This window comes from Acinetobacter sp. ANC 4805 (assembly GCF_022549495.1).
Taxonomy (GTDB): Bacteria; Pseudomonadota; Gammaproteobacteria; order Pseudomonadales; family Moraxellaceae; genus Acinetobacter.
The window spans coordinates 173,015-230,685 of record NZ_JAKZGD010000007.1; the positions used below are offsets into that span (position 1 = coordinate 173,015).

Below are 57,671 nucleotides of genomic sequence, written 5' to 3' on the forward strand. Positions count from 1 at the left end.
TTGGATGGTAATTACAATGGTAAGTGTAAACCAGGCGGTGAAATTACTTATAACAGCGCTTTTGAAGGTGAGTTCCTAACATATACATTGAATTTAGGCTGGTCATATAACACATTGAATAGACCAGTTTTCCCAACTTCTGGTATGTCACACCGTGTTGGTCTAGAAGTCGGTCTACCTGGTAGTGACGTTGACTACCAAAAAATGACTTATGATGCTCAGGCATTTAAATCATTACCTATGGGATTTGTACTTAGAGGTTATGGCAAGTTAGGTTATGGTAATGATCTGCCATTCTATAAAAACTTCTATGCAGGTGGTTATGGTTCGGTACGTGGTTATGACAATAGCTCATTGGGTCCAAAGTACCCAAGTGTAATTTTCCAAGCAACGGGTAAAAATGATCCAGATCCTGAAGAAGTTGGTGGTAATGCTTTGATTCAATTCGGAACAGAGTTAGCGCTACCTTTACCATTCAAAGGAGATTGGACACGTCAAATCCGTCCAGTATTGTTTGCCGAAGGTGCTCAAGTATTCGATACGCAATGTAATGTACCAACGGGCAACATTCTAGTAGGTGGTAATACAGTTGATATCAAACAATATTGTAATGACAACTATAAATTTGACTTTAGTAATATGCGTTATAGTGTTGGTGCTGGTTTCACATGGATTACAATGATCGGTCCGTTATCATTAAGTTATGCCTATCCGCTTAATGAAAAGAGTGGTGATAATACCAAGTCTATTCAATTTGAAATTGGTCGTACTTTCTAAGTACGACCCTCTATTATTTTCTAAAATATAAAGGATGAAATAATGAAAACATTAACAATGCTAATGCTAGGCTTAGGTTTAACGGTTTCTGCAGTCACAAATGCTGGTGGTATTGGAGTTGTGGATTTGACTCGTGTTGTTGAAAGTAGTACTTATTTGAAACAGCAGAACGCAACTCTAAGCCAATCAGTTAAGCCGACTTCTACTAAGTTGGAGCAACTTGGTAAAGAGCTTGAAAGTATGCAACAAAAGGCTCAAGTTGATGGTCCAAAGATGAATCAAGCAGATATTCAAAAAATGACTGGATTGTATCAAGCAAAATTGAATGAGTTTAATACGACGCAACAAGGTTTACAGACCAAAGTCCAATCTACACTACAGTCAATGAATACTGCTTTTGAAGCTAAAGTGAAGCAAGCTGCTGAACAATTAAGAAAAGAAAATAATTTAGATCTTATTTTGAATAAAAATTCAACGATTGCCTCTGACGCTCAGTATGATTTAACTGATAAAATGATCCAAAAGGTCAATGCAATGAAATAATCAATGAATAGACGTCATTATCGTTTAGAAGAAATAGCTCATCTTGTAAAAGGTGAGCTTTTTGGTGATAAAGATTTTAAAATTTCTCATTTAGCAAGTTTAGAGCAGGCACAAAATCAGCATATTTGTTTTGTAAATGGTGATAAATATTTAGCACAGGCAGAAAAAAGTCATGCTGGTGTTTATATTGTTACTGAAAAATCTATGCAACAACTTAAAAATAAGAAGAACTTTATTGTTGTAGAGAATCCCTATTTAGCTTTTGCTATTTTAACGCATGTATTTGAAAAGAAAATAACGCAAAGAGGTATTGAAAGTACCGCACAGATTCATTCTTCTGCCATTATAGCGGATGATGCTTATATTGGGCACTCTGTGGTCATTGGCGAGAATTGTGTTATTGGTCATAATACGATTGTTCAAGCACATACTTTTATTGATGATGATGTTGAAGTGGGCAATGACTGTTTTATTGATGCACACGTGACAATTACTGGTGCAACGAAGTTAAAGGATCGTGTCCGTATACATGCAAATACAGTAATTGGTTCAGAAGGTTTTGGTTTTGCACCTTATCAAGGTAAGTGGCATCGAATTGCTCAGCTCGGTTCGGTTCGAATTGGTAATGATGTACGTATTGGTTCAAATTGTAGTATTGATCGTGGTGCATTAGATGACACAATTATAGAAGATGGGGTCATTATTGATAATCTTGTGCAAATTGCCCATAACGTTTATATCGGTTCGAATACTGCGATTGCAGCAAAAACAGGTATTGCTGGAAGTACTCGGATTGGCAAAAATTGTATTATAGGTGGTGCGTGTGGCATAGTCGGGCATCTAGAAATTACCGATAATGTCACACTTACAGCAATGTCAATGGTCACAAAAAATATTTATGAAGCTGGAACGTATTCTTCAGGTATGGGGCTTTTTGAAAATAATCACTGGAAAAAGACAATTGTACGCTTACGACAATTAGCAGATGTGCCATTGACCCAAATCAGCAAAAGGCTTGATCATATGCAAGCTCAATTAGAGTCCCTTGAATCAACCCTTAAGTTACGTAAATAATTCATTATGATCGAGTCAATTTCTCCCGCATTTACGATGCCTGAATTACCTATGGATATTCTTACCATTCGTGAATATTTACCTCATCGCTATCCTTTTTTGCTTGTAGATCGAGTTACAGACATAACTGAAAATAGTATTGTCGGTTATAAAAATGTATCGATCAATGAAGAGTTTTTACAGGGGCATTTCCCAACATACCCAATTATGCCAGGTGTACTCATTATTGAGGCTTTAGCACAAGTCTCTGGTATATTAGGTTTTGTATTAACGAATCAAAAGCCAAAAGAAGGTTCATTGTTTTTATTTGCTGGTGCAGAGAAAGTACGATTTAAGAAGCAGGTTGTTGCTGGTGACCAGCTTATCTTAAAGTCTGAACTTGTGATGCAAAAACGTGGCATTTACAAGTACAATTGCAAAGCTAGTGTCGACGGTATTGTCGCTGCAACAGCAGAGATCATTATTTCCCACCAAAAAATTGAGCAGACATGAGTAGTCAAAACCTAATTCACCCTACCGCAATTATTGACCCATCTGCAGAAATTGCATCGGATGTGCAGATTGGACCTTATTGTATTATTGGTCCTAATGTAACGATTGATGCTGGGACTAAATTACGTTCACATGTCGTAATTGGTGGTTTTACGAAAATTGGGAAAAACAATGATATTTTCCAGTTTTCAAGCGTTGGGGAAATTTGCCAAGATTTAAAATATCAAGGTGAAGAGACGTGGTTAGAAATTGGGGACAATAACTCTATTCGTGAGCATTGTACATTACATAGAGGGACTATTCAGGATCAAGCAATTACAAAAATTGGTAGCCATAATTTATTTATGGTGAATACGCATATTGCGCATGATTGTGTTATTGGCGATCATAATATTTTTGCTAATAATGTTGGCGTGGCTGGACATGTCCATATAGGTAATCATGTAATTGTTGGTGGTAATGCTGGAATTCATCAATTCTGCCGAATTGATTCCTATAGTATGATTGGTGGTGCGGCATTAATCCTTAAAGATGTTCCTGCATACGTGATGGCATCTGGTAATCCAGCCAGTGCATATGGTATGAATATCGAAGGAATGCGTCGTAAAGGTTGGTCAAGAGATACGATTCAAGGCTTAAGAGAAGCCTATAAGCTTATTTATAAATCTGGTTTGACCACTGAACAAGCGATTGAGCAAATTCGTAATGAAATTTTAGCTAAAACGCCTGAAGCGCAACTTTTTATTGATTCATTAGAAAAATCTACACGTGGTATTGTGCGTTAAGCATATATAAAAACAAAAAAAGACACCTAGGTGTCTTTTTTTATGCGCTTAGCTTTCTGCTTCAATAAACTGTTGTCGGTATTGTTTGGGTGATAACTCAAAAGTCCGTTTAAATGCTTGACTAAAAGCTGTTTCGGAAGAGTAGCCAACTTTATTGGCAATCTGTTGAATGGAGTAATTACTTTTACGTAAATATTGACTGGCTAAACGCATACGATGTTGTTGTAAATAGGCGAGAGGAGATTCACCAATCACCTCATGAAATAAGCTCGCAAACTTTGAACGTGACATACAACATTGTTCGGCAAGTGATTCAACTGTCCATGCATCTTCAGGATGATTATGAATTGCAGCAAGACTATTACTCAGCTCTGGATGATTTAAGGCACTGAGCCAGCCGTGTTGACTAGAAATTTGCTGTATATGATCTCGAATACATTTGATCAATAAAATATTTACGAGGTGATCAATAATAATATCACGACCTGCTTGAATGTTTTGGGTTTCTAAGGCAAGAAAGTGTAAGCCGATTTGTAACCATTCAGGTGCAGTATTATTTCCATGTTGGATATGAATGAGTGATGGTAAAGCTTGAATAAAAGGACGTGCCATGATGGTATCAATCTGACAGCGAACGCTCAGAATCAGATTTTTTTCAGAAGAATTTGTGCCAAATTCAATCGCATCTTCTTTATGCCCATCAAATAATTTTGAGATATCAACTGCGTCAACTAATTTTGTGATGGCATTATCTGCACCTGTATGCGCTTTTCCTGAGGGAATGACGACGATTTCACCTGCATGTGCAGTTAAACTATGTTGTGCATCGACTTGAATAAAAACTGAACCAACTAAAACAATGTATACGATGAGAGCTGTCTGATCTTGACAAACAAAGCTCCATTCTCCTTGAGTTTTCAAGTAGATATATTCAGTGTGATTTAAATGAATATCAGCAAATATTTTACTTAAAGCATCCATATGATTTTTAAATGATGTATTCATTTTAAATTATAGAGAGCTATTGTAATAACTCAATATGTGTTTTTAGGACAAAAACAGGGAGGATTATGCCAAAGACTTTGACATAGGTTTTTTGGACGCTTGCAACTGTCATGAAATTGATAATTCCTCAGAATATATATATATACAAAGACATGGATAAGATGATGAATGCGCCAGTAAATGTTGAGCAAGAACTTACGCCAGTAAGCATTCCAAAGTCAAAATTTGAGTTGGATCGTAAACGTTATTTGTGGGCAATTAGCCCAGCTTTACCAGCAATTGGGATTGGAATTCTAGCAGGCTATCAATTTGCGCCCCGTCCATTGAAAAAAATCTTCGCCTTGGGCGGACCAATTGTTTTACATATCGTCATTCCAACGATTGATACGATCATTGGTAAAGATGCGAATAACCCAACAGATGACGATATTAAGCTGCTTGAAAAAGATCCATATTATTCTCGTTTGGTGAAAAGTTTTATTCCTTTACAATATGCAGCTAATGTTTATGCATGTTATTTGTCAAGTCGCAAAGAAACTTCCCTGTTAGATAAGATTTTGCTTGGTATTTCAATGGGCGCAGTGAATGGTATTGCGATTAATACAGCACATGAATTGAGTCATAAGCATGATCGTATTGATCACATTCTTTCACATTTAGCCCTTGTTCCAACGGGTTATAATCATTTCCGAGTAGAGCATCCTTATGGTCACCATAAGCGTGCTGCGACTCCAGAAGATCCAGCATCTTCACAGATGGGTGAAACATTTTATGAGTTTTGGCTACGTACAGTGATCGGTTCTTTCAAGTCTGCAATTGAAATCGAAACCAATCGTTTAAAACGTAAAGGTAAAGATTTTTGGTCAACTGAGAATGAATTGTTACAAGGTTGGGGCATGAGTGCGGCATTTCATGGTTCAATGATTGGTCTGTTTGGTAAGGGGGTGATTCCTTATTTAGCGACTCAAGCATTCTATGGAATTAGCTTGTTTGAGATTATTAACTATATCGAACACTATGGTTTAAAACGCCAAAAAGATAAGAATGGTAAATATGAACGGACTATGCCAGAACATAGCTGGAACAATAATAATATTGTGACCAATTTATTCTTGTATCAATTGCAACGTCACTCGGATCATCATGCTTATCCGACACGTCCGTTCCAAGCTTTACGTCATTTTGATGAGGCACCAGAATTGCCAAGTGGTTATGCAAGTATGTTATTGCCAGCACTTATTCCACCACTATGGTCTAAAATGATGGATAAGCGTGTATTTGATCACTACAAAGGTGATTTGAATAAAGCCAATATTTATCCAAAACGTCGCGCTAAATTATTCAAGAAATTTGGTGTAGTTGACCAGTCTTTGGCACAAGCTCAGGTTGAAACTGTAACTGCTGAGTGATGTTAAAGCGGGTCTAAGATAAAGCACTAATGAGTTATCATTAGTGCTTTTTATTTTCTTGTATTAAAAGCTTAACCGACAACAGTTTTTGCATCATGTTGCTGTATATCTATTACTTAGAACGAAAATAACGTGTAATCGACTTTATGAGGCAAAAATGACTAAGCATTATGATTATATTGCAATAGGCGGTGGCAGTGGTGGGATTGCATCAGTCAATCGCGCTGCAATGTATGGTAAGAAATGTGCCTTAATTGAAAAAGGTGAGATAGGTGGAACTTGTGTGAATGTTGGGTGTGTCCCGAAAAAAGTAATGTGGTATGCCGCACATATCGCTGAATCGATCCAAAAATATGCTCCTGATTATGGCTTCAATAGCAAAGTTGAATCGTTCGATTGGCAGACACTCGTCAATAACCGCCAAGCCTATATTGAGCGTATTCATCAATCCTACCAAAATAGCCTAAGTAAAAATCAAGTTGACCTCATTCAAGGTGAAGCACGTTTTATTAATGCCCATACTATTGAGGTGAATGGTAAACGATTCACCGCAGACCATATTCTGATTGCTACAGGTACACAGCCATCATTGCCCGATATAGAAGGGGTTGAATATGGTATAGATTCAAATGGTTTCTTTGAACTCACAGCTTTGCCAAAAACAACCGCAGTGATTGGTTCTGGTTATATTGCGGTTGAATTAGCTGGAGTGTTGAATGCTTTAGGTTCTCAGGTTGGATTGTTCATTCGTAAGGATTTACCTGTAAGACGCTTTGATTCTTTTTTAAGTGAAACCTTAGTCGAAGTGATGCAGACAGATGGTATTGCTGTACATACCCAAGCTGTCCCTGAAAAAGTTACCAAAAATGCCGATGGCACAGTCGTGCTGCATTTGGAAAATGGTGAAACCCATAAAGTGGATTGTCTGATTTGGGCAACGGGTCGAGAACCGAATACTACAAGCTTGAATTTAGAAAAAGCCAATGTCCATCTGGATGAACGGGGCTATATTCAAGTCGATAAATTCCAGAACACCTCACAGCAAGGAGTGTATGCGGTGGGCGATATTACGGGGAAAATGGAGCTGACACCTGTGGCTGTTGCAGCAGGGCGAAGATTGTCCGAACGACTCTTTAATCATAAGTCAGATGAACATTTAGATTATGACAATATTCCAACAGTTGTTTTTAGCCACCCTCCAATCGGAACAGTGGGGATTACTGAGCAGGAAGCGATCGAGCAATATGGTCAGGAGGCGGTAAAGGTCTATAATTCATCCTTTACTGCGATGTATAGTGCGATTACTCAACATCGTCAACCAACCAAAATGAAACTGGTCTGTGTGGGCGATAATGAAAAAATTGTCGGTATTCACGGTATTGGTTTTGGCATGGATGAAATTCTTCAAGGCTTTGCTGTTGCCTTAAAAATGGGAGCCACTAAAAAGGACTTTGATAATACTGTTGCGATTCACCCAACCTCAGCAGAAGAGTTTGTGACGATGCGGTAATGATTAAAAAATACCCATTCAATCTAAAGTTTTGAGTATCCAAATCTTACAGAATGCACTGTGTTCAGTGATAAATGAATTAGTTAGCAACGGAGATAAAAAGTAGATGATCTTTTGGATTGTATCTCATATAAATTCGATCAAAATAGATTCTATCTGAAATATTATTTTGTCCTCGAAGTGCTAGAAACTTGCTTTGAATTTCTGGGTCAGTTTTGTATATTTTAGATGTTTGGCAACTTTCTGCAATTTCTTCCACATATTTATTCGAACCATGTACGATAAATGAATCGTGAACTTCGTAATCTTCATGATCTTTTGCATATTCAGGTGGTTGTACATAATGAAAAGTGAGATGGGGTGTCATCCATTTAGTCTTAATTGTTGGTTTAATACAATCAACAAACTGATATTTTAATACAAATTCTGTATTGATTTGTGGAGTTGTAATTCGATATATAGCTATATAATTGGATTCATCTACCCCTTTATGACTGTATTTTAAGATTGGTTGTTCTAAGGTAAATGATGGGTATATTGCTTGAGTAATCTGTGTTATTTGATTGAAATAGATATTTGAGTTTTTTGTTGTGTGATAGTAGTAAAATAGAAAAAGGCACAAATAACATGAAAGAAGAAAAATAAAAATTCCGATACAAACAGTGAGTAGTATCTTGAGAAATTGTTTAATTTTTTCTAGCTTTAACATAACAATTTTAAATATTAAAATGATCAGAAAAGACAATATCGTCTTTTCTGATCGAAAACCATTTATTTCAATTCACTCGAAGATTTACCCAATTCGCGACGAGCAATGATGAGCTGTTGAATTTGTTGTGTACCTTCAAAGATATCCAGAATTTTTGAGTCACGTGCCCATTTTTCTAATAACTCATCTTCGCCATAGCCCACACTTGCAGCTAATTCGACGCATTTGAGTGTAATTTCATTACCGACACGTCCAGCTTTAGCTTTGGCAATCGAAGCTTCTTTAGAGTTTGGCTTTTTATTGTCCGCCATCCATGTGGATTTAATCATCAGCAAACGAGCAGCTTCCCACTCAGCTTCCATACGATAGATCTGTGCAGCTAAGTTTGAAGTTTGCAAATAAGGGGTTTTATAGTCGGGGTCAAGTTGGTCTTTAAAGATTTCCTTGATACGTTCTAATGATGCTTTGGCACAACCAATTGCCATTGCAGCAACCAATGGACGTGTATTGTCAAAGGTTTCCATAACCCCCGCAAAACCTTTCGCCACATCAATTTCAGGATTACCTAATAAGTTAGCAGCAGGCACACGACAGTCAATAAAGCTAATGACCGCCGTATCAGATGCTTTAATCCCAAGTTTATGTTCCAAGCGCTCGACTTTCATACCTGCTGTGCCTTTCGGTACAACGAAGGATTTGATGGCAGCACGACCAAGCTTTTTATCTAATGTTGCCCAAACTACAACAGAGTCTGCACGATCACCAGAAGTAACAAAGATTTTTTCACCATTCAAGATATATTCGTCACCATCTTGGGTGGCAGTCGTACGAATTGCAGCAGAGTCTGAACCGCAACCTGGTTCTGTAATCGCCATTGCTGCCCACGTGCCTTTAAAGCGTTCAAGCTGTTCATCATTTGCAACGGCAGCAATCGCAGAGTTTCCTAAGCCTTGACGTGGCATACTGAGCAATAAACCTGTATCGCCATAACACATTTCAATAATACCCAACGCAGTGGACATATTATTGCCATTTTTATTACCAGTTTCTGTTTCACCACGTTTGCCAACCGCAGCACCTGCATTAATGCCTTCGCCACCCTCATTCATACCATCAATTAATGACGCTAACATATCCAATTCTTTCGGATAAGCATGTTCAGCTTTATCATATTTGCGTGAGATCGGGCGTAGCACATTCAACGCAACTTCATGTGCTTGATCGACCATCATTTTGAATTTTTTAGGACTTTGTAAGTTCATTGTATTCTCCTTAGGTGGTCAATTAAGCATGTAAGCCAGAATGTAAGATTGCTGTTGCACGTAGATCGCGATACCAACGTTCAACAGGGTGTTCTTTGGTAAAGCCATGTCCACCTAAGATTTGTACCCCATCCGTACCAATTTTCATTGATTTTTCAGCACAGAGTAAGCGAGCGAGATAGGCTTCACGATGAAAAGGTTTACCTGTTTCTGCCAAGCTTGCCGCATTTAAAACCAACATACGCATCGCATCAATTTCAATTGCCATATCCGCAATCATAAAGGCGACACTTTGACGGTGGGAGATCGGTTCACCAAAGGCAGTACGCTCATTGGCATATTTGATACAGTAAGCTTTGATGGCTTCACAGGTACCGATTGCCATGGCACACCACATCAAGTTACCGAGGTCGACAAATGCAGTGTAATCGAAGTCAGCATCACCTAAGCGCAAGGCAGGGGTTTGATTGAATTGAAGAGTCGCCGTTTCAGTGGCTTTTAAGCCCATCGCAGGATTAGCTTTGATTGCAATACTTTCATTGCTTTGTACCACGAAAATATCAGGCTGACCGTTAAATTCCGCACTAACAAGGAATACATCAGCAGTATCGCCTAAAACGACTAAGGTTTTTTCACCAGTAATAACGAATTGGCCATTGGTTTCAGTGGCGATTGTTTTTAACTGGTATGGGTTAAAGGCTGGTGTTGCTTCTTGAAAGGCAAAGGTTGCCGTTACATCGGTATCTTCTGCAAACACAGGTAAATACATAGATTGAACTTGGGTTGAACCCCAACGTGTAATCGCATTAATCACACTAAACGTACTGAGTAAGCCTGCGGTTAAACTAAAATCACCTTTTGCAAGGCTTTCAGCAATCAGGATATTACTGACAATATTTTGTTCTGCTGCAACGCCGCCTAAAGCTTCAGGCAGTGCATAATAATTTAGACCGAGATCAACCAAATGCTGCCATAATTCTTCTGGGAATTGTGCATTGTGATCTGCATCATGTGCTAAAGCATATAAAACTTCTTGAGCAAATTGTGACATGGCATCAGCAGTCATTTGCTGTTCTTCAGTTAAACCAAGATCAAACAAATTCTTATTGATTTGATTTGGCAGACGCTGTTTATCGATTGCTTGCGGCTTGAAAGCTTTTTGTGTTTTTGTAAGTACTTTAAAACCTGTTTTTGAGCCTTGATACAATGATTTTTCTACAAATTTTCTTAATTTGAGTTGATCAAGTACATCGCTTCCTGCAATTTTAGTGATCAAAGATAGCCCAAAACCTTGAGCCTTATTCATCATATTCGACATGATTTTATCCTAGAGGATGGTTGTAAAATTATGCTGACATGCTCTAGTTAAAAAAACTATGTCTTGTTTGACATGCTGATTTAAGAAAGATAAAGGGTAATGTAAAGGATTTATGTTTCTTATCTTATTGTTTTTTAATTATTAAAAAAAATTATAAAAAAATAAATTTGAAAAAAATTGACCAAACTGACAAATCAGATTGGTCGAAATGACTTTTATAAATACAAGTTACGCAAACTGACGAATCATTTTACGAACATTGGTCTTTGCTTCAATCACCGTCATGAAAGTATAAGCACCAATAAATTTACGGCTGATAAACATAAATTCTTTAGGTGGAATAGAGAAATAACGAGATGCCATAGATTGAGCTGCTTGTTGCATCACTCGACTATGAAGTTGGCTTTTTTTCCAATCATAGCGTTCCTGATCATCCATCACACCTGTTGGCATGTCAGGATTATTGCTTGGACAACTAAATGCTTCCGTTGCAATCAGAAAAACATCCGCCATTCCAGGTTTAATACTTTCAGGCATTGCATCAAAAAAATCATAGCCTGTCATGGCTTTAACCATTGCATTCTTATCATGGCTATAACCCGCATGAATCAAATTACGAGCAACGGCAAGTAAATTGTCATCAAAATGGCGAATCGCACCAAAGTCGAGTAAAACAATTTTATCTTTTACATCATCACCATTACCTAAACGAACAAGGTAATTACCAAAGTTCGGATCTGTCTGCATTTCACCCCAATCAAATAGTTCTCGTACAGCGATCTCTAACGATGCTTCACCGAGTTGGTTTCTACGTTCTTGAGGGAGAGAGAGCATTACAGGGCTGTTAATGGGCACACCACGCTCGAAGGTCATACACAAAACTTTGTCAGAGCAGAATGCATCAACAATTTGTGGGACAATATATCGTGGGTCATCTTTCAGACGTTCAGCAAAACGCCGTGTTGTCGCTGCTTCAATATCGTAATTGACTTCACGATGCATCATCTCACGAACCTCATCAAACCACTGATCAAATTCACGGGTTTGTGGCACCATACGTGTGAGCTTGAGCATGTTTCTAAAAAGATTCATGTCAGAATCAATTGCTTCAGCGACACCAGGATACTGAATTTTAAGAACCAGTTCTAAACCATCTGATTTACGTGTTGCACGATGAACTTGAGCAAGTGATGCTGTACCGATTGGTTCATGATCAATTGTGAGTTCATCTAATTTTGCACCTAACTGTTCTTGCAAATGTGCCTTGATTGCAGGCCAAGCAAGTGCAACGGTTTGATTATTTAGCGTATTTAAAGCTTGTGTAATTTCTTCAGGTAAGAAATGTTCGCCGTATAAAGCCATCATTTGCCCAATCTTCACGATTGAACCCTTTAGTTTTCCGATCTCAGAAACTAAGTAGTGGGCTTGTTCGGCCATGGCTTTTTTACGCTTTTTCTCTTTTTCTTCTTCACTAGAAAAAATTGAAGTAGCACTAGCAGTCGCCCAACGTGTTCCAGCGAGTAGAGAGGCTTTTGCAATAGATAAGCGACGATCCACAGAGGAGGTTTTTAGATTCTTAAGCTTATCGTTCTGATCTGACATGAAAGAAAAATCCTATGCTGAAATCGGAGGGTTGAAAGCCGAGACTTAAATTCTAGCGGATATTACAGCTTTTGAACGTATTAAAATAGTTCAATCGCTTGAATTATCAGTCTAAATTTGTGAAGTGGGTCAATAAATTAAAATAGCCTAAGTAGGACTTCTATTTTTAATTTAGATTTACTATACAACTGTTCTAAATTCTGAACTGAATTTTTAATGCTGCTTTCCTCATTAAAGCAACGCGATGTGTATCAATATGCGTAATCAACATATGCTTTACATGGCTATGATCAAAGCCCAATGCATGTGCTTTAACGATAATAATACTTGGTAATGTAAAGAAAAAATACTTGGTGTCGTCTAAAGTCGCATCTTTAAAAATACCTTCTTCAATCAGTGTATTTCGAAGAAATTGTTTTTCTGCTTGTACCGTAGAAGATGATTCATCATCCCAATAATTTTGACGCATTGCCATTAAATTATTATGTGTATAACTCATGAGTAGATTGAGCCTATTTATTTCATCGTTAGCAAATATATGAGGTTGTACGAGGATTTATCAAGAATAGATTTATAAAATAGCCTAAGCAAATTTAATTTTTAATTTTGGAATGCTAAACTTATACAACACTTAATTTGAAACAGAAACTCTGAATCACTATGACACCTGCTTGTAAATTATTAGAAAAGAATAAAATAGCATTCTCTATTCATGAGTATGAACACGATGTAAATGCAAAAAGTTTTGGGCTAGAAGCAGCAGAGAAGTTGAATTTAAAAGTGGAAGAGGTGTTTAAAACCTTGATGGTGACAGATGAAAAAAACTATTTCATTGCGATTTTACCTGTCAATTATCAACTTAATCTTAAAAAAGTTGCTGCGGCAATTGGCTGTAAAAAATTGCAAATGGCAAATCCAAAAGATGCCGAACGTTTAACTGGTTATTTGGTTGGTGGAATTAGTCCATTGGGACAGAAAAAGCGCTTGAAAACCGTGATAGATGAAACCGCGAAATCATTTTCAAAGATCTATGTCAGTGGTGGTAAGAGGGGACTAGATATTGGACTTGACCCTCAAGATTTGGCTCAATTATTAAATGCTGTATTTATGGATATCCTTGATATTTAGTTGGAATCCTATAAAAATCCATCATTTATCCATTGTTTTCTGATAAGTAAAGCCTATCATAAATGAGAATATTATCATTTAAACTCATAGTAAAATTGAGGTCTTTTGCCACATTTTTTAATCTATCTAAAATAAAAATCAATTAATTCAATATTTTGACCAAAGAGTTCTTTTTTTGAATTCCTATTGAAATATTAAATGATAATAATTATCATTATTTCTATTCTTAGAGTTTACATCTAAGTTCAGAAACATAAATGAAATTAAAGTAACTGTTCAAAGACTTAAATCTTATAAATTTACAGCTCCTTCTAGGACAGGCTTATTTTGCTCTTTTGTGAAGAGGATTCGTCAGATGCAACAACTTGCCAATCGATTGGCGATGCAACATTTCGTCAATGCATACACGCAAGAAATTGGCAAAGGTCATTTGCTTAATAATGATCAACAAAATTCACAACAACAAGCGTTTAGCCAAGGTTTGACGCTGTTATTCATCCCCATTCACTCCATTCAGGCATATTGTTATTTCCCTTTATCCTATGTCAGTCGGGTAGGACGGCACCGTTTAGCAAATCTTCCGCAAATTATTATTCATGGACAAATCAAAACTTTAAGCCCTATTACAATTGTAGGTCTCCTGCTTGAAGAACTTGTTCTTGAATCTTCGATTCCATTAGATGCTGCTTCATTGGTTGAAAAATGGATTCAAAGTCGAGATGCGTTACAACAGTTTTTAGTACAACGTGAAGAGGACTTTAATGACCTTGTTAAAGCAGGTCAGAGTTTTATTGAAACAGAGCAGGCGCTCATTCTGGGGCATAGTATGCACCCAGCACCAAAAAGTAGAACAGGGTTTGTGCATGAAGATTGGTTAAAGTTCTCTCCTGAACATAAAGGCAAGACACAACTGTATTATTGGTTGGTTCATCAAGACTATATTTCTGAGGGTAGTGCCACTGATGAAAGTATTTCAGCTCAATTAAAAACTGCTTTACAGTGGTATTTATCTGAACAAGATATCAATCTATTAAAAACCCATACTGAGTATAAATTACTACCTTTACATCCTTGGCAAGCGCGTTACTTACAAAGCAAGCCGTGGTTTGAACGTCTTAAACAAACAGGACAACTGATTGATTTAGGGTTGCGTGGCTGGCAATTTTCTCCAACAACATCGATTCGTACACTTGCGAGTTTTAATGCACCTTGGATGGTGAAACCCTCACTTTCAGTGATGATCACCAATTCTATTCGCGTCAACTTAGCCAAGGAATGCCATCGTGGTGAGCTGACGCACCGTTTATGGCATAGTGAATTGGGTCAAAACATCTTAAAACAGTGCCCAAGCTTAAAAGCGGTGAATGATCCAGCGTGGATTGCTTTAAAAATTGATGATGAAGTGGTCAATGAAAGTATTTGTATTTTCCGCGATCAGCCATTCCATCCTCAACAGCAAGTGACTTGTATTGCATCTTTATGTCAGGACCATCCAAGTAAACCGCTCAATCGTTTTAATGCTTTATTTGCAAAAATTGCAAAGACCAATCATGAAACCGATTTTTCAGAAATCGCCTTGGATTGGTTTAATCGTTTCCTTGAAGTTAGTTTGCAGCCTTTAATGTATGTCTACCATCGTTATGGTATGGCTTTTGAATCACATCAGCAGAATGTGTTGTTGGAACTAGAGAATCATTTTCCCAAGACGTTATGGCTACGTGATAACCAAGGTTTCTATTACATTGAAGAATTTGCGACTGAAATTCTGCGAGCCTTACCTGAGCTGAAAGAAAAGGCGTTTGCCGTCGGGCCTAAAGATTTCGTGGATGAACGTTTTAGTTATTATTTCTTTGGCAATACCTTGTTTGGCATAATCAATGCGATTGGTGCAACAGGCTATATCACCGAAGATGAATTGCTTGAACATTTAAAAACTTTCTTACAGGTGCAATTACAGCAATATCCTGATAGCACATTATTGCAGGGGTTATTGTTTAATCCAACTTTACCTTATAAGGGTAATTTACTGACTCGTTTACATGAGTTAGATGAACTGATCGCACCCGTCGAAAATCAATCCGTTTATGTACAACTGCCAAATCCACTGTTCATGACAGAAAAGGATGTCAGTTATGCTTGATTTTATTGGTATTGGTTTAGGGCCTTTTAACTTAAGTCTGGCAAGCCTTTTACAGAACAAAAGCTCACTCAACTATGCGTTTTTCGAGCAAAAAGCTCAATTCGATTGGCATGCAGGAATGCAGTTACCGAATACGGTATTACAAGTGCCATTTATGGCGGATTTGGTGTCGATGGTTGATCCAACCAGTCCATTCAGTTTCTTGAATTATCTGCGTCATCAGCAGCGTTTGTATAAATTCTATTTCTTAGAGCAACCACATATTCCACGTTGTGAATATAACCATTATTGCCAATGGGTTGCAGAACAGCTTGACTGTATTGAATACCAATCTCGTGTTTTGATGATTGAACCTCAAACCATCGGTTTTAAGGTACTGGTTGAGTCAGAAGGGATTCAGCACAGTTATTTATGCCGTCATTTGTTGATTGGAAGCGGCAATGTGCCTTATTTGCCTGAATGTCTGGCAAAAGTTCAGCAACAGCAACCACAAAAATGTCTGCATTCAGCTCAATATATGACGCATGCTGATACGGATTTACATGGCGATGTGGTGGTGCTTGGTTCAGGGCAATCTGCGGCTGAAGTCTTTATTGATCTGTTTGATGAACAGCAAGATGAGGCAAATCATCCATTTGATTTGCACTGGTTTACCCGTTCTCAAGGTTTTTTCCCAATGGAATATGCACCATTGGGACTGGAACATTTTAGCCCTGACTATGCGCAGCATTTTTATGATTTGCCAGTCGAGAAAAAAGAACAGCAATTGCAGCAGCAAGCTTTGTTGTACAAGGGAATCAGTGCAAAAACCATTCGTGAAATCTATCAAAAACTTTATCACCGCAGCATCGCGGGGCAAAGTTTACAAACACATTTACATAGTCAGTGCGATTTAAAAGATGCCGAAGTGTTGGATACGCAAAAGATTCGACTGCATTTTCAGCATTGTGCCACGGCGCAAAGCTTCCATCTCGATTGTGATTTCCTTGTGGCAGCAACAGGTTACTTTACGCCTGACTTTGGTTTTATGCAGTTGCTGAAACCTTATATTGAATTTGATCACAAACAGCGCTGGCAAATTACTGAGGACTATCGGGTTGTACATCATCTGAATGGTCATATTTTTGTTCAAAATCAGGAAATGCATAGTCATGGGGTTGGTACACCAGACTTAGGTCTTGGCGCTTATCGTGCAGCTACGATTATTAATCAATTGGCTGAGTGTCAGATTTATGAGCTTGGGCAACAGGTACAGACTTTCCAGCATTTTAACCTCTCTCAAAATCCTAAAATTTGCATGGCAGATAAAAAAGCCATTTCAGAAGATTGTCTTTGTGAAAAGACGGTGAGTAAAAACCTTTCGATTTTAAAGACAGCAGAACAGAACACGATAACGACACCTTCAACCAGTCGTGGTGTAGGCACACGCACACAAACTGCTGCTGTATATTCAACTTATGAGAAATTGATATGAACTTTGCAACTTTAAAAATTAATCAGCAGCAATGGCGTGCCGCAGGGCAACGTCTCATTGAAATGGCGATTGCAGAGTTTCTCTATGAAGAAATTATTGAAGTTAAAGCCTTATCACTAGGACGCTATCAGCTCGATCTCGGCAATCGTCATTATGAATTTCAAGGTCATCAATATCTACTCGGACACTGGAATATTCAGGAAGGCTCTGTACGTGATGTAAGCAATGGTCAGCAGAGTGATCAGCCCGCTTGGAATTTACATGAGTTTATTGTTGCGATGTCTGACAGCTCGAATGTCAAACCATTTACCAAAGCGTATTTGATTAAGGAAATGAATAATACGTGGTTGGCAGAAGCACATTTGTTCAATGAAACACGTTTGCCAAGTGCTGAGGTTTTAACTGAATCGCATTATAAAATTGAAGGTATGTTACGCGGTCATCCTTGGCTGATCATGAGTAAAGGGCGTATGGGCTTTGGTTATGATGATTATTTAAGCGCGGCACCTGAACTTTCACCAGAAGTCAAAGTATTGTGGTTAGCGGTACATCGCGATTTAGCGGAATATCGCAGCACTGAACAATGGAATGCTTGTGCTTTGTATCAACATGAGTTTGATGCCAATGAACTTCAACAATTTCAAAACATTCTTCAAACCAAAGCATTGAATCCACAAAATTATTTCTTGATTCCTGTGCATGCTTGGCAATGGCATCAGTGGTTGGTTCCAACTTATGCCAATGAAATTGTCGACCAAAAAATTATTGAGCTAAACATTAGCCAAGACAGCTATGTGCCCATGCAGTCTATTCGGACTTTATGCAATACATCTAACTTACAACGTCATTACATTAAACTGCCAGTAAGTATTTTTAACACGGCTGTTTATCGTGGATTACCTTCAAAACGTAATCTTGCAGCGCCTGCTGTTACTGCATGGTTAAAGCAAATTCATCAACAAGATCAAGACTTACAAGAAACAGGTGTGATTTTCTTGGGTGAAGTGGCGACCTTAACCATTCATCAACCGTGTTTTGACCGAATTGAAGGTGCGCCTTATCAATTTAAAGAACTCTTTGGCTGCTTATGGCGTGAAAGTGTCGATCGCTATGTCGATTCATCACAGCAAGTACTTTCTCAAGCTGCCTTATTACACCGAGATATTTCAGGTCAATCCATCCTCAGTGTACTCATTCAAGCATCTGGTCTAAGTCCTTTGGCTTGGTTAGCGCAATTTGCGCAAGTCTGTTTAAGTCCGTTATTACTCTGTTTGTATCGCTACGGTTTAGCATTCTCACCACACGGCGAAAACACCATGTTGGTACATGAAAATGGCGTACCGAAAGCATTGGTCTTAAAAGACTTTATTGATGACATCAACTTGGTGGATGAAGATTTCCCTGAGTTGGCGCAATTGCCATCTGAAGCTGATTTGTTATTACGTCATGAAGCCACCGATTTAAGTCATTTCATTTTCACAGGTCTGTTCATGGTGCATTACCGCTATATCTGTAATGTGTTCTTGCAAGATTATCCTGAATATTCAGAACTTGATTTCTGGCAAACCATTTCCAACGTTATCGTTGAGTTTAACCAACAGCATCCTGAATTGGCTGAACGTGCTGAAAAATTTGCCATGTTACGACCAACTTACACCAAGATTTGTTTGAACCGTGTTCGTTTATTTACCACAAGTTATAACGATGAAGCAGAACGTCCTGTTCCTGTTTTCCTAGATCCAATTGCAAACCCAGTAAGTCCAGAGACATTGGCGGAATGGGGCACTCAACAAGCTAAATCTAAAGCTGGCTAAATATTTCTAAGATTGAATAAATAAAGGTCTGATATGAACACAATCTCTCAGCAACTCCCTGATTACTATGAATATAATGAGAATGGGACGCAATATTATTTAAGACAAGTGCAATATCCACAAGATATTCCTTTATTACATCAATGGATGCATGAGCCACATGTCATTCCACAGTGGCAATTGAATAAATCTGAACTGGATTTGCAGGTGTATTTCGACAAGATGCTTGCAGATGACCATCAACGTTTATTAATTGTTGGGGTAGATGGTAAAGACGTGGGTTATACCGAAATCTATGAAGGTAAACGAGATCGTTTAGGTCGTTATTACGAAGGTGATGACCACGATCTAGGCTGGCATCTACTTTTTGGCGATAAGTCTGTCTTTGGTAAAGGATTTTTGCGTCCAACTATTCGCTTGCTCAGTTTCTATATTTTTGAAAATTCTCAAGCCAAAAAAATTGTGGGTGAACCAGATCATACGGTTAAGCCTTATGCGGCAGTGGTCGAGGAAATGTGCTACGAAAGCCAGCGTCTCATTCCAATGGCTGAGAAAACCGCCATGTTGTACTACTGCTTTAGAGAAACTTTTTATAACAAGTTTGGTCAATCGCTCCAAACATCACAGCAATTACAACAACAGCTCGCAGATCAGCCAGCCAAAGTTCTGAGTGTTACATGAGTTTATCAATCAATGAGATGCACATCTTAGACATGCGCTTTGCCGCGCATGTCTCGGTGGCAGAGTTTGAACAATGGTTAGCGCATATCCAACAATATTTCGAACAAAAAAGAAATTTTGTGTTGATTATGCAAACTGAGCTGAATACCGAATTCCCCGAAGAATATCGAGCAATTCAAGCGAAATGGTATAAGCAATATAAACCTGATTTTTATCAATATTGTTTGGGATTTGCCCGTATTGCCCAAGATGAAGCAGATCGAATTCGATTGGACACGCCTGCTTTGCAAAAAGCGTGGCATGTGCCTTATTTCGTTAGTTTGAACCAAGTCGATGCTGTGCAATGGGCTGTGCAGAGGTGGTTATGAATCAACAATTGAATCATGACAATGCCTTTCCAATCAAAACAGTATCCACACTGAGCCTATCGGTTGTGGTGGTACTGTACCTTGCACATGCCTTGCCATTGTATTTTTACAATGTGGCTTTACCTACGATTCTACGCCATCAAGGCGTGGATTTGCGTTGGATTGGAATGTTCTCGCTACTGTATATCCCATGGGCATTTAAGTTTTTTTGGGCACCATTGCTTGATCGCTTTTATTTGAAATCACTAGGTAAACGCAAAACTTGGCTATTATTTACTCAGATTGCATTGGTCTTGGGCGTGGTGGTTTTGGCATTGACACAGTTTGACTATGGTTTAAGTGTCTTTGTGATTGTGGGTTTATGGATTTCAACTTTTGCTGCAACCCAAGATATTGCGATTGATGGTTATACCGTCGAAACATTTTCCGAATCTGAATATCGTCTTGGCAGTATGGCGCAAAGTATTGGGGTTGCTTTAGGCAGTATGGTGGGTGGTGCTGGCACTTTATGGTTGTATCAACTCTACGGTTGGCAAACGGCACTGATTGCTTTAGCTGCAATGACAGCACTCACAATGTTGGCTATTTTCCAAATCAAAGAAAGATCGAATACAGAAAAAATTGCCAAGCAAGTACCGAGCCTCATCCGAGCATTTAAGCGCCCTGAAATGTTATGGGCTTTGGCTTTGATTGTCTGTTATCGCGTGGTTGAAGCCCCTGCGATGGCAATGCTCAATCCCATGTTAATTGATCAAAAGTGGTCATTGGCAGAGATTGGCATCCTTATGTCTGTGGTTGGGGCTGGTGTCGGTTTATTAGCTGCAATATCAGCTGCATTTTTATTAAAAAAATTAGCAGCGACTCTATTATTGATTTGGGCAGGTTGGGCACGAACTTTGATTTATGCCTTACTTGGGGCTGCTGTCTTATTGAGTTGGTTTGATCAATGGCAAATGTTACTTGGTGTATTTGTCGTTGTCATTTTAGCCATTCGTTACGTTGCGATGACCGCTTTATATGCCCATTTCATGCAAACCAGTTCTAAAGAGCAAGCAGGAACAGACTTTACGATTTTAGTCTGTTTTGAGCTGCTGGTTTATTTCATTGGCGGAGCGATGTCGGGTTTCTTGGCTAAAGCATTTGGCTATGGAAATTTCTATCTCATTCTTGCAGCCGCATCTGTCCTGAGCGTCTTGCTCAGTCAAGTTCTAGTTCACAAAGCAAAACAAACGCAACAACATACCTAGGGGTAATTTATGAAAGTTCGTTCACTTTCGACATCATTCACACTTTTGAGCTTAGCCATAAGTACACAGCTTTATGCTCAAACTGTTGAAACAGCACCATCTACTCAAGCAGTTGTTGTAGAAAGTCAAAAAACAGCACAACTTGCACCGATTGTGGTGACAGCGACTCGTTCAGCTCAAAGTATTGCGGAAACTGCGGGGACAGTACAATCAATTGAACAAAAACAAATTGAGCAACAAGCTACTGCTGGGCGAAAACTTGCAGATATTTTGGCTCAACTCGTTCCTTCACTGAGTCCAAGTAGTGGTACAACCACCAATTATGGTCAAACCATGCGTGGCCGTCAGGTACTGGTTTTGATTGATGGTGTCGCACAAACAGGTTCACGTGATGCTGCTCGTCAATTGAATAGTATTAGCCCAGATTCAATTGAAAAAATTGAAGTGGTTTCAGGTGCGAGTAGCATTTATGGTTCAGGGGCAACAGGCGGTATTATTAATATTATTACCAAAAAAGGTACTGGGGACAGTTTAAGCTTTGAATCAAAAGTTAGTGTGACTTCTGGTGATAATTTTAAAAATGATGCACTTGCTTATGAGGCTTATCAATCAGTCGCATTCAATCAAGGGGATTGGAATGGTTTCTTAGGTGCAGGCTATACCAAACGTGGTGAAATCCAAGACAGTCATGGTCATCGCATTGGACCTGAAATCGCACAAACTGATCGTCAAGACACTGAGACAGTCGATGTAAATGGTCGTTTAAGCTGGCAATTAACAGACAAGCAAAAGTTAAGTTTTGGCGCTCAATATTATGATGATCAACAAGATTCAGAATATGGCCCTGATTATGGTCCTGATTATGCAGTTTTCAAAAAAGGTAGTGCACCAAGTTTAAATGCGTTAAAAGGCTTCGAGGTCGATAAACAACCTTTTACCAAACGCTATGCTGTTAATGCACAATATCAAAATACAGATTTATTAGGTCAGGAACTTAATGTTGAAGCGTATTATCGCAATGAAAATGCGCGATTTTATCCAACAGTTTTAAGTAATTTCATGAGATCTAATTATTACCTAGCATACCAATCAGAATCTGATATTGACGTTACTGGTGTTCGTGCTGCGATGACATCAAAACTGAACATTATTAATCGTGATTTAAAACTTACTTATGGTATTGATTATGATCATGAAAAAGATAAGCAAACAGCTGATCTTTATAGCATGGCTAACAATGGATTGAAATATAATAACACGGGTCGTAGTTATGATTTTGGTCCAGATGCAACCATTAAAAATTTGGGCACATTTATCCAAGCAAATTATGATGTAACGGATGCATTAAATCTTCAAACAGGCATACGTTATCAACGTATTGAAAGTGATACAGGGGCATTTAAACCAACTGTTGCAGCCATTCAAGGTGATATAACAGGTCAACCAGCTGGAATAGTTGCGGCTGGTTCAGTCAAACATGATAAAACTTTATTTAATTTAGGTGCTGTTTATAAATTAAATGATCAACAACAAGTGTTTGCTAATTTCTCACAAGGCTTTAGTTTACCTGATATTCAACGTGTACTACGTGATGTATCAGCAGGTTATGTTGTACGTTCTGAAAATGTAGATCCAATTACCGTCAACAACTATGAGTTGGGTTGGAGAATGCAGAATGATCATGGAGCGAATTTAGGTTTAACCTCGTTCTACAATACATCTGATAAGGTGATTCAGTTTAAAGCCGATCGTTCCGTGACTGTGGCTGATACAGACCAGCGAGTTTATGGCTTAGAAGCAAATGCAAGTATGCCAGTACTCGATCAATTTAATGTTGGTGGAACAGTTTCTTATACTAGAGGTCAATTTAAAGATGCTGCTGGTACTTGGCGAGAGCTAAATGCTTTACAAGTTTCTCCAATCAAGGGAACAGTATTTGGTGAGTGGCAAGATACTCAAGGTAATGGACTACGAGTACAAATGCTTGCCGTCAAAGGTACCGATAAAGCCTATGAAGATGCTCGAGTTGCAAAATATGATGCCAATGTTCGCCCTAATGCTGCGACAAAAATCAAAGGTTATGCTGTGATGGATGTGATTGCCAATGCAAAAGCAGGCCCTGGAACAGTTGGTTTTGGTGTCTATAATGTCTGGAATACAGAATATAAAACGGTATATAGTCAAGCTGCTGAAGCTGTATACGGTGCAATCTCAAGTTTACCTGCACAAGGTCGTACTTATGGTTTGAGCTATACCCTCAAATACTAATTCAATCAAAAGGCATCTTTTTAGATGCCTTTTCTTTTTATGACATTCATTATGCAAAGAAATTTTAAATTATTGGCTTGGGCAACTTTAGCCAACGGCACTTGTTTTTCCATGATTTTGCCTTTGCTTGCACCTTTAATTCGGCAGTTACACTTAACCGAGCTTCAGGGGGGCATGATTGTATCTGCGGGTGCGATTTGTATGGCAATTGCTTCAATCTTTATTGCTAAGCATCAGAAAATACAAACACCATATCAATTGATGAATTATGGTTTTTGGGGAATGACCATTACATGGGCGATTTTTACACTCATCCTTTATTTTGGCCTCAATCAAAGTTTAGCGCCTGTTGCAATTTTTATACTTCTTATACTCAGCCGTGCAAGTACAGGGGCATTCATGGCAATGCCACAAATTGGTTTACAAAGTTATGTGATGCAGCATGTCACTGATACAGAACAACGAAGTCAGAAAATGGCAATGTACGGTGCAATGAACAGTTTAGGGATGATCATTGGGCCATTTGTAACTTCTATTTTGTTGCTAGGTGGGATTTTATTGTCAATGTGGGTGGCTGTTATTGTACTGATGATCTTTAGTGTTTTACTGACCGTGTTTTTTCATAAAGATACGATTGCTCAGATTAATTCAATACAACAACAAAGTTTAAAAGATGAATCAACAGCGTTTTCAATCAAGCCAGCTTTACCGTGGTTAATCCTTGGTTTTAGTACTTATATGGCAATCGTGACTTTGAATATGACAGCAGGATTTTATATTCAGGATCGCTTTCAACTCAACATACAGCAGAGCGCAAGCTACTTTTCTCAGTGTATGTTAATTGTTGGTTTTAGTTTGGTTCTGACTCAGATTATTATTGTAAAAATTGTCAAATTGAGCTTACAAGCCTTGGTAGGTTTAGGGATTACGGCAATGCTTGCTGGTTTATTATTGTCGTTAAATGCAGATCAAATCATCTTTTTCCAAGCCAGCTATATTTTATATGGAATAGGGGTTGCAAGCCTGCTTCCTGCATTTACGACAGGTGCAGCACAATCAGTGAGCCAAAATGCACAAATTAAAATGGCAAGTTTATGTACTGTAATTCAGGCGCTTGGTTTAATTGTTGCACCTTTGCTCAGTACCTTTTTATATCGCTATGCGATCAACTTACCTTTTTATTTACTCGGTGTATTAATGCTCAGTGTAGGTTTATATTTGGCTTGGATATTAATACTACAGAACAAAACATCGACTAAGCTCGTGATTTAGATTCGAGTTTATAAGCACAAATATTTGCCATTTTTGCTTAAAAACCAAGCATATTTTTTGGAGTAATGCAAATTATTAACAGAATGAGTGGCTCTTGAATCAAAAAATAACCATTTTAGTGTGTTTTTTGATCAGATTTATTTCATTTATTTACGCCTTGGATTTTGATGCACTTTTTTAGTTAACCTAAGAAAGGTCTGGTTCATAACAAGGGAGTAAAAATGTTAATTTTTCATGATTATCCTGTCCAAGGGGCACTTTTTGATATGGATGGAACAATGTTTGATACTGAGCGTTTGCGCTTTCAAACATTGAAACAGGCCTCCAATGAGTTGATTGGGCAGGAGTTCTCAGATGAATATTTGATCCAGTGTCTAGGGTTAAGTGCGAAAGCATCTGAACAGCTGGCACAAAAGTTTTATGGTACAGATGTTCCTTATACTGCTATTCGCAAACGAGCAGATGAAATTGAACTGGCGTTTGTTCGTCAAAATGGTGTTCCAATCAAAAAAGGTTTAATCCAAGTTTTAGAGCGTCTGCGTAAGTCAGGTTTAAGAATGGCAGTTGCAACATCGAGTCGTCGTGCAATTGCAGAAGAATATCTAATTAATGCCAATGTCTATAAATTTTTTGACTTGTTAGTCTGTGGTGATGAAGTTGAACAAGGGAAGCCACACCCTGAAATTTTTATCACAGCGGCCCAAAGACTAAATTTACAACCGCAACAGTGCCTTATGTTTGAAGATTCAGAGAATGGGATTAATTCTGCATCTGAAGCAGGTGGAATCACAATTTTACTTAAAGATATCAAAGAGCCGAGTGATCAGATGTTGGCTCAAACAAAATTTTATTATCAGGACATGAATGAATGTCTGAATGCTTTAGATCAATATATTCCTGAAATGGGCATGCCGCAGTTGCAAGAATCTTTTCCACAAAGTTTGAATCAATTAACCGTTGGGATTCATGGTTTTGGTGCGATTGGTGGTGGATACCTTGCACAAGTATTATCACATTGGGATGGTTTTACTCGACCTCAGCGGATATTGGCATCAACCAGAAATCGTTTATATCTTGAATCTGTAAATAGTTTCGCAAGCTATAGTATTCGCTATAACCAGTGTTCTTATGACGAACGTATCGAAAATCTAACTGTGATTGATGCGGATAATCAGCAGCAAATGTTGGACATGTATATGCAATCGAGTTTGATTGCGCTGTGTTTCCCAGAACAGGCGATTCCATCTGAAGCAAAAATAATTGCAAAAGGCTTGCTCGCACGTTTTATGTCACAAGAGATACAAAATGATGAGCCAATTACTTTCTTAATTGTGTTGAATAAAGTCTGTGCAAAATATTTGGTATTGAAGCACCTCCGTGAGGCTTTGCTTGAAATAACAGATGAAGATATTGCTGAGCATATTTTAACTGAACATTATTTCTGTGATACGGTCGTAAACAGGATGGCATCTAAACTTACAGATCAGGCGTTATATCGCCAACTGAATATCAAACACCAATTATTTAAACAATATCAGTCTGATTTAAATGAAGATAACATTGAACTGTCAGATGAAACGGCTTTAACTGAGCAACAAGAACAACACCTGAGTTCATGCTTAGACGATATGAAAGGGCAATTCCAAGCCGGTCAGTTCCTACAGAATATGGACTTAATTTTGTTTCATAGCGAAACGGATATGCCAATTTATGTAGAGAATCGCAGTCCATTACTTCATAAAATGCGTCAAATGATTCTGGTTGATCAGATTGCGGATATTCAAATCATTAAAAATCGTTTGTGGAATGGTTGTCATGCCATGCTTGCTTGGTATGCCAGTTTAAATGGGCATGAGACGATTGGTATTGCAATGGCTGATTTAGCAGTTCGACAATATGCTGAAAGACTGGTTGATGACGTTAAATTAGGTTTAGCTAATTTAATCCCTAATCAAAAAAAGCAATTGGATCGAATGGCTGAGAGTTTTTTAAACTCATGTCGATTTGCTTATAAAGATCCATGTGAACGTGTTGCAAGAGAGCCGTTAAGAAAGCTTAATTTTAATGAGCGTGTTTTAGGAAGTTTAGAGAACCATATTCAACAACAGTTGCCTGATCAAAATCTCTTAAATGGGGCAATTTATGGATATGTCTATGCTTTGAAGATACTTGAGTTAGATGAAATATTGATCGTTCAACACATTCAAAAAAATGTCGCCTACATGGATGTGACCGAAACTCAAAAGAAACAGTTATTAGATCAGCTTTATCAAGGCATTCAACATGAATTAGCCGATGTCGATTTAGCGTTTAATGTGATGTTTGGGGAAATCAAGTCGGAGTATGTTTGAAATGAAATATTGAAAAGAACTTTAATGTTTTAATTGATTTGTGTTTGAATAGTACAACTTTAAACATGTTGTCGAAGTTGTGTTATTACAAGCATCTACTCAACTGATTGCAACTGAACTGCGAGATTATCCTGAATGGCATTTGGGTCGTTCAGACTACGGACTGTGGTATATCGAAATTGATCAACCTGAATTGATTCAGTATTTAGATCAGCTCAGAACACCATTTTCAAATCTTCTCATCCCATCAAATCAGCGTCAGTATCACATTACTTTGTTTGTTTGCGGTTTTTTAACAGTAGATTCTCATAAATATGATGATGATTTTCAGATTGCACAATTAAATCGACAGATCGACTTACTTAAACAATTGCAGTTAAAGCCATTTGAACTAGAAATCACCCAGATTGATAGTTTTAGTAGTGCTTTATTTTTACAGGTCAATGATACCAATAACACACTGTCTAACATTCGCCAACAGCTTGCTCAAGGCTCAAATGAAATTGCAGCACTCGATTATTGCCCACATATCACGTTAGGACTTTATCAACAAACATGGCAAAGTGATATAGTACTGGAACGCATCGAAAATTTAGCGACTAGACAGTTTAAAATTCAGGTCAATCATTTAACTTTCGGCTATTATAAGGCACAGATTTTACAAGGATTACTGTATCCTTATCATCAAATGAGATTAGGTTAAATATGTTACAACTCATTTTAGGTGGTGCTCGCTCAGGTAAGAGTCGCTTGGCTGAACAAACGGCGAAAGAACAAGGTGTCACTGTTGTATATGTTGCGACTGCACAAGCATTAGACCAAGAAATGCAGCAACGGATTAAGCATCATCAACAACAACGCCCTGATGATTGGCAATTGTGTGAAGAACCTATTTTTCTTGCGGATCAACTGTTGCAATTAGATCAAGATAATCAAGTGATCTTGGTGGATTGTTTGACCTTATGGCTCACCAATTTATTGTTATCCGATAATGCCGAATTACAACAGCAGCAAACAGCCAAATTTTTAAACCTATTACCCCAACTCAAATCACACATTATTTTAGTGAGTAACGAAACTGGATTGGGTGTCGTTCCTATGGGTGAAATTAGCCGTCGATTTGTGGATGAGGCAGGACGTTTACATCAAGCTTTAGGGCTGTTGGCAAATAAAGTGGTGTTCTGTGTAGCAGGTTTTCCAATGATTTTAAAAGATGAGAAAGAACATGACTGAACAAGTAACTTGGTACTTAGAACCGATTCAACAACCTGATTTAGATGCAAGACAGCAAGCAGAACAACGTCAACTGCAATTAACCAAACCAACGGGTGCGTTGGGTGATTTAGAAACAACGGCAATTCAACTCGCAAGTTTGCAGGGTACAGTTCACCCTAAAATTCAACAGCCTTGGATCACGATTTTTGCAGGTGATCATGGTGTCGTGGAAGAAAATATCTCGGCTTACCCACAAGCAGTTACGCGTCAAATGCTACAAAATTTTGCTTCAGGTGGTGCCGCGATTAGTGTGATTGCCAAACACCATCAAGCACATTTACAAGTTGTTGATTGTGGTACTGTGGGTGATGCCTATGATTATGTGGGTGTTGAGCGTCATTGTATTCGAGCTGGTACAGCTAATTTTGCACAACAAACAGCCATGACTGAGCAAGAATGCCTTGCCGCGCTTGAATTGGGTAAAAATAGTGCTGATCTCGCAAAAGCGCAGGGAAGCGATATTTTTGTTGCAGGTGAAATGGGCATTGGGAATACCTGTTCAGCTTCAGCACTTGCCTGTTTGTTACTGAATGAATCAGCGCAGCAGCTTACAGGCTTAGGCACTGGAATCAATATTGAACAATTACAACATAAAATTAAAGTCATTGATCAAGCGGTCAAGCTCCATAGACCTCATGTTGTGAATGATGCTTTAAAAATCCTAGCGGCTGTTGGTGGCTTAGAAATAGCAGCCATGACAGGGGCTTATTTACGTTGTGCGCAAATTGGTTTGCCGATTGTAGTAGATGGCTTTATCAGTTCAGTTGCAGCTTTATGTGCGATGCGTATTCAACCACAGAGTCGTGAATGGATGTTCTTTGGACATCAATCAGCAGAATATGGTCATCAACGTATCTTAAAAGAACTTGCAGCACAGCCAATCCTCAAAATGAATTTACGTTTAGGGGAAGGCAGTGGTGCTGGTGCAGCATTATCTATGATCCAACTTGCTTGTGTATTGCATAATCAAATGGCAACTTTTGCGGAAGCGGCAGTAACAGGTGATAAAGTTGCAGATTGATTTACTGCGACATGGTGAAACGACTTTAAGCCATACACTACGTGGGCACTTGGATGATGATTTGACTGAACAGGGTTGGTTGCAAATGCAATCAACCATTCAGCAGTACATGACTACTCCAGTGGATTGGGATGTGATTATCAGTTCACCTTTGCGGCGCTGTCGTTGCCTTGCAGAGCATTTGGCAAATCAACTCGGATTGTCAATGCTGGTCAATGAGCATATCAAAGAAATGTATTTTGGTGATTGGGAAGGTATTTCAACCCAAGTAATTTATGAAGCTGAACCAGAGCAATTAGCAAACTTTTGGCAATTTCCTACACAATATCATGCGCCGAATGGTGAGTCTCTGATTCAATTCCAACAGCGAGTCATGTGTGGGTTTGATGAAATTTACGAGCAAATGCAACGACAGGATTGGAATAAGGCTTTGGTCGTCACGCATGGTGGCGTCATCAAATTACTGACCTGTTTAGCACAACAACAAAACCTAGATGATTTATTAAAAATGCCTGCCGAATTAGGCGAGTTATATTCATTTTCCTTATCAAAATATCACGAGCAAATGCAGTTCGAAATTCTATAACTTTTGAGATTGAATCAGAAAATGATGTGATTATTGACTAAAAGTTAAATAATTCTTTAAAGGGAAATGTTCATTGCTCAATGTAACTGAACTGTCATTACTGTTTCCTATGATACATAGCATGTATAATCAAATCGACCATTCTATGAATATTTTATTTAAAAGCAGTATGTTATGTGCAAGTATATTATTAGCAGCATGTAATAACAATGATCAACAATCACAGCCTAGCTCTGAACAAAATACCTCATCAAAATATTATCAAACCAAAACACCATATCAACCTCAACAAGACCTTAAAAAATACGAAGCGATTCCACAAGGTTTTAAACCTGTTTTTACTGAGTTAGTGGCGCGTCATGGCTCAAGAGGATTATCGAGTATTAAATACGACTTGGCACTTTATAATTTATGGAAACAAGCCAAGGCTGAGAATGCTTTAACGCCTTTAGGTGAAAAATTAGGTGCCGATTTAGAAAGTATGATGAAAGCCAATATCCTGCTTGGTTATGGGGTGGACGGAATCCGTCAGTATGGATATGGCAATGAAACGATGCTTGGTATTCAAGAACATCGAGGTATCGCAGACCGTCTTTTACAGCGTCTACCCGAACTATTTAAAACAGCAGCGTCACAACCTGAATCAATCTTAGTTCAAAGCTCAGGTGTAGATCGTGCGGTTGACAGTGCCAAGTTCTTTACTGCTGAATTGATTCAACAGCAACCCCAATTGAAGAATCAAGTTACACCTGTTTCATATACCAGTTTAACCAGTACGAGTATCCCATCTATTGAGGATGGCGGTGTAGATCGTTTTAAACTTTATTTCCATAGCTTGAATAAAGATCAAGATTTAGCTAAGCCATTATCAACTCAGCAACAAGCAATTTATGATGCTAGCCAAGCTTATCAGCAGTTTGAAGAAGAAAATGCCGATTTAGCCAATAAACTCAAAGAAATTGAAAAAGATACTCGTGCAGAACAAGTTGCGCTGAGTGTGCTTAACCCAATTTTTAAGCCTGAATTTATCAAAAAATTAGGTACAACGGGCTATACCTTTAGTAATAGCGGCACTTATACCGTGATATCGCCAAAAGGTGAAACCATTACAGAAAAAGGTAAAGGGAAAAATACCATTGCAAGTGCTGTGGACGCAGCAGCTTATCTTTATGAATTGTATTCAATTTCTGGTGGTATGCAGCTTGAATTAAAAGATGTAAATTTTGATCAATATATGCCTGTAGATGCAGCAAAATTCTATGCTGAATTTAACGATGCAAATGATTTTTATGAGAAAGGGCCTAGCTTTCAAGAATCAAATGCTGTCACCAGTAACATTGCTCAAGGTCTAAAACAAGATTTGTTTAAGCAAGTGGATGCAATTGTCGATAAACAGCAGTCCCACCGTGCTGTGTTACGCTTCGCACATGCAGAAATCATTATTCCACTGGCGACCAGTTTGGAGTTACATGACATGATGCAGCCTTTACCTTTACGTCAAACGTATAACTACAGCAATAGTACGTGGAGAGGTGAAGTGGTATCGCCAATGGCTGCGAATTTACAGTGGGATATTTACCAAAATGCTCAAGGCACAACTTTGGTAAAAATGCTCTACAATGAAAAAGAGACCTTGTTTAAATCATCATGTAAATATGCACAATATAGTACCAACAGTTTCTATTATGATTATTTGAAGCTCAAACAATGTTATCAAACTCAATAATCTAGTTGATTCATCATTTTAATTTGGGAATAGGGTTCTATTCCCATTTTTGTTTCTTCATAATTTGTAAATCATCAATATTGTTTGACTGAGATTTCTTGCATGACAGCTTTTTGGATTGCTTTGCAATTTTTAACGGTTTTGCCCATTGAATTAAAAACAATGCCAAGTGCAAAGCAAAATGGTCAAGCGATTTTGTTTTATCCATTTGTAGGTTTGTTGATCGGACTCATTCTGTTTGCTGTGTCTCTGATTTTAGTCAAGCTGCCAATTTTATTGATTGCCAGTATCATTTTAGTGTTATGGATATGGCTCACAGGTGGGCTTCACCTTGATGGTTTAGCCGATACAGCTGATGCTTGGGTCGGTGGTTTTGGTGATCCTGAACGTACACTCAAAATTATGAAAGATCCAAGCTGCGGTCCAATCGGTGTACTGAGTCTTGTTGTGGTTTGTTTACTCAAGTTTGCTGCGCTGTATGTGCTGCTTGAGCAGCACCTCAATGCGTTTTTGATTTTAGTTCCAATGCTTGGGCGTAGTGTTCCATTATTTCTATTTTTAACCACAGCTTACGTTCGTGATAAAGGGCTAGGACGATCAATTACTGATTTTATTCCAAAGAAACTTACATGGGTTGTTTTTGTCATTACAATTTCATTACTTTGTATGTTTAAATGGTTGGGCTTGGTGACTTTTATCTGCTTTATTGCTGTATTGTTTTATTTAAGAGCCTTGTTTATCAAAAGAATTGGTGGAATTACTGGTGATACTGTTGGTGCTGCAATTGAGTTGATTGAGACAGGCTTAATGCTAAGTTTTGTGGTAGCCTCATTTTATATTTGATGGGTTTAATTCTAAAAAATTGATCCTCCTTAAATTAAGAAGGATCAACACAGAACTTAAGAGGCTTTTCGGGCTGCTAATCTACAACCTAAGATCACCAATAAAGCAATGAGTCCAGCAATACTGCCTAATAAGATATCTCTGGATGTTTTATCTAGTGGTAGCCATGTCCATTTATGTAGATATGCAAAACTAAAACCTTCTAAAGCATCTTGTTGAGTGACTTGCGCTGCAATCACACCGCTACTTGGCTCAATATACAGCCTAAGTTGATCACTTAAATTACTTTCAACTTTAACCACGGGTAAACGTTTGTTGATAAAACCATATTCACCACTAAAACTGGTGACCCAAGAGCTTTGAGTAAAGTGACCCACTGGTAAATGTAAATAGTCGGCAGCCAACTGCTTACTTTGCTCAAGCGTATTTAATTTTGTAGCGGTATTCGCATCAATCAATTCAATTGCAGGGGCAGCGCTTTTAGCATGATTATGATGATCATGTTCTTTGGCTGCGGTCATGCTGCCTTGTAGCTGTGGTTTGCCTGTCAATTGAATCATCCAACCTGCTTGAGCGTGATCTTGAGCAAAGGAGATCGGTACAAGGTTAAGGCGTTGTATTGGCTGTTGAACAGCCGTTTTCCATGCGACAGCACTTAAATCCTGTGTATAAAACATCGGCTGAATGTTCACAATCTCAGATTTTTTATGCCAAACATGATAGAAACCACTGAATACCCATAGCAAGATAAATACACTTAAACTGATGCCTAAATAGCGATGTAAAAAGCGAATCGGCTTGTGAGCTAAACGATAGTTCTGGCGATTACGAATCCTAAAAAACAATCCAATGCCCATACAGGTAAGAACTAAAATGCCAATTAAGGCAATTTGCATCAGTATACTTTGTCCTGTCCACGGTTGATCGCCCCAAGTCCATGTATGACCTAAACGAAATATTTTCGCCATCCACATTTTTTGATCATTCGATAGCGTGGCTAATCGAGATTGTGATGGATCAACATAAGCCCTTAAACCATTGTCAAAACTTACACGCCAAACAGGCAATAGACGATTCACACTTGGATAATCATCGCTAAATTTCGTAACTAATTCAGTCGAAACGATCTGTTGTTTGGCTAAACCTGTATACCAAATTGCAAGACGTTTTGCATCTTGTTGCTCTGCATCCTCAATAAGTTGACCCGATTGACTATCAAAATATTCAGCAACATTTTGAGTTGGCTTTAAAACTCGGTAAGCTACAAGCTCAGGTTGTAACTGAATGGCTTGTAATGCGGAAAATGCTGTAATTTGATGCTGTTGCAATACTTGAGGTGCAGACAAAGCATTTTTTAAGTTGAGTTGCTGAGATGGTGGCATTCGTTTGACGGGTTGAGGTTGTGTTGCACTCATGATTGGATGCAACACACCTGTTAAAGACCACATCAAAACCAGAATGCCGAGCACCATCCCCAAGCGACGATGTAATTTCAATCGCTTTGTGAGTTGGCTGGCATTCATTGTTTATTTCCCAAAATGATAACGTAAACCTAATAAATATGTTCGTGGTGCGGCTGGGGTATAGCTTGCTTGGTTATTGCTATATGACGTGCTCTCAGCATAATGCACGTCTGCGGCATTGATGATTTGCCCATAGACTTCATAAGCATTTTTACGATAATTGGCACGTAAATTTAGAATGGTATGCCCATCATATTTTTCGGTATTGGCATCATTGATCCAGTAAGAGCCAACATAAATACCTTCAGCCGACAGCAATAATGCTGGGATAGGTTTGATTTGATACTCAATCGTGCCAAAACTTTTTGGTGAGCTTGGCATCGTATTGTCACTATAGTTGAGCGTAGATGAAGGTTGAAATTCTTTATATTCGTGTTTGGCGATACTTCCAGAAACTTTCAGGCGTTGATCATATCGTTCACTCAGTTTCCAAGTTCCACCAATCTCAATGCCTTGATGTAAAGTTTTTCCTGCATTTCGTGGTTCACGAGTATTATCAGGTTTTGTATAACTTAGAACTTCATCCTTACCTTGTAAACGATACAAGGTAATTTCACCATCCAGTCGATCATCTAAAACTTTGAAACGTAAACCTGCATCAATATTATTAAATGTTGCTTCTTTTAAATTTGGTGTGACGAGATTTGCACCATATAAACTACTGACCTCTGGTGGCACAAAACCTTGTGACCAGTTGCTATACAGATCTAATTCAGGCGTGATATTCCATACAAAACCAAGTTGAGGGCTTGCTTTATGAAAACTGCGCTTTTCATCTGGCGCACCTGTAACTTTTGATGGAACAAGTTTGTTATCAAATTTATAACTGATCCAATCATAGCGAGCGCCACCGACTAGATTTAGGTTGGGCAAAGCTTGCCAATTTGCTTGTGTATAGAATGCTTGGTTATTTACATCCACTTTGAAATCGCGTAATAACTGACGTTGTTTGTAACCTGTATAAACAAGCGTATTTGGATCACGAAAGACTTCAATATCATTGGTTTGAGCTTGGTTTGGAGAATGATCTGTCATCGCTCCAACGATTAATTTTACCTGATCAAAGCTAATCGAATGTTGTAAATTTAAACCATAAGATTGAAAAGTATTATAGGTGGTTTGCCCACTATATGTACCTGTAGGTTTTTTATCTTTTACATCCGTACGAATGTTATAACTTGGATTTTGATCGGTTGTATTATCGCGATAATAGACAGTCAATTGACTTTGTTGTTGATCATCCCATTGATGGTTAATTTGTGATGAAAGGCGAGTCGAATCTACTTCTCGATATGTAAATGTTTGATAACTATAACCTGGACGTTTGCTAAAATCTTCAGCATTAAGGCTGCCCGTCATATCGGTTTTTAAATGGTTATAGCTGAAAATATTTTTGATTTGAGTGGCATCTGATATACGCCAATCATGTCTTAAGGTCACACTTTGCTTATTACTTTCAGCATGATCTTGCCAGCTATTACCACGATCACTGGCATAGGCAGACAGTCTTAAACCATGTTCACCGTACTCAGTATCAAACGTATTTGATGCACCTAAGTCTAAACGGCGATAACCTTCAGAGCTTGCACTCGCACCCAAATCAGCTGTTGGGGTTAAACTCGGCGCTTTGGTGAGGAAATTAATCGTGCCACCAATTGCATTACTTCCATACAAGCTACTTGCCGGACCACGCAAAATTTCAATGCTATCAATTCCAGCTAAATTTACTTCATATAAAGCATTGTGGTTAAACACACCGACTGGACGGATCGAAATACCATCTTCTAAATATTGATAAACAGCAGAAGTCGTGATGGGTTGACGAATCGACATCATGTGTTGTTCGTTACCCAAATCATTCATCAAAACACCAGGCGTCTGATTGACCAACTGACCAATAAAAGTGGCATGTTTATTTTCAATGTCTTGACTGGTAATTTTGCTAATTGCAGCAGGGGTATTATTAATGGATTCGCCTTCACGACTTGCTGTTACCACGATTGTATCTAGCGTTTTAGTCTGGATCTTGGGATGATGTTTCAGCTAAAGCCATAGAGCTATAGGTAATCGATAGACATGCAGCCGTTAATACTGACAAACGAAATTGAGTATTCATATTTAACTCTATAAAAAGCAATAAACGAGGCTGTACCGCAGTGATTCACTGGATACGAAATGTTAAAAAAGCATTTTATAGAGCGAGAGGAGGAGCTTGCTTAATCGGGAAAATATAGAAGATACGTGGAATACGCAGATCTTCTGACCATGTATAACATAGGCATCGTACACGACTAAACCAAGCCAGTACAAAGATTAAAATAAATGCAATTAAAGGAATAATTGCAACAGCATCTAAACCATGTGTACATAAAGGACAATGCTTCATGATTTGACTAGCAAGGGCAAAAACCTCTTTTGCATAATCACTGAGTTGATCATGTTGAGTCGGTTGTGAATGCTGTTGGTGATGCATTTCATGCATGGCATGATGGTGACTTGAATGAGATTCAGACAACATCAAACTATTTTTAATATCTGTGACTTGGCAATGTGTAGGCATTGCATAGAGTGCAGGTACGACGCCAGTATGTACCATCGTTGGTAAGAAGATATGCCAGAGTAAACAAAGCAAAGTAATCGCACCGAGCGAGGCGCGCCACTTTAGCAAGTGTTGACGAAAACTGGACTTCATATCAGCGATACGTCGTAGGGGAAATGTGGCAGCAGTATAATTAAAAAAATGTTACGGTTCAAAACAAATTAGATACGTTGTGCAAAATACGTGGCGAGATTTATGCATTACCCATCGTAATTTTCAATCTTTATGGTATTAATGAAAACAAATGTTTAAGACTTTGCAAGGCATTTTCAACCAACTGTTCTTCATCAATAGTTTCAGGTAATACAATCACCTGATGAATCAATAAAGATGCCATACCATGAATGTGTGACCAACTTGATAAAGCTGTTATTCGCACCATCTTTGAATGAATTTCTTGATCAAGAATTTGAGCAATAGTTTGTTTTAGAACCTGAAATGCTTGTTCTCTCGCACGTTCTAACTCAGGCGTTAAAGTCGCTTGTGTGATCTCGGAGCCAAACATTAGTTGATACATTGTAGGATTGCGTTTAGCAAAACGAAAATAAGCCAAGCTAACTTCTTTTAAAATTGTTGTTGCTGTACTTTCAGCTAAAGCTTGATTTAAAACAAATTCTAATTCCGAGAATCCTGTTGCAGCCAATCGGCTTAAAAGCTCATCTTTATTCGCAAAGTGATAATAGACGGCTGTTGCACTTACACCTAACTGTTCTGCTATTGCTCTGATCGAAATTTTAGTAGGCCCAACTTCTTCAAGCATGCGTTTGGCTTGAATCAACAATTGTGGTTCAAGATTACCGACATGATAGGTCTCACGTGGTTTAGCTGCATTTCTTGGCATGTAAAAAATTATAAATTTGAATGATGTCTTTATCTTAGCATATCAAGTTAATCTTTTTGATGTTAAGTATCTTTACAGTGTAAAGATTAAAACATACACTGTACTTGTTCTATTTTCACTCAACAAAAGGAAAAGTAGCATGGAGAAGTGCTATGAGTGCTTTCATGTCACAGTACATGAGGGTGTAGCTCATTTACAACTTTCACGACCACATAAAGCCAATAGTCTCAATCTATCATTTTGGAAAGAGTTTCCAAAAGCAATCCAACAACTGAATCATTCAGGTCTCGTGCGTGCCATGATCATTTCAGCAGAAGGTGAGATCTTCTGTGGAGGGTTAGACTTACAGATGTTTGCTGAGCGTCCAGAATTTCATGCTCAAAATGCATTAGATCGAGAAACCATCCTGTTGAGCCTGACCGAAATGCAACAAGCATTGAGTTGTTTAGAAACTTTGCGTTTCCCTGTGATTGCAGCAATACACGGCGCTTGTATTGGTGCAGGCTTAGACTTAATTGCTGCCTGCGATTTTAGTTTTGCAAGTATGCAGGCACAATTCAGAATTGAAGAAATCAATGCTGGCATGATGGCAGATGTTGGGGTATTACAACGATTGCCGAAAATTATCCCAGACAATATTGCGCGATATTATGCATTTACAGGAGAAACATTAACGGTTACTGAAGCTTATCGTCTCGGTTTAGTGGTTAAAGTGCTGGAAAATAAAGAACAACTCTTACAGCATGCATTTAAAATTGCACAAAAAATTGCGAGTAAACCACCCATTGCCATACACGGCAGCAAACGAAGTCTCGTCTATGCACGTGATCATAGTGTCTCGGAGGCACTAGAGCATACGACTTTGCTACAAGCAGCGATTCTAAATGGTAGCGATATTCAGCAGTCGATTCAGGCACGAATGAGTAAATCAATTGCTCAGTTTGATAATTTACATGAGTTTAGTTTTTAATTTTTTTATTCATATCTTACTAGTGTTAAGATGAGGTGAAGCATGTCAAATTATGATGTGGTGGTAATCGGTTCAGGCAATGCGGGTTTAACGGCGGCTGTGACTGCTCAGCGAATGGGCAAGAAAACGTTGTTGGTAGAAAAACATAATATTCCAGGAGGATGTGCAACTTCATTTGTACGTGGTGATTTTGAGTTTGAAGTTGCATTGCATCAATTAAGCGGTCTTGGTACCGAAGATAAACCTTTTATTATGCGCCAGATTTTCAATGAATTGGGTGTGATGGATAAAGTTCAATTTGTACAAGAAAAAGAGCTTTACCGTTTAGTAATTCCAAATGAGCTAGATATTACTTTACCTGCAAGCTGGTCAGGTATTCGTAAGGTATTACATGAACAATTTCCGCAAGAAATAAGCAATATCGACCACTTTATGCAGATTTGTGAACATTTAACGATGGAGAGTTTTAAAACAGTTCCACATGCGCAAAGGTTACAAGATCAAGCATTCTTAGAGGCACATTGTCCATATTTTATGAAATATGGTTTTAGAACACTATCCGATGTTGTGAATGAAATTTTTCAAGATCAGAAATTAATTTCTGTGGTGATTGCGTATTGGTATTACACAGGTGCAGCACCAAACCGTATGTTATTTAGCGATTTAGCTGTCATGTTATATGCCTATGCTGTTTTTAAGCCGTGGCATATCAAAGGTGGATCACAGGCTATGTCCAATGCTTTACTAGAATCTTTCTTGGAAGCAGGAGGTGAAGCCCGATTTAACTGTGGCGTAGAGAAAATTTTGACTCAGGATGGGAAAGTTTCTGCTGTCCGTTTGGAAGATGGAAGTATTCACTCATGTCACGCAGTGATTTCTAATGCTAGCCCAATTTTAACCTTCAATGAACTATTAGATATTGAAGCGCCAGAAAAAATCAAACTAGACTTCAAATCAAGACGCATGGGCACTTCAGCATTTGTGATTTATTTAGGGTTAGACCGTACACCTGAGCAATTAGGTATTCACGTACCTTCGATGTTTATTTCCAGAACCACAGATTGGGAAAAAGTTTACGATGTGATGGAAACTTTTCATAGCCCAATTAGTGGCATGTTGACCTGTTACAACGTGGATGATGCGGATGCTGCACCTACAGGCAAAAGTCAGGTAGTTTTAGTCTGCCTACAATATGCAGATGTTTGGAATAATGTCGCACCAGAACAATATGCCAAAGTGAAATATGAATTTGCAGATCAATTGATTGACTTGATTGAATCAACAGTTTGCCCAGAAATTCGTACCCACATCGAAGAGTTAGAAGTTGCAACACCACTAACCATGATGCGTTATTTAAATAGTCCAGGCGGTGCGATTTATGGTTTTAATCAAAATTCGACCGACTCAGCCTTGATTCGTGATCGTTTAAATATGGTTGAGGGGCTTTATTTTGCAGGTTCATGGACATCAATGGGCGGATTTCAACCGACTTATACCGCAGGCGTATCCACAGCAAGAGCTGTCGTTAAAACATTACAAAAACAGGAGTTAGAACATGTCTGAGATCAATGTATTTAATGCAGTTTCTGGCTTCCATGAAACCCTAGCATTTAAACAACAATTAGAGCAAACAGGAACTGATTTTTCAGAGCGTCATGGGCAAGTAAAAACTCTGATTGATCAACTACACCCGAAACGACTTCAGCTTCAGGTAAAAGATATCTTGACTGAAACAGCAACGACCAAAACCATTCGTTTCGTTGCAACTTCAACCAAACAATTACCTGCCTTTCAAGCAGGTCAATATATCAATCTATTTGTGAACATTGATGGTGTAAATACAGCCCGACCTTATGCAATTGCATCCATGCCCTTAGAGTTAGATTTTTACGATATTACAGTGAAGAAAGCAGATGGAGGATTTGTTTCACATTATCTCGTTGATCAACTACAAGTAGGTCAAATCATTGAAAGCAGTGGCCCAATGGGTAATTTTTATCATAATCCACTTTTTCATGGGCATGAATTGGTTTTCCTTGCGGGTGGTTCAGGTAGTGTGCCTGCTAGAAGTATGCTACGCGATATATTGACCAAAAATTTAACGTATGATTTCCACTTGATCTATGTCAATAGCTTTGAAGATGATGTGATTTATGCCAATGAGTTACGTCAACTCACAAAGGAATTTCCGAATTTCAAACTTACGGAGTTTGTTACTCGCCCAAGTGATCTTTATCAGGGAACAAGGGGACGTTTAAGCCTAGAGCGGTTGCAAAGTCTACTTGGGGAAAGTCGACAACAAATGTTTTATATTTGTGGGCCAACGCCATTTAATGAAAACTGCCTAAAGCTGTTAACAGAAATCGGTATTCCTAAACGTCGAATTCGAATTGAAGCGAATGGTGCACCCAAACATCCAGAAACTCAATTAGGTTGGCCACAAAGCACTTCCTTAGATCAGATTGTGACGATTACCGTCAAAGGTAAAGGGCACTATCAATCTAGAGTAGGCGAACCATTATTGAATAGTTTGGAGCGAAACGGTTTTTTTGTTGAAAATGCATGTCGTTCTGGAGAATGTAGTTTGTGTCGAGTCAAATTATTGTCAGGTAAGGTATTTAACCCACAAGAGGCTCATCTGCGTAAATCAGAACAACAATTTGGTTGGATTTATAGTTGTGTGGCTTTCCCAGTTACAGATATAGAAGTACAGATTTAATATTTTAGACACTAAAATTAAAAACAGGCTCATAAGAGCCTGTTTTACATCTATTTAAAGATTAACGATTTGGCAAAACATCTTTTAATGCTTCATGCATTTCTAATAATGCTCTTTCTGTTGTATCCCAATCGATACAACCGTCAGTCACAGATTGACCGTATACCAAATCACATAGGTTTTCAGGAATATCCTGACGACCGCCTTTGAGATGACTCTCAACCATGATACCTACGATAGATTTATTACCATCAAGAATTTGTTCTGTGATGTTTTTGAGAACCAATGGTTGTAAGTATGGGTCTTTGTTTGAGTTCGCATGACTGGTATCAATCATGATTTTGTTACTTACTTTTGCTTTAGCTAAAGCAGCCTCTGCATCAGCAACTGATGAAGCGTCATAGTTTGGTTTGCCATTACCACCACGTAAAACAACGTGTGCATACGGATTACCATTGGTATTAATAATTGCAACCTGACCATTTTCATTTAAGCCAAGGAAGCTATGACCATGTTTAACTGATTGCATTGCGTTGGTTGCAACTGTTAAACCACCATCAGTACCATTTTTGAAACCGACAGGTGATGATAAGCCCGAAGACATTTCACGGTGTGTTTGGCTTTCTGTGGTACGTGCACCAATCGCAGACCAAGAAATTAAGTCTTGATAATATTGTGGAGAATTTGGATCAAGTGCTTCGGTTGCACAAGGCAAACCTTTTTCATTTAATTCAAGTAAAAGTCCGCGACCAATATGTAGACCTTTCTCAATATTGAAAGAATCATTCATGTCTGGATCGTTGATTAAACCTTTCCAACCTACGGTCGTACGTGGTTTTTCAAAATAAACACGCATCACAAGGTACAAAGTATCTTTCACTTTTTCACTTAATTCTTTTAAGCGATCGGCATATTCATTTGCAGCTTTAACATCATGGATTGAACAAGGCCCAATCACCACAAACAAGCGTTTGTCATTGCCGTCTAAAATATTACGTACAGTTGCACGTCCTTGTAACACAGTTTGAGATGCAGTCTCAGATAAAGGTAAATCAGCTTTCAGTTCCGCAGGGGTAATTAGAGTTTGAATGCTTTTAATATTAACGTCATCGATATCTGGCTGAGAAACTGGATTTGACTGTAGAGTATTCATTGCTGTCACAAATTCAATCGAAAGAAGAGGTTATTTTGTCTACGAATATAGCATGAAAAGCCGATTGATTAACTATCGATTCGCAAAATTGCGCAAAAACAATCGGCTTTTTTAGAATTAAACCATCGTTGATGAATGGTTTACTTGTTGAACGACAGCAACTTTATGCGTTTCAACTGGTTTCGGTTTTGCTTTTATTGGGTTCACCATAAAGTTAATGCCAAGTGCAAATAATGTAATACCTAGAATTCGGCGAATTAATCGTTCTGGCATATGTGAGCTAATTAAAGTTCCAACAATAATTGCAGGAATCGAACCCACAAGTAACCACATCAATAAGCTGAAGTCGACATTCCCAGCAGACATGTGGCTTAAACCAGCGACTGCGGTTAATAATACAGCATGCACCACATCTGAACCAATGATACGAATCATCGGTAAATTTGGAAACATAATCACGAGTGCCATAATACCGAATGCACCAGCGCCGACAGAGGATAGAGTGACTAAAACCCCCAAAACGATACCCATGATGACGATATATAAGCGTTTATGTTGAAGTGCATGTTGTTCGCTTTCCATATTCGCTTGTTCACGATTACGAAAACGATCAAAGAACTTTTCAATTTGACTGCGAAATACGATTGAGATACCAGTCAATGTCAACATAAAGCCCAACACCATGGTTAGTACAGCTTTATAGTGTGTTGATTGACTTAGATAATGTTCGAGTATCCAAGACGTGGTAAAAGATGCAGGAATACTTCCTAAAGCAAGCCAAAGAACAATTGGCCATACAATATTCAGTTTTTTTGCATGTACAACAGAACCACAAAATTTAGAAATAGAGGCATATAATAGGTCTGTACCAATGGCAATATGAGGCTCAATTTTGAATAAACTAATCAAAATAGGGGTCATGAGTGAACCACCGCCAACACCTGTAATACCTACACAGAAGCCAACCAAAACCCCAGCTAAAATAAATTCCATCGGACCGAACATCGACAATATGCCTAATTATGCTAAAACGTGCATATCTTATGCTTTTTTTAGATAAACCGTTGTGATGAATAATGATTTACTTATGCAAAAAAAAGCTAAAGCATACTGATTTAAGCCAAAAAAGAGTCATTTTTCTTTCTGTATTTACTTAAATTAAGTTGCTTTGAGTAAGGCTTTTGATTTATGTTTTATATCAATGCAAGGATTGTATTGTAGACTGTTAAAATATGCCTAAATCCATTCGAATAATTGTTCTATTGCTTATAGCGACTTGTTTTATAACAAATAGCTACGCAATGACATTTTCAATGGCTAAAACAACGGATCAAGATGTATTACAACATTTCCCTGAAAAAAATGTGATGCAGCATTGTGAAATGACAAAGCATGATACTGTTTTACATGGGAAATTTGATCAATCAAACTGTCACAAAAATTCATGCTGTCTAGCAGTCTTGTTTGAAATAAATAGTGAATCGAATAAAGAGTATTTTCAAGCAATAGATAAATCGCATCCAAATTATAATAATCAACTCACGATAGGCGTTTATCATCTACCTTATCGCCCTCCAAATCATGTCTCATTTTCATAAATTCAAAATTTTTATTTCAATTTAAAGGACATGATGATGTTTAATTTCAAAAATTTACTACTTTCAACACTTTTATTGGCTACGACTGTACCTGCTTTTGCCGCAGATGATTGCTGTAAAGATAAAGAGGCAAAAGATCACAAAGCATGTTGTGAAAAAATGAAATGTTGTGATGACAAAGATAAAAAGGCTTCAGAAGAAGACCATAGCCATCATGGGCATTGATTTTTAGAACCCTAAGTTTAAGCATGCACTACTGATGTAGTGCATGCTTTTATCCATATGAAGGTTTATTTTTTATTTGATTTTAGTTCATTGACCAATAAAACCAGCATAAAGGTCACAGGTGTTGCAAATATCCACCAACTGATAAATCCAACGGAGTTTCCATACTTTAGACAAAGTAGGCTTACTGCAACTAGAAAACAGACAAATGCAGAAATACTGATTTGGGTTTTAAAACGCTTTAAGAATTGTTGTTGAGTGGCTTTTACCTTGGTAATTTGTTTAGCACTAGATCGGTACAGTAAAAACATACCGATGAACGTTAATAAAAGGCTGAAGAAAATCATGCTTTTACCTCATTATTGGCATTGGCTAATTTTGTTTTGATCTTTTGTGCAGATTTTTCTTGAATAGGTTGAATATTTCTAAAAATAAATACAGCAAATAAGGCACAAACAAACAGAAATAAATCAATGCGTAAAAATAACCAATAACTTGATAAATCTGAAATCAGTCGATGATTGATTAAATACACGAAATCATATGCAGGTAAAGCAAGGGCAATCAGTCCAAAGATAAAAACTTGTGATTTCCATAAATATTGTTTCTTGGTGAAAAAAGCAAGAAGCAGACTAAGCCCCCAAGCGCTGAAGAAGGTATAGATTTCATAATTGGGAGTGGTTTCAGTGATATGTACAAACCGATTGGCAAATAAATAGCTAAGCATTGCGATTGGTAAACCAATAAATGCAGCAATATTTAAACGATCAACCAAGTAATAGCCAAAATGAAATTGTTGAGATTTATTTTGAATCTGGCGTTTTAAACTCCATAACAATAGCCCCGAAGCAATCATTAAACAGCCTAATATACCAGAGCAAAAGAAAGCGAACCGTAATACAGGTTGTGCAAAAGTTGCCATATGTAAACCATATACACCAGCATTGAGTGTTGCAACGGCGCTTTCATTTCTGGTATTTGCAAGGACTTTCCCATGCGCATCAAAGGTGATTTGTGCTTGATTCAGTGTGATAGAGCGATCTTCTAATTGCTTAAATGTGATAGTCGCATGATCCGTATTTGGATTTTTAACCTCGATAGAAGCTAAAGCCTGATCTCCCCATTGCTGTTTTACTGTTTCTAATAATGTATTGATAGATCGCATTTCGGTTTTAATGGGTGCTGCTAAATGCTCAGAGTTCTGATTGATACTTCTAATTTCAGTGAAATATTGAAATGGATGATCTGGATATAATTTTTTCATTCCCCATGGCAAATAGAGGTAAAAGAAAATCGCTAATCCTGTAAAGGTAATCGTCAAGAAAAAGGGAAGTGCAAGGACTGAAGATACATTATGAAAATCTAGCCAAGAACGCTGTGATTTAAAGGTTCTAAGTGTAAAGAAGTCTGTAAAGATTTTTTTGTGCGTAATAATGCCTGAAACCAATGCAATCAACATAATAAAGGCTGCAATACAAATCATCAGTCGACCGATCAGAATAGGCAAGCCATATAGTTGAAAATGAAAATTATAAAAAAAGTCTCCACCTTGGGTCGCAGAGAGTTTCAATTCTTGCCCCGTATTAGCGTCTAAATTACGGCATTCATAGCCTCCAGTGGCTTTTTCCCAGTAAATTTTATTTACGGGCTCTTCATGGTTCGCGATCTTGAGATACCATGATTTAGCATCGGCTGCATTTCTTTCTAAATATTGAGATGCTGTCTGAATCGCAGTAGCTTGGTTGATTTGATATTGTGAGAGTTGAGGCTGCATCCACAAATTAATTTGATGACGATAATATGAACTTGTCCCCATCAAGAAAATAGCAAATAAAAGCCATCCAAAAACTAAACCTGTCCAAGCATGTAACCATGCCATTGATTGGCGAACGCCTTTATTTTGCATTTTTAATTTAAACCCAGAGATAAGCCAAACAATGCACCTGCCAAAATCAGGCTTACTCCAGTGAGTTTTAGCAAGGAGTGTGAACAAAAACTGATGATAATAAACAATAAATAAAACAGAATTGAGATAAAAGCTGCAAGATAAATGGCTTCTGCTTTATTGAGAATATGTATAAAGAGAGAAGTGAGGCTTAAACTCAAATACATCATACAGATGTAACCAATGACGAAAGTCAAAGTAAAACGATAGAAAACACTCAATAGATAGACAGTTGTTGATAATGTAGATTTGGTCATAAACAATCGTATAAAATGCAGAAAATAGAGAATTAATTACATATGGAAATGATTCTTGTTAATGTTAATGACTTTATAAAGATCAAGCAATTGTTCATTTATCGTAAATCTAGATAGTATTTTTAAAAAATAATGTTATATCAGATTAAAAATGATCTTCATTGATCGTGAACAAATTGTATAGTTACATTTGATTCGATGTAAAATCATTCCGTTAGTGTTTTTTTAAATTTCAGTGGGGCATTGGTCTTGTTAAAGCAAAAACTAAAAATTGGTATCGTTGTGGGAGAGGTTTCTGGAGACACTCTAGGCGTCAAACTCATGCGTAGTTTTCGTGAACAAGGAATTGATGCTGAATTTGAAGGAATTGGTGGACCGCAAATGATTGCGGAAGGTTTCCATAGCTATTATCCAATGGAAATCTTATCAGTTATGGGAATTGTCGAAGTTTTAAAAGACTTAAAAAAACTATTTGCTGTTCGTGATGGTTTAATCGAACGTTGGACTGAGCATCCAGTTGACATTTTTGTTGGGATTGATGCACCAGATTTTAACTTACGTTTATCTAAAACCATCAAAGAAAAAACCTTACCGATTAAGACTGTTCAATATGTCAGCCCATCGGTCTGGGCATGGCGACAAGGGCGGGTTCATGGGATTAAACGTAGTATTGATCTCGTACTGTGCTTATTTCCATTTGAAAAAACCTTTTATGAAAATTATCAGGTACCAGCAGCTTTTGTTGGTCATCCACTCGCAAAACAATTACCATTAAAAAACCCAATTGTAGAAGCAAAACATCAATTGGGCTTGTCAGCACATGAATTACATGTTGCTTTATTGCCTGGTAGTCGTAAAGGTGAAATTGATCGTTTGTTGCCTTTATTAACTGGTGCTGCGGAGATATTACATAAAAAATACCCTGAGCTTGAGTTTCTCATTCCTGCAATTAATGATGCTCGCAAACAACAAATTGAGCATGGGATTCAAAATTTAGATGTAACGCTGAAATCAAAGATTTATATTCTAGAAAATACCGATGCAGAATCTAAAATTGGTCGTATGGTGATGAATGCAAGTGATATTGTTGCACTCGCATCCGGAACGGCGACGCTTGAAGCAATGTTATTACATCGTCCAATGGTGACGTTTTATAAGTTGCATTGGTTAACCTATATGATCGTCAAATTACTTGCGAAAATCCCTTATTATTCTTTACCGAATATTATTGCAGGTAAAAAAGTTATCCAAGAACTCATTCAAGCAGATGCGACACCTGAAAATCTTGCGATTGAAATAGAGATGTTAATGGACAATGAGACAGCGCATATTCAAATGATGCAACATTTAAGTATGCATAAACGCTTAATTTCAGGCGAAACTGAAGATCCTGTAACTGCAATTTTAAATTGCTTAAAAGCAAATTAAATAGAAAAGGTGGCTTAAAATGCCACCTTTTTATTAGGTTCTTAGAATCAGTTCGTAACCTGTATACTTACGAATATTGATTACACCAATATCGAGTAACAGATATTGTCCTTTAATACCATGTAACACACCCCTAATTTTTGGTGTTTTATCCAAGTTTAAGGATTTAATCTTTTCAGGATATTGCTCAACAGGATAAATAAACTCTTTGGGTAACTCATCTTCTAAGAATTCCAACTCTTCATTAAATTCAAGATTTTGGCTGAACTCATCTCGAATAGTTTGAATCTTAGGTGCGAACTCTTCAAGAATTTGATCTCGTTGTTCAATCAGATTTAAGGGTTCAGCTTCGCCTTTGAGCAGTTTGCGCCAATCCGTCTTGTCAGCAATTTGAGTACCGATTAGAGTTTCCAAATGACCAGATAAACGACGTGAACCCACTTTCAAAATAGGTAGAGCTTGTGTAGCACCTTGATCAAGCCAACGTGTCGGCATATTGACGATGCGGGTAATTCCAATTTTTAAAGCACTGGAATTGGCTAAATACACAATATGTGGTTGAAAACAAACCTTATGTGCAAATTCATCTTCACGACAAGTTCCGAGGTGATAATGGCAGGTCTCAGGCTTCATAATACATAAATCACATTCCGCTTTTGTTTTAAAACATTTAAAACAATGCCCTTGCGAATATGACTTTGGTGTTTTAGCACCACAAGAGGTACAAAAAACATTGCCCGTCCATTCAATCTCTAATTCCTGACCTAATATAAACGGTAGATCAGTTTCTGAACGATCTAATATAAATTTATATTCAACATTTGCCTTGCTGCTTGGTTGATCAGTTACACTATGCGTTTTGAGCGCTGCATGCATTTTATGACAAATGCCTTGTAGTTCCATCAATAAACTCTCATCTTTTTCAATCAAGGGTTGCAGTTATGGCTGAACAAAATGTCATCACTTCTATGCTAGACGATTTATCCCAAGAACAGCCTATTCATACTGCACTTTGTATCGGTCAGCAGATTGACCAAAATGCTTCAATTCAATGGCACTATTTTAACGTAACTGACTTTTTAAATCTGCCATTTACACAACGTTATGATCTCGGTTTTGTGTTATTTGATACAGATGAAATGCAAAATATGAGTGAAACCCAAAAAGTGCAGTTATTGGTGAAACTACGAGATTTAATGGCAAAACGGATTGTTGTTGTTAGCAAATTAGGGGATGAAAAATTATTGCGTTCACTTGGTTTTACCCAACTCATTGATAAAACAACGCATGATAGCGATTTTGCTTTGTGGCAATTTAATATTTTGACCTATAAGCATGTACCTGATTGGTTTAATTCCAAATTTTGGGCAAACCCTGAAAATTGGAATAAGTTCCGTTGGTAACGCTGAAATCATTTTTATTTTTTAGAAAAGTTTAGAAAAAAATAAAAGGGCAATTTGCCCTTTTATTATTGGTCTTATAATTTACTTCAAATTAGAAGCTATATTCCATACCTAAACCAATATTGGTTTTCTTATCATCTTTAGTTAACCAGTCACGTTTTTGCTGACCAACAATACCGAAGAATTTCGCTTGTTTATTGATTTGATAGTCAGCACCAAGACCATAAAGATCTTGTTTACGATCATCACGACCATCGACTTCAGTTGTTGCAGAAATATATTGAGCTTTCAGCTTAATTGGTGTTGATGGAATAGCATATACAGCAGTCACTCCATAAGCATCTTCTTGAAGACCTTTGTAAGAAGTTACTATAGCTGGAGTGCCACTTTTAGTAGAAACTGTATCATCAGTTGGTTGGGCAGTTTGCCATAAAGCACCGAATACTAAACCATCAACACCAGCTGGAGTTAAGTCTAATGAACCTGTTACACGTACAGCATCAGTATAGATACCAGATAAGCTGTAAGCATTGTATTTAGAAGCTACACCAAAGTTTCCAGCGACTGCAGCAGCTAAACCGAAGTCTTTATTTTCGTATGTAAGCGAGGTTGAAACACCGTCACCGAAACCATCACGGCTGCCTTCTTTACCTTTAGCAGTGCTGTCTGCAGCTTCTGATTCTTCACCTTGTTGGAACATGATGTTGAATCCTAAGCCACCCAGTAATTTTTTATCAGTCTCAAAACCAATAACATTCTTTAGGCGATCTTCACCAGCTAAAACTGCTGTCATGTCAAGTTCATTGTGATCGTTAAAAATATCTTGGTTATTACCCGCAGCACTTTTGAAGTAAGAATCGTATTGACCTACTTTTAATGTTGCAACACCAGCAGATTTAACTCCTACAAAACGGTTACGGTTACTGAATACATCACCATCACCATCAGCACTGATTTGCCATTCAATTAAATAAACAGCTGATAAATTGTCAGTTAATTTTTCTTCACCTTTCACGCCAATACGTGAAGCGTTTGAATTTACTTTTGTTACGCTTTCATCAGCAAAACCGTTGTTGTCAATATTGTCTAAAGTTACGTTGAGCTTACCATACAATGTAGGTGCTGCTTGCGCTGCATTCATGGCTAAAGTTGCTACAGTAGCAGCAAGAAGCAATTTTTTCATTGATATTTCTCCAAACACTTTTCGTAAATGGCTGATGCCTTAGTTACTGTTATAAGCTTGCTTGTGTACATAAAGTTACACAGCTCACTGACTTGTATGCAGTATCTGCAAACTTTGTGACAGATAAGTGAAAGAAAAATGACAGTTTGATGACGATTCATATTTAGTAATAATTATATTTGTCATTGATTTTTATATATTTAATAAATAAAAATGGGGCGAAAAGCCCCATCGTATAGATAATTTTTTACTTACAGCACTGCTTTAATTTTTTCAGCAAAGGCTTTAATCTTTTCCTGATCACCCATTTGTGCTGCATGACGACCAAGTTCATGAACTGAGCTAGGAATCAAATGGAAGTGCACATGTGGAACTGTTTGCCCAGCAGCAACTCCTGAAAGTTGCATTAGTACGATCCCTTTAGCATCTAAAGCGGTTTCAATTGCTTTAGCTATCTTTTGAACAATTTGAATCGTATAGGCTGCTGCATCAGCAGGTAAATCCATCAAAGTAACAGCAGGTGTTTTAGGAATAACTAAAGCATGACCATCTGCTTGAGGCATAATATCCATAAAAGCGAGGACCTGATCATCTTCATAGATTTTGATTGCAGGTAGTTCGCCTCTTAAGATTTTTGCAAAAATATTTTGGTCATCGTACGCCATGATTAGTCCTTTAATATAATAAGATGAGAAGTTTTGCTCTTCAGACAAAAATAGAAAATAAACTGCTAAGACTTAAAATAAGGCTTTTATTTGCAATTTAATTCTTTTTGACGCTCTTTAATTTCATCTAAGCGTTGTTGCTCTCTGTCAGAAAATTTAGGCTTTGTTGTATGGCAGTTTTCATTACCATATTTAGCCTTGGCATCTGCATCTTTAAAACAAAATCCTTTAGATGCATAGATGAGATTATAGTCATCTTGCAACTTTTTACATTCTTGTTCTGGTGTAGCTGCTTGAAGGTTAAAACCTGTAAGGCTTACCAATCCAGCAAAAACTGCAACCGTAAACTTATTCATGAGGTATTCCTCTAGTTAAAAGGCATGAACTCAAATAAATTAAGAAAATATGTCTATTTTCACGATTTGACTTAAGTTCAACTACTAATATACGGTTTATGAATGAAATTTCAATGAAACTGTATTATTGGAGTGTAATTTTTATCACCTTGAGCTTTTTAATTTAGTATAATTTTTGTCCAATCTTCATACATTTTGACAGCAGAAGAAAAGTCACTATTCGCTTCGGCAGTTAAACTTGCAGCCTGAATCAAACTCTGGGTTAAGGCAAGTATAGGCGCTGGAAGTTTTGCCTCATGCACTAAATTCAACGCAATCCCTGTATCTTTTGCGAGCAAAGGCAATGCAAAAGTTACAGGAAATTCACGGCTGAGAACGCGTTGTGGAAAAACAGTTTCTGTGACCATGCTTTTGCCACTGGAAGCATTAATACAATTGAGTGCCGCATCTAGGTTTACACCATGCGCTTTGAGTGTACTAAACCCTTCTGCAACTGACCATAAATTGACAGCAAGCAACATATTGTTGATGGCTTTCACAGCAAAGCCTGCACCTGAATCACCTACGTGTTGAATGAGCTTTCCGACTGCTGCCATCGCAGGATAAGCACGTTCAAAAGCATTAATGTCGCCACCCACCATAACCGTAAGTGTTGCATTTTCTGCACCAATGGTTTGTCCGCTGACAGGTGCATCGAGAAAATCAATATTTTGTGTTTTCAATCGTTCTGCTAGACGGCGCGCTGCCTCAGGAACACCACTGGTGCAATCAATCCAAATTGCACCTGATTTAATGCTCACACCATCAATTAATGTTTCAACGTCATCACTAGTCGGTAAACACGAAAAGATAACATCTGCCTGAACCGCTTCAGCAAGTTCAACCGCCAAAGTGCCATATTCTGTTGCATGTTGTTCGGCTTTACCAAAGCTACGATTCCAGACATAAACTTTCTCGAAATACTTGGGTAAATGCGCTGCCATACGATAGCCCATAGCACCTAAACCGATGAATGCAACAGATTGAGTCATAGTTTACCTTTTATTGGAGTTGAGCGTTCTGTTAACCAAGTTGTCAATGTTGGCCAGAACTCAATTGAACTATTTTGACTAGACATTAAACCTAAGTGTCCGCCAGGTATCAGAGTAAACGTGACATCTTGGCTATTTGTCAACTGCGTTAAAGGGAAAGCTGCTTCAGAAGTAACAAGTTGATCACTTTTACCAGCACCCACAAGTAATGAACAGTCAATATTTTTCAGTTCAATGGTTTTATTCTTTAATGTGATTGCACCATTTTTTAATGGATTCTGCATCCAGACATTAAACAGCATGTCTTGGTTAATACCCCCTGGGTAATCAATCATATTGTTTAAGAAATGGCTCAGTGTTGCATCTTCTTGCACCAGTTTGAGGTTGTCGAGATTTTTGAGTAACTGAATATTGCCATCAATCCAGCCTTTGGGGTCTAACAGTTTGAAACCGAGTGAATTTAAGAAACCTGGTGAATGGATCATTAACTTTGGTAAGCGATTATAAATATAGTCCTTGATCATTGGATTGCGTGTGGTCACATAAGCTAAGGTTTTATAAAGTCTGCCAATATAACCTGATGCATAACTATCAATCGGGCTACCTAGAACGATTAAATTCTTAACAGCATTGGGTTTATGCCGTGCTGTATAAAGTGTTACAAAAATTCCAGCCATACTCCAACCGTGTAAAGAAATCTTTTCTGATTTGGAGTGTTGTTGAATCGCCTCAATACAACGTGGAATAAATTTATCAATAAAGGATAAAAAGTTAATTTGGTAATTTTTGTAGGTCAGTTTACCCCAATCAATCAGATAAACATCAAAACCACTTTCTTGAAAATGTTTAATCAAAGAACGGTAAGGATATAGATCATAAATATCCATGTTGATGGCAAGAGGGGCTGTAAATACCAATGGCTCTTTGTAACGTTTGTTTTCAGAAGCATAAAAACGAACACGAGTTTGCTTAAATTCAGCAATCACTTGATAAGGTGTTGATTGCGACAATACAAGTTTGTCAGCATCGAATACACGCATAGCGAGATGTTTAAAATTTATTTTTTGCTGTTCTACAAGTGATTTCATCTTTGAAAGTCTCATCATGAGTCAAGATTGCACGAAGTCTAAGCGATAATTTCATCTTACGCCTTGACCTTAAATACATTAGGCGCTCAAAATGTTGGCACATTTAAATACCTGATCATAAGGCATACAAAACGATGAATCCAAGCGATGATTTAGAATACCAACTGGAAACACTGGCTATTCGCACAGGGCATGATCGTACCTTTGAAGGGGAACATAGTGAACCTATCTTTTTAACGTCTTCTTTTGTATGTGCAAGTGCCGCTGACGCGGCTGCAAAATTCTCTGGGCAAATCGCAGGGAATACTTATTCACGCTATACCAATCCAACAGTGCAAGCCTTTGAAAAGCGTTTGGCTATTTTGGATGGTGCAGAACGTGCAGTTGCGACCAGTTCTGGAATGGCGGCAGTACATGCTATTTGTATGGCATATTTAAAAGCAGGCGATCATGTGATTTGTTCTCGCGCTGTTTTTGGTTCAATTATTGCTCTATTTGAAAAGTATGTTGCGAAGTTTGCAGTTGATGTAACTTTTGTTGATTTAGGCGACCTTGAGGGTTGGAAACAAGCCATTCGTCCGAATACCCGTTTGCTCTTTATTGAAACACCATCGAATCCGCTAGCACAAGTGGGTGATATGCAGGCGATTGCAGATATTGCCCATGCACACGGTGCATTATTTGCGGTCGATAACTGTTTCTGTACGCCTGTATTACAACAACCAATCAAGTTCGGTGCTGATTTAGTGCTTTATTCAGCAACCAAGTATATTGATGGTCAAGGTCGTGCTTTAGGTGGTGCAGTTGTCGGAAAGCATGACTTACTTGAAGAAATCAATGGTGTGATTCGTACTTTGGGTAATTCAATGAGTCCATTTAATGCATGGATTTTCTTGAAAGGTTTAGAAACTCTGAGCATTCGTATGAAAGCGCATTGTGAAAATGCACAAATACTTGCGGAGTGGTTACACCAACATAAAAAGGTTGAGAAAGTTTACTATGCAGGTTTACCAGATCATCCTGGGCATGAGTTGGCGAAAAAACAGCAAAAAGGTTTTGGTGGTGTCGTCTCATTTGTGGTGAACGGTGAGCGTCAAGGTGCTTGGACAGTGATTGATAACACGCGTTTCTTATCAATTACCAGTAATCTAGGGGATGTTAAATCAACAATTACACATCCAGCAACGACCTCGCATGGTAGAATGTCTGCCGAAGCCAAACAGGCAGCAGGAATTGAAGAAGGCTTAATTCGTGTCTCTGTTGGTTTAGAAGACATTAATGATATTATTCGTGACTTATCACGCGGTTTAGATTTAATTTAACGAGAGAAACTTATGAACATTAATATGCTCATGCAGCAAGCTCAGCGCATGCAAAAAGATATGGAATCAAATCTTAAAAAAGCCAAAGAAGAGCTTGCTAAAACTGAAGTGCATGCTGAAGCGGGTGGTGGTTTGGTCAAAGTGACGATGACTTGCCGTAATGTCGTTAAACGTATCGAAATTAGCCCAGACTTGTTACAAGATGAAGCAGATATGATTGAAGATTTGATTGCTGCGGCAATGAATGATGCAGCACGTCAAGTTGAAATCATTTCAGAAGAAAAACTTCAAGGCGCGAATTCAGGTATGGGCTTACCACCTGGTTTATCTGGCTTATTTTAAATCCCTCCCAGCCTCCCTTTAAAAAAAGGGAGGAGTACCCCTCTTTAATAAAGCGGGGTTAGGGGAGATTATGAGAGTTGATTTGTGTTTAGTGAACGATTTGAACAACTAGTTCAAGCATTGCGTATTTTACCAAGCGTTGGTCCAAAATCTGCACAACGGATGGCATTACATTTGTTGATGAAAAATCGTGAGGGTGCATTTGGATTGTCTTATGCATTGCATGAAGCATCAAGCCATATCCATGAATGTCGTATTTGTCATTCATTAACTGAAAATGACATTTGTGATATTTGTGCTTCTGTAGAGCGAGATGAACAATTACTCTGTGTGGTTGAGTCTCCTGCCGATGTGATGGCGATTGAGCAGAGTGGAAGTTTTCGTGGGAAATACCATGTGCTTGGTGGACATTTGTCTCCACTAGATGGTATCGGTCCCGAAGAAATCGGGATTCCATATCTGATTCAGCGTTTAAGCCAAGGGCAGATTGAAGAAGTGATTCTAGCAACCAATGCCACTGTGGAAGGTCAAGCGACAGCACATTATTTGGTTGAAGCAACGAAACATTTGCCGATCCATATGACTCGGATTGCTCAAGGTGTACCGCAAGGCGGTGAATTAGAATATGTGGATAGTCATACCTTGAGCCAAGCTGTACACAATCGTATGAAAATGAAGTAGTTTTATATTTATTGTAAATTCATGCTATTAATTTAAACAAATAACACACCTTTATATTTTGTCTAACATTATTTTAGGTATATTTGTTTTAATTTATGGCACTATGAGCAAACGAAAAGGATTTTCGTTTTTTATGAATGAAATAGGAGTAATTTCATGTTTTTCATGTGGAATAGTGATTAAATTATTTTTTATATCTGATTTAGTTTCGTTTTGGCAAAAAATTGTTGTTTTACAATCGAATTGCTAGTGTTTTTTATTATTTTACTTGAGCAAATATGTTTCAGTTCATTCAACAGCAAAAAGACCTTGCTGTTCTCCTTAGCCAAATGGAACAATGTTCTACCTACGCACTTGATACCGAGTTTATTAAGGTTGATACGTTATATCCCAAACTTGGGGTTTGCCAAATTAATTGTAATGGTCAAATCGCTCTATTAGATGGGGCAGCACTGGATCTAGAACAATTTTGGCAAAAAATATTTGCTGCTCAACAAAATATCTTTCATGCCTGTAGTGAAGATATTGATCTGATTTATCATTATGCCGATCACAAACCGCTAAACAATGTATTTGATACACAAGTGGCAATGGCATTTCTAGGTCATGGTCTTCAGGTGAGCTATCAAAATGCATTAAAAACTTGTTTGAATATTGATATAGATAAAGATCAAACTCGTTCTGACTGGTTAGCACGTCCTTTAAGCCAAGAGCAAATCAATTATGCCGCAAATGATGTCTTATACTTAACAAGACTTGCGGAGACCTTGAAAAATGATTTACAAAGCAAAGGACTTTATCAATACGTTTTGGAGGATTGCCAGAATCTAACCAAAGAAATTGCAATAGAGACTCCATTAGCAGAGCTTTATACTGATATTGGTAACTATCGTCATTCACGTCGTGAATTAATGCAATTACAACAACTTTGTATTTGGCGTGAACAAATTACTAAAGCGATGAATCAACCACGTAGCTTTATTCTTAAAAACACAACTATGCTCGACTTGGTGGAAAAGAATCCACGTAATAATTTTCAGCTCTCGCAGGTCAAAGATATTCGTCCGAATGTTGTCCGTGAGCATGGTAAAATGATCTTGGACTTGTTGAAATTTCTACCGCCTGAAAATGAGTGGCCATTAAGAATGGCTCGACCTGTTAAAAGTAACTCAAAAGAAGTCGCACCTCAGGTCGATGCTTTGATTGACCGTGTCGTATTTGAGACAGGAATACCGAAAGAAGTATTGCTACGTAAGAAATGGCTGAATGCAATTTATGAATATGTGGTTTTTCATTTAGATGAGCATGAATTACCAAGTTATTTATTGGGTTGGCGGTATGATGTTTTAACCAAACCACTGGTTACACTATTGCGACAAGACATTGAATACTTAGCAACACAGATGAAGAGTGTTAAGTAAATAGAGTAGCCATGAAATACGACTATTGCGTTAACATTCGTTAATGTACCGATGTTTTTTTTCATGTATGCTGTTTAAGGACTGTTGGAATTGAACTGCCAACAGCTGCCTCTAAGATTGATAAGAGTTGTGAGTAAACATGCACTGCGATATTTATAGATCAAGCAAAAAAGACGAAATGTATATGTATATTGCTCGTCCAAACTATTCTGCTGATACGGAACAAGAAAATCCTTTTGAA

General features: G+C 37.9%; 55 protein-coding genes and 1 pseudogene (2 of these 56 running past the window's edge). 35 read left to right on the top strand and 21 right to left on the bottom strand.

All coding sequences use genetic code 11. The features are described from left to right. The 5 genes in view from bamA to lpxA are tightly spaced (at most 42 nt apart) and all read left to right on the top strand, a layout consistent with a single transcriptional unit that may run on beyond the window. On the top strand, nt 1-777 hold the final stretch of the coding sequence (gene bamA, locus MMP60_RS11290) for an outer membrane protein assembly factor BamA (RefSeq protein ID WP_241336346.1). 1,737 nt of this gene lie to the left of the window's left edge; the window shows 777 of its 2,514 coding nt (coding positions 1,738-2,514); the start codon falls outside the window, past its left edge; the stop codon is at nt 775-777. A gap of 42 nt (nt 778-819) precedes the next feature. Then, nucleotides 820-1,320, top strand: coding sequence for an OmpH family outer membrane protein (locus tag MMP60_RS11295; protein WP_241336347.1), 501 nt, complete (start codon nt 820-822; stop codon nt 1,318-1,320). Between the two features lie 3 nt (nt 1,321-1,323). Then, complete coding sequence (gene lpxD / locus MMP60_RS11300; RefSeq protein WP_241336348.1) at nt 1,324-2,394, top strand: UDP-3-O-(3-hydroxymyristoyl)glucosamine N-acyltransferase; 1,071 nt, start codon at nt 1,324-1,326, stop codon at nt 2,392-2,394. 6 nt (nt 2,395-2,400) lie between these two features. After that, entirely contained in the window at nt 2,401-2,886 is a 486-nt protein-coding gene (gene fabZ, locus MMP60_RS11305; RefSeq protein ID WP_241336349.1) for a 3-hydroxyacyl-ACP dehydratase FabZ, read from the top strand. Further along, complete coding sequence (gene lpxA, locus MMP60_RS11310; protein WP_241336350.1) at nt 2,883-3,671, top strand: acyl-ACP--UDP-N-acetylglucosamine O-acyltransferase; 789 nt, start codon at nt 2,883-2,885, stop codon at nt 3,669-3,671. Before fabZ ends, lpxA begins: the two co-directional genes overlap by 4 nt. A gap of 48 nt (nt 3,672-3,719) precedes the next feature. Here the strand turns inward: lpxA and MMP60_RS11315 are convergent, their stop codons facing one another. Next, nucleotides 3,720-4,676, bottom strand: coding sequence for an AraC family transcriptional regulator (locus tag MMP60_RS11315; protein ID WP_241336351.1), 957 nt, complete (start codon nt 4,674-4,676; stop codon nt 3,720-3,722). Nucleotides 4,677-4,840: 164 nt separating this feature from the next. Between MMP60_RS11315 and MMP60_RS11320 the strand changes: the two genes are divergently transcribed. Next, nucleotides 4,841-6,085 carry an alkane 1-monooxygenase gene (locus MMP60_RS11320; protein WP_241336352.1) on the top strand — a complete coding sequence of 415 codons (1,245 nt, stop codon included), beginning with the start codon at nt 4,841-4,843 and terminating at the stop codon, nt 6,083-6,085. Between the two features lie 157 nt (nt 6,086-6,242). Beyond that, nucleotides 6,243-7,595 carry a glutathione-disulfide reductase gene (gorA, locus tag MMP60_RS11325; protein ID WP_241336353.1) on the top strand — a complete coding sequence of 451 codons (1,353 nt, stop codon included), beginning with the start codon at nt 6,243-6,245 and terminating at the stop codon, nt 7,593-7,595. Nucleotides 7,596-7,674: 79 nt separating this feature from the next. On the opposite strand, the gene MMP60_RS11330 is transcribed toward gorA, so the two are convergent. The 5 genes from MMP60_RS11330 to MMP60_RS11350 all read right to left on the bottom strand — a co-directional run bounded on the left by MMP60_RS11330 (nt 7,675) and on the right by MMP60_RS11350 (nt 12,985). Next, a complete protein-coding gene (locus MMP60_RS11330; RefSeq protein ID WP_241336354.1) occupies nt 7,675-8,304 on the bottom strand; it encodes a hypothetical protein in 630 nt (209 codons plus the stop codon). Between the two features lie 62 nt (nt 8,305-8,366). Further along, nucleotides 8,367-9,566, bottom strand: a complete 1,200-nt coding sequence (locus tag MMP60_RS11335) for an acyl-CoA dehydrogenase family protein (protein WP_241336355.1) — start codon at nt 9,564-9,566, stop codon at nt 8,367-8,369. Between the two features lie 22 nt (nt 9,567-9,588). Next, nucleotides 9,589-10,875 carry an acyl-CoA dehydrogenase family protein gene (locus tag MMP60_RS11340; protein WP_241336407.1) on the bottom strand — a complete coding sequence of 429 codons (1,287 nt, stop codon included), beginning with the start codon at nt 10,873-10,875 and terminating at the stop codon, nt 9,589-9,591. A 237-nt stretch (nt 10,876-11,112) separates the two neighbouring features. Beyond that, nucleotides 11,113-12,486, bottom strand: coding sequence for an AarF/ABC1/UbiB kinase family protein (locus tag MMP60_RS11345; protein ID WP_241336356.1), 1,374 nt, complete (start codon nt 12,484-12,486; stop codon nt 11,113-11,115). A gap of 193 nt (nt 12,487-12,679) precedes the next feature. Then, nucleotides 12,680-12,985 (bottom strand): hypothetical protein, encoded by a 306-nt coding sequence (locus tag MMP60_RS11350; RefSeq protein ID WP_241336357.1) that lies wholly within the window; start codon nt 12,983-12,985, stop codon nt 12,680-12,682. A gap of 161 nt (nt 12,986-13,146) precedes the next feature. On the opposite strand from MMP60_RS11350, the gene ybaK reads away from it, so the two are divergent. The 16 genes from ybaK (at nt 13,147) to MMP60_RS11430 (ending at nt 32,680) form a co-directional block, all read left to right on the top strand. Further along, nucleotides 13,147-13,614: a Cys-tRNA(Pro) deacylase gene (ybaK, locus tag MMP60_RS11355; protein ID WP_241336358.1), complete on the top strand. Its 468-nt coding sequence runs from the start codon at nt 13,147-13,149 to the stop codon at nt 13,612-13,614. Between the two features lie 355 nt (nt 13,615-13,969). Beyond that, complete coding sequence (locus MMP60_RS11360; RefSeq protein WP_241336359.1) at nt 13,970-15,754, top strand: IucA/IucC family protein; 1,785 nt, start codon at nt 13,970-13,972, stop codon at nt 15,752-15,754. Then, entirely contained in the window at nt 15,747-17,228 is a 1,482-nt protein-coding gene (locus MMP60_RS11365) for a SidA/IucD/PvdA family monooxygenase (protein WP_241336360.1), read from the top strand. Before MMP60_RS11360 ends, MMP60_RS11365 begins: the two co-directional genes overlap by 8 nt. Next, on the top strand, nt 17,225-19,042 hold the full coding sequence (locus tag MMP60_RS11370) for an IucA/IucC family protein (protein WP_241336361.1): 1,818 nt from the start codon (nt 17,225-17,227) through the stop codon (nt 19,040-19,042). Before MMP60_RS11365 ends, MMP60_RS11370 begins: the two co-directional genes overlap by 4 nt. Before the next feature lie 33 nt (nt 19,043-19,075). Next, a complete protein-coding gene (locus MMP60_RS11375; RefSeq protein WP_241336362.1) occupies nt 19,076-19,723 on the top strand; it encodes a GNAT family N-acetyltransferase in 648 nt (215 codons plus the stop codon). Continuing rightward, nucleotides 19,720-20,091 carry a hypothetical protein gene (locus MMP60_RS11380; protein ID WP_241336363.1) on the top strand — a complete coding sequence of 124 codons (372 nt, stop codon included), beginning with the start codon at nt 19,720-19,722 and terminating at the stop codon, nt 20,089-20,091. Before MMP60_RS11375 ends, MMP60_RS11380 begins: the two co-directional genes overlap by 4 nt. Then, complete coding sequence (locus tag MMP60_RS11385; protein ID WP_241336364.1) at nt 20,088-21,338, top strand: MFS transporter; 1,251 nt, start codon at nt 20,088-20,090, stop codon at nt 21,336-21,338. Before MMP60_RS11380 ends, MMP60_RS11385 begins: the two co-directional genes overlap by 4 nt. 9 nt (nt 21,339-21,347) lie before the next feature. Continuing rightward, the gene (locus MMP60_RS11390) at nt 21,348-23,606 is read left to right on the top strand and encodes a TonB-dependent receptor (RefSeq protein WP_241336365.1); all 2,259 of its coding nucleotides are present in this window, start codon (nt 21,348-21,350) and stop codon (nt 23,604-23,606) included. 51 nt (nt 23,607-23,657) lie between these two features. Further along, nucleotides 23,658-24,878, top strand: a complete 1,221-nt coding sequence (locus MMP60_RS11395) for an MFS transporter (RefSeq protein ID WP_241336366.1) — start codon at nt 23,658-23,660, stop codon at nt 24,876-24,878. A 221-nt stretch (nt 24,879-25,099) separates the two neighbouring features. Then, nucleotides 25,100-27,229 (top strand): HAD family hydrolase, encoded by a 2,130-nt coding sequence (locus tag MMP60_RS11400; RefSeq protein ID WP_241336367.1) that lies wholly within the window; start codon nt 25,100-25,102, stop codon nt 27,227-27,229. Nucleotides 27,230-27,308: 79 nt separating this feature from the next. Further along, nucleotides 27,309-27,932: a 2'-5' RNA ligase family protein gene (locus MMP60_RS11405; RefSeq protein ID WP_241336368.1), complete on the top strand. Its 624-nt coding sequence runs from the start codon at nt 27,309-27,311 to the stop codon at nt 27,930-27,932. Nucleotides 27,933-27,934: 2 nt separating this feature from the next. Further along, nucleotides 27,935-28,462 (top strand): bifunctional adenosylcobinamide kinase/adenosylcobinamide-phosphate guanylyltransferase, encoded by a 528-nt coding sequence (cobU, locus tag MMP60_RS11410; protein ID WP_241336369.1) that lies wholly within the window; start codon nt 27,935-27,937, stop codon nt 28,460-28,462. Further along, nucleotides 28,455-29,525 carry a nicotinate-nucleotide--dimethylbenzimidazole phosphoribosyltransferase gene (gene cobT, locus MMP60_RS11415; RefSeq protein ID WP_241336370.1) on the top strand — a complete coding sequence of 357 codons (1,071 nt, stop codon included), beginning with the start codon at nt 28,455-28,457 and terminating at the stop codon, nt 29,523-29,525. Before cobU ends, cobT begins: the two co-directional genes overlap by 8 nt. Beyond that, a complete protein-coding gene (locus tag MMP60_RS11420) occupies nt 29,515-30,111 on the top strand; it encodes a histidine phosphatase family protein (RefSeq protein WP_241336371.1) in 597 nt (198 codons plus the stop codon). Before cobT ends, MMP60_RS11420 begins: the two co-directional genes overlap by 11 nt. 145 nt (nt 30,112-30,256) lie before the next feature. Further along, nucleotides 30,257-31,837: a histidine-type phosphatase gene (locus MMP60_RS11425; protein WP_241336408.1), complete on the top strand. Its 1,581-nt coding sequence runs from the start codon at nt 30,257-30,259 to the stop codon at nt 31,835-31,837. Between the two features lie 102 nt (nt 31,838-31,939). Beyond that, on the top strand, nt 31,940-32,680 hold the full coding sequence (locus MMP60_RS11430; RefSeq protein ID WP_241336372.1) for an adenosylcobinamide-GDP ribazoletransferase: 741 nt from the start codon (nt 31,940-31,942) through the stop codon (nt 32,678-32,680). Nucleotides 32,681-32,736: 56 nt separating this feature from the next. Here MMP60_RS11430 and MMP60_RS11435 read toward each other — a convergent pair whose 3' ends face one another. The 4 genes and pseudogenes from MMP60_RS11435 to MMP60_RS11450 all read right to left on the bottom strand — a co-directional run bounded on the left by MMP60_RS11435 (nt 32,737) and on the right by MMP60_RS11450 (nt 37,643). Beyond that, the gene (locus tag MMP60_RS11435) at nt 32,737-34,203 is read right to left on the bottom strand and encodes a PepSY domain-containing protein (protein ID WP_241336373.1); all 1,467 of its coding nucleotides are present in this window, start codon (nt 34,201-34,203) and stop codon (nt 32,737-32,739) included. 3 nt (nt 34,204-34,206) lie between these two features. After that, a pseudogene (locus MMP60_RS11440) lies at nt 34,207-36,319 on the bottom strand (TonB-dependent receptor). 75 nt (nt 36,320-36,394) lie between these two features. Next, nucleotides 36,395-36,895, bottom strand: a complete 501-nt coding sequence (locus MMP60_RS11445; RefSeq protein ID WP_241336374.1) for a hypothetical protein — start codon at nt 36,893-36,895, stop codon at nt 36,395-36,397. Between the two features lie 130 nt (nt 36,896-37,025). After that, the gene (locus MMP60_RS11450) at nt 37,026-37,643 is read right to left on the bottom strand and encodes a TetR/AcrR family transcriptional regulator (RefSeq protein ID WP_087548374.1); all 618 of its coding nucleotides are present in this window, start codon (nt 37,641-37,643) and stop codon (nt 37,026-37,028) included. A 139-nt stretch (nt 37,644-37,782) separates the two neighbouring features. On the opposite strand from MMP60_RS11450, the gene MMP60_RS11455 reads away from it, so the two are divergent. Genes MMP60_RS11455 through MMP60_RS11465 form a run of 3 tightly spaced genes read left to right on the top strand, consistent with a single transcriptional unit; the run spans nt 37,783 to nt 41,332 of the window. After that, complete coding sequence (locus tag MMP60_RS11455) at nt 37,783-38,613, top strand: enoyl-CoA hydratase-related protein (RefSeq protein WP_241336375.1); 831 nt, start codon at nt 37,783-37,785, stop codon at nt 38,611-38,613. Between the two features lie 42 nt (nt 38,614-38,655). Continuing rightward, nucleotides 38,656-40,176, top strand: coding sequence for an NAD(P)/FAD-dependent oxidoreductase (locus MMP60_RS11460; RefSeq protein WP_241336376.1), 1,521 nt, complete (start codon nt 38,656-38,658; stop codon nt 40,174-40,176). Next, on the top strand, nt 40,169-41,332 hold the full coding sequence (locus MMP60_RS11465) for an FAD-binding oxidoreductase (RefSeq protein ID WP_241336377.1): 1,164 nt from the start codon (nt 40,169-40,171) through the stop codon (nt 41,330-41,332). The genes MMP60_RS11460 and MMP60_RS11465 overlap by 8 nt, the downstream gene beginning before the upstream one ends. A gap of 61 nt (nt 41,333-41,393) precedes the next feature. Here MMP60_RS11465 and MMP60_RS11470 read toward each other — a convergent pair whose 3' ends face one another. Further along, the gene (locus MMP60_RS11470; RefSeq protein WP_241336378.1) at nt 41,394-42,485 is read right to left on the bottom strand and encodes a 3-deoxy-7-phosphoheptulonate synthase; all 1,092 of its coding nucleotides are present in this window, start codon (nt 42,483-42,485) and stop codon (nt 41,394-41,396) included. 117 nt (nt 42,486-42,602) lie between these two features. Further along, nucleotides 42,603-43,490, bottom strand: coding sequence for a sulfite exporter TauE/SafE family protein (locus MMP60_RS11475; RefSeq protein WP_241336379.1), 888 nt, complete (start codon nt 43,488-43,490; stop codon nt 42,603-42,605). A 308-nt stretch (nt 43,491-43,798) separates the two neighbouring features. Here MMP60_RS11475 and MMP60_RS11480 point away from each other — a divergent pair, with 308 nt between their 5' ends. Then, nucleotides 43,799-44,083, top strand: coding sequence for a hypothetical protein (locus MMP60_RS11480; protein ID WP_241336380.1), 285 nt, complete (start codon nt 43,799-43,801; stop codon nt 44,081-44,083). A 36-nt stretch (nt 44,084-44,119) separates the two neighbouring features. Beyond that, nucleotides 44,120-44,308, top strand: a complete 189-nt coding sequence (locus MMP60_RS11485; protein WP_241336381.1) for a hypothetical protein — start codon at nt 44,120-44,122, stop codon at nt 44,306-44,308. A gap of 65 nt (nt 44,309-44,373) precedes the next feature. Here the strand turns inward: MMP60_RS11485 and MMP60_RS11490 are convergent, their stop codons facing one another. The 3 genes from MMP60_RS11490 to MMP60_RS11500 are packed head-to-tail and all read right to left on the bottom strand — an operon-like array spanning nt 44,374 to nt 46,510. Then, on the bottom strand, nt 44,374-44,655 hold the full coding sequence (locus MMP60_RS11490) for a DUF1634 domain-containing protein (RefSeq protein WP_241336382.1): 282 nt from the start codon (nt 44,653-44,655) through the stop codon (nt 44,374-44,376). Then, nucleotides 44,652-46,214 carry a PepSY-associated TM helix domain-containing protein gene (locus tag MMP60_RS11495; protein WP_241336383.1) on the bottom strand — a complete coding sequence of 521 codons (1,563 nt, stop codon included), beginning with the start codon at nt 46,212-46,214 and terminating at the stop codon, nt 44,652-44,654. The genes MMP60_RS11490 and MMP60_RS11495 overlap by 4 nt, the downstream gene beginning before the upstream one ends. A gap of 2 nt (nt 46,215-46,216) precedes the next feature. Next, nucleotides 46,217-46,510 (bottom strand): hypothetical protein, encoded by a 294-nt coding sequence (locus MMP60_RS11500; RefSeq protein WP_241336384.1) that lies wholly within the window; start codon nt 46,508-46,510, stop codon nt 46,217-46,219. A 249-nt stretch (nt 46,511-46,759) separates the two neighbouring features. Between MMP60_RS11500 and lpxB the strand changes: the two genes are divergently transcribed. Continuing rightward, the gene (gene lpxB / locus MMP60_RS11505) at nt 46,760-47,938 is read left to right on the top strand and encodes a lipid-A-disaccharide synthase (protein WP_241336385.1); all 1,179 of its coding nucleotides are present in this window, start codon (nt 46,760-46,762) and stop codon (nt 47,936-47,938) included. A gap of 33 nt (nt 47,939-47,971) precedes the next feature. On the opposite strand, the gene MMP60_RS11510 is transcribed toward lpxB, so the two are convergent. Further along, nucleotides 47,972-48,841, bottom strand: a complete 870-nt coding sequence (locus MMP60_RS11510; RefSeq protein ID WP_241336386.1) for a DUF2797 domain-containing protein — start codon at nt 48,839-48,841, stop codon at nt 47,972-47,974. Nucleotides 48,842-48,879: 38 nt separating this feature from the next. On the opposite strand from MMP60_RS11510, the gene MMP60_RS11515 reads away from it, so the two are divergent. Further along, a complete protein-coding gene (locus tag MMP60_RS11515) occupies nt 48,880-49,341 on the top strand; it encodes a DUF6231 family protein (protein ID WP_241336387.1) in 462 nt (153 codons plus the stop codon). Nucleotides 49,342-49,432: 91 nt separating this feature from the next. On the opposite strand, the gene MMP60_RS11520 is transcribed toward MMP60_RS11515, so the two are convergent. The 5 genes from MMP60_RS11520 to MMP60_RS11540 form a co-directional block, all read right to left on the bottom strand. Then, nucleotides 49,433-50,524 carry a porin gene (locus MMP60_RS11520; protein ID WP_241336388.1) on the bottom strand — a complete coding sequence of 364 codons (1,092 nt, stop codon included), beginning with the start codon at nt 50,522-50,524 and terminating at the stop codon, nt 49,433-49,435. Nucleotides 50,525-50,775: 251 nt separating this feature from the next. Then, a complete protein-coding gene (locus MMP60_RS11525) occupies nt 50,776-51,189 on the bottom strand; it encodes an HIT family protein (RefSeq protein WP_241336389.1) in 414 nt (137 codons plus the stop codon). A gap of 86 nt (nt 51,190-51,275) precedes the next feature. Continuing rightward, nucleotides 51,276-51,545 carry a YARHG domain-containing protein gene (locus MMP60_RS11530; RefSeq protein ID WP_241336390.1) on the bottom strand — a complete coding sequence of 90 codons (270 nt, stop codon included), beginning with the start codon at nt 51,543-51,545 and terminating at the stop codon, nt 51,276-51,278. A gap of 158 nt (nt 51,546-51,703) precedes the next feature. Next, nucleotides 51,704-52,576, bottom strand: coding sequence for an NAD(P)-dependent oxidoreductase (locus MMP60_RS11535; RefSeq protein ID WP_241336391.1), 873 nt, complete (start codon nt 52,574-52,576; stop codon nt 51,704-51,706). Then, nucleotides 52,573-53,664: an alpha/beta fold hydrolase gene (locus MMP60_RS11540; protein ID WP_241336392.1), complete on the bottom strand. Its 1,092-nt coding sequence runs from the start codon at nt 53,662-53,664 to the stop codon at nt 52,573-52,575. Before MMP60_RS11540 ends, MMP60_RS11535 begins: the two co-directional genes overlap by 4 nt. A 134-nt stretch (nt 53,665-53,798) precedes the next feature. Between MMP60_RS11540 and MMP60_RS11545 the strand changes: the two genes are divergently transcribed. The 5 genes from MMP60_RS11545 to MMP60_RS11565 all read left to right on the top strand — a co-directional run. After that, the gene (locus MMP60_RS11545) at nt 53,799-54,986 is read left to right on the top strand and encodes an O-succinylhomoserine sulfhydrylase (protein ID WP_241336393.1); all 1,188 of its coding nucleotides are present in this window, start codon (nt 53,799-53,801) and stop codon (nt 54,984-54,986) included. A gap of 12 nt (nt 54,987-54,998) precedes the next feature. After that, the gene (locus MMP60_RS11550) at nt 54,999-55,328 is read left to right on the top strand and encodes a YbaB/EbfC family nucleoid-associated protein (RefSeq protein ID WP_023274592.1); all 330 of its coding nucleotides are present in this window, start codon (nt 54,999-55,001) and stop codon (nt 55,326-55,328) included. 84 nt (nt 55,329-55,412) lie between these two features. Further along, the gene (gene recR, locus MMP60_RS11555) at nt 55,413-56,009 is read left to right on the top strand and encodes a recombination mediator RecR (RefSeq protein ID WP_241336394.1); all 597 of its coding nucleotides are present in this window, start codon (nt 55,413-55,415) and stop codon (nt 56,007-56,009) included. Nucleotides 56,010-56,287: 278 nt separating this feature from the next. Continuing rightward, nucleotides 56,288-57,430: an HRDC domain-containing protein gene (locus MMP60_RS11560; protein ID WP_241336395.1), complete on the top strand. Its 1,143-nt coding sequence runs from the start codon at nt 56,288-56,290 to the stop codon at nt 57,428-57,430. Between the two features lie 139 nt (nt 57,431-57,569). Further along, on the top strand, nt 57,570-57,671 hold the 5' portion of the coding sequence (locus MMP60_RS11565) for a YcgL domain-containing protein (protein WP_023274589.1). Its footprint extends 204 nt past the window's final position; the window shows 102 of its 306 coding nt (coding positions 1-102); the start codon lies at nt 57,570-57,572; its stop codon lies beyond the right edge, outside the window.

Bases quoted from the DNA above. Each gene is read 5' to 3' on its own strand.
- MMP60_RS11540 (WP_241336392.1), bottom strand. From the start codon at position 53,664: ATGAAATCACTTGTAGAACAGCAAAAAATAAATTTTAAACATCTCGCT.
- MMP60_RS11315 (WP_241336351.1), bottom strand. From the start codon at position 4,676: ATGAATACATCATTTAAAAATCATATGGATGCTTTAAGTAAAATATTT.
- MMP60_RS11445 (WP_241336374.1), bottom strand. From the start codon at position 36,895: ATGAAGTCCAGTTTTCGTCAACACTTGCTAAAGTGGCGCGCCTCGCTC.
- MMP60_RS11495 (WP_241336383.1), bottom strand. From the start codon at position 46,214: ATGCAAAATAAAGGCGTTCGCCAATCAATGGCATGGTTACATGCTTGG.
- ybaK (WP_241336358.1), top strand. From the start codon at position 13,147: ATGACACCTGCTTGTAAATTATTAGAAAAGAATAAAATAGCATTCTCT.
- MMP60_RS11480 (WP_241336380.1), top strand. From the start codon at position 43,799: ATGGCTAAAACAACGGATCAAGATGTATTACAACATTTCCCTGAAAAA.
- cobT (WP_241336370.1), top strand. From the start codon at position 28,455: ATGACTGAACAAGTAACTTGGTACTTAGAACCGATTCAACAACCTGAT.
- MMP60_RS11370 (WP_241336361.1), top strand. From the start codon at position 17,225: ATGAACTTTGCAACTTTAAAAATTAATCAGCAGCAATGGCGTGCCGCA.
- MMP60_RS11375 (WP_241336362.1), top strand. From the start codon at position 19,076: ATGAACACAATCTCTCAGCAACTCCCTGATTACTATGAATATAATGAG.
- MMP60_RS11460 (WP_241336376.1), top strand. From the start codon at position 38,656: ATGTCAAATTATGATGTGGTGGTAATCGGTTCAGGCAATGCGGGTTTA.
- MMP60_RS11465 (WP_241336377.1), top strand. From the start codon at position 40,169: ATGTCTGAGATCAATGTATTTAATGCAGTTTCTGGCTTCCATGAAACC.
- MMP60_RS11425 (WP_241336408.1), top strand. From the start codon at position 30,257: ATGAATATTTTATTTAAAAGCAGTATGTTATGTGCAAGTATATTATTA.
- MMP60_RS11435 (WP_241336373.1), bottom strand. From the start codon at position 34,203: ATGAATGCCAGCCAACTCACAAAGCGATTGAAATTACATCGTCGCTTG.
- MMP60_RS11450 (WP_087548374.1), bottom strand. From the start codon at position 37,643: ATGCCAAGAAATGCAGCTAAACCACGTGAGACCTATCATGTCGGTAAT.
- MMP60_RS11520 (WP_241336388.1), bottom strand. From the start codon at position 50,524: ATGAAAAAATTGCTTCTTGCTGCTACTGTAGCAACTTTAGCCATGAAT.
- MMP60_RS11525 (WP_241336389.1), bottom strand. From the start codon at position 51,189: ATGGCGTACGATGACCAAAATATTTTTGCAAAAATCTTAAGAGGCGAA.
- MMP60_RS11535 (WP_241336391.1), bottom strand. From the start codon at position 52,576: ATGACTCAATCTGTTGCATTCATCGGTTTAGGTGCTATGGGCTATCGT.
- MMP60_RS11475 (WP_241336379.1), bottom strand. From the start codon at position 43,490: ATGTTCGGTCCGATGGAATTTATTTTAGCTGGGGTTTTGGTTGGCTTC.
- MMP60_RS11485 (WP_241336381.1), top strand. From the start codon at position 44,120: ATGTTTAATTTCAAAAATTTACTACTTTCAACACTTTTATTGGCTACG.
- MMP60_RS11330 (WP_241336354.1), bottom strand. From the start codon at position 8,304: ATGTTAAAGCTAGAAAAAATTAAACAATTTCTCAAGATACTACTCACT.
- MMP60_RS11510 (WP_241336386.1), bottom strand. From the start codon at position 48,841: ATGGAACTACAAGGCATTTGTCATAAAATGCATGCAGCGCTCAAAACG.
- fabZ (WP_241336349.1), top strand. From the start codon at position 2,401: ATGATCGAGTCAATTTCTCCCGCATTTACGATGCCTGAATTACCTATG.
- lpxA (WP_241336350.1), top strand. From the start codon at position 2,883: ATGAGTAGTCAAAACCTAATTCACCCTACCGCAATTATTGACCCATCT.
- MMP60_RS11490 (WP_241336382.1), bottom strand. From the start codon at position 44,655: ATGATTTTCTTCAGCCTTTTATTAACGTTCATCGGTATGTTTTTACTG.
- MMP60_RS11345 (WP_241336356.1), bottom strand. From the start codon at position 12,486: ATGTCAGATCAGAACGATAAGCTTAAGAATCTAAAAACCTCCTCTGTG.
- MMP60_RS11515 (WP_241336387.1), top strand. From the start codon at position 48,880: ATGGCTGAACAAAATGTCATCACTTCTATGCTAGACGATTTATCCCAA.
- MMP60_RS11295 (WP_241336347.1), top strand. From the start codon at position 820: ATGAAAACATTAACAATGCTAATGCTAGGCTTAGGTTTAACGGTTTCT.
- MMP60_RS11385 (WP_241336364.1), top strand. From the start codon at position 20,088: ATGAATCAACAATTGAATCATGACAATGCCTTTCCAATCAAAACAGTA.
- MMP60_RS11360 (WP_241336359.1), top strand. From the start codon at position 13,970: ATGCAACAACTTGCCAATCGATTGGCGATGCAACATTTCGTCAATGCA.
- MMP60_RS11350 (WP_241336357.1), bottom strand. From the start codon at position 12,985: ATGAGTTATACACATAATAATTTAATGGCAATGCGTCAAAATTATTGG.
- MMP60_RS11560 (WP_241336395.1), top strand. From the start codon at position 56,288: ATGTTTCAGTTCATTCAACAGCAAAAAGACCTTGCTGTTCTCCTTAGC.
- MMP60_RS11530 (WP_241336390.1), bottom strand. From the start codon at position 51,545: ATGAATAAGTTTACGGTTGCAGTTTTTGCTGGATTGGTAAGCCTTACA.
- MMP60_RS11380 (WP_241336363.1), top strand. From the start codon at position 19,720: ATGAGTTTATCAATCAATGAGATGCACATCTTAGACATGCGCTTTGCC.
- MMP60_RS11335 (WP_241336355.1), bottom strand. From the start codon at position 9,566: ATGAACTTACAAAGTCCTAAAAAATTCAAAATGATGGTCGATCAAGCA.
- MMP60_RS11430 (WP_241336372.1), top strand. From the start codon at position 31,940: ATGACAGCTTTTTGGATTGCTTTGCAATTTTTAACGGTTTTGCCCATT.
- MMP60_RS11390 (WP_241336365.1), top strand. From the start codon at position 21,348: ATGAAAGTTCGTTCACTTTCGACATCATTCACACTTTTGAGCTTAGCC.
- MMP60_RS11400 (WP_241336367.1), top strand. From the start codon at position 25,100: ATGTTAATTTTTCATGATTATCCTGTCCAAGGGGCACTTTTTGATATG.
- MMP60_RS11395 (WP_241336366.1), top strand. From the start codon at position 23,658: ATGCAAAGAAATTTTAAATTATTGGCTTGGGCAACTTTAGCCAACGGC.
- MMP60_RS11365 (WP_241336360.1), top strand. From the start codon at position 15,747: ATGCTTGATTTTATTGGTATTGGTTTAGGGCCTTTTAACTTAAGTCTG.
- MMP60_RS11470 (WP_241336378.1), bottom strand. From the start codon at position 42,485: ATGAATACTCTACAGTCAAATCCAGTTTCTCAGCCAGATATCGATGAC.
- MMP60_RS11340 (WP_241336407.1), bottom strand. From the start codon at position 10,875: ATGATGAATAAGGCTCAAGGTTTTGGGCTATCTTTGATCACTAAAATT.
- MMP60_RS11455 (WP_241336375.1), top strand. From the start codon at position 37,783: ATGGAGAAGTGCTATGAGTGCTTTCATGTCACAGTACATGAGGGTGTA.
- MMP60_RS11320 (WP_241336352.1), top strand. From the start codon at position 4,841: ATGAATGCGCCAGTAAATGTTGAGCAAGAACTTACGCCAGTAAGCATT.
- MMP60_RS11500 (WP_241336384.1), bottom strand. From the start codon at position 46,510: ATGACCAAATCTACATTATCAACAACTGTCTATCTATTGAGTGTTTTC.
- gorA (WP_241336353.1), top strand. From the start codon at position 6,243: ATGACTAAGCATTATGATTATATTGCAATAGGCGGTGGCAGTGGTGGG.
- cobU (WP_241336369.1), top strand. From the start codon at position 27,935: ATGTTACAACTCATTTTAGGTGGTGCTCGCTCAGGTAAGAGTCGCTTG.
- MMP60_RS11545 (WP_241336393.1), top strand. From the start codon at position 53,799: ATGAATCCAAGCGATGATTTAGAATACCAACTGGAAACACTGGCTATT.
- lpxD (WP_241336348.1), top strand. From the start codon at position 1,324: ATGAATAGACGTCATTATCGTTTAGAAGAAATAGCTCATCTTGTAAAA.
- MMP60_RS11550 (WP_023274592.1), top strand. From the start codon at position 54,999: ATGAACATTAATATGCTCATGCAGCAAGCTCAGCGCATGCAAAAAGAT.